Below are 56,086 nucleotides of genomic sequence, written 5' to 3' on the forward strand. Positions count from 1 at the left end.
CCTCACCGGCTACGCGCTCCCGACCGCCCTGGACACCCCCGACATCCGCATCGTGGGTCCACCTTCCGGTGGACCGGGCCGGCTCGCGTTCAGTGCATCAACGGCCGCGCAGCGTCCGGTACTTGGCGACAAGTGCCGTCGTCGACCCGTCGAGGTCCGCCACGTCGGCACCCTCCGTCAGGGCCGGCTCGATGCGCTTGGCGAGGACCTTGCCGAGCTCGACGCCCCACTGGTCGAAGGAGTCGATGTTCCACACGGCGCCCTGCACGAACACCTTGTGTTCGTAGAGCGCGATGAGTTGACCGAGAACCGACGGTGTCAGCTCCTTGGCGAGGATCGTCGTCGTCGGGTGGTTGCCCTTGAATGTCTTGTGCGGGACGAGCTCGTCCGGCACCCCCTCGGCCCGCACCTCGTCGGGCGTCTTGCCGAAGGCCAACGCCTGCGTCTGCGCGAAGAAGTTGGCCATCAGGAGGTCGTGCTGGGCGACAAGCCCCGGCAGCAGATCGGCGACGGGCTCGGCGAAGCCGATGAAGTCCGCCGGGATCAACTTCGTTCCCTGGTGGATCAGTTGGTAGTACGCGTGCTGGCCGTTGGTGCCCGGGGTGCCCCAGACGACCGGGCCCGTCTGCCAGTCCACCGGCTCGCCGTCACGGCTCACGGACTTGCCGTTGGACTCCATGTCCAGCTGCTGGAGGTAGGCGGTGAACTTGGAGAGGTAGTGCGAGTACGGCAGGACCGCGTGCGACTGGGCGTCGTGGAAGTTGCCGTACCAGATGCCCAACAGGCCGAGCAGCAAAGGCACGTTGGACTCGGCGGGCGCGGTGCGGAAGTGCTCGTCGACCAGGTGGAAGCCGGCCAGCATCTGACGGAAGGCGTCCGGGCCGATCGCGATCATCAGCGCGAGACCGATCGCCGAGTCGTACGAGTAGCGGCCGCCGACCCAGTCCCAGAACTCGAACATGTTGGCCGTGTCGATGCCGAAGTCGGAGACCTTCTCGGCGTTCGTCGACAGGGCCACGAAGTGCTTGGCGACGGCGTTCTGGTCGGCGCGCAGGCCGGTCAGGAGCCAGTCGCGTGCCGAGGTCGCGTTCGTGATCGTCTCGATCGTGGTGAACGTCTTCGAGGCGATGACGAACAGCGTCTCGGCCGGGTCCAGGTCCCGCACGGCCTCGTGCAGGTCGGCGCCGTCGACGTTCGACACGAAGCGCACGGTGAGGTCGCGGTCGGTGAACGAGCGCAGCGCCTCGTACGCCATGGCGGGGCCGAGGTCCGAGCCGCCGATGCCGACGTTCACGATGTTCTTGATGCGCTTGCCGGTGTGCCCGGTCCACTCGCCGGAGCGGACCTTGTCCGCGAAGACGCTCATCTTGTCGAGCACGGCGTGCACCGCCGGCACCACGTTCTCGCCGTCGACCTCGATCACCGCGTCCCGCGGGGCGCGCAACGCCGTGTGCAGGACCGCGCGGTCCTCGGTGGTGTTGATCTTCTCGCCGCGGAACATGGCGTCCCGCAGGCCGAAGACGTCGGTGGCCGCGGCGAGCTCGCGCAGCAGCGTCAGCGTCTCGTCCGTGACGAGGTGCTTGGAGTAGTCGACGTGCAGGTCGCCGACCTGGAGCGTGTACTGCGTGCCGCGCGCCGGGTCCTTGGCGAAAAGATCACGCAACTGCACCTCCCCCAGCTGCTCCCGGTGCTTGCCGATCGCCGCCCATTCGGGCGTCTGGTTGAGCCTGGCGCGGCTTTCTGCGTTCATCTCGGACTTCAGCCTTCTCTCGTACCTGTGTACGTACCTTGCCCCGCTGCACGTTCCAACCTAATTGATCAGGGCCCGATATGAGATCTCTGAAGCTGTCTGTCCGCACACGTGCCGGTAAACGCCGCGTGAAAAACACAGCGGCCGGACATCCACTGATGTCCGGCCCTTCACACGCCCTAGATCTCGCCCCGCAGTTTGGCCAGCGCCTCCGCGAGAATCGCCTCGCCGTCAGCGTCGGTGCGCCGCTCTCGTACGTACGCCAGGTGCGTCTTGTACGGCTCGGTGCGGGGCGGGTCCGGCGGGTTGTCCCGGTCCTGACCTGCCGGGAAGCCGCAGCGGGGGCAGTCCCAGGTATCGGGGACCTGCGCGTCGCTGGCGAAGCTGGGAACCGTCTCGTGCCCGTTGGAGCACCAGAAGGAGATGCGCAGACGCGGCGCGGACTCACCGCGCTCGGCCTCGCCCATCGGCCCCGCCCCGACCCGACTTCCTCGGATCGCGTTGCCACTTGCCACGGTCGTAACTCCCTGCGTGATGGTGCTGCTGCGGGCGCCTCAGTCTACGTAAGGCCCAACGCGCGTCCAGTGTTTGGAGTTACACCCCGCCCCGAGACGCAAGCCCCATGATAATCCGCGCCGTGCGGCGCGCACCGTACATGGGGCTTTAAGCGAAGCTTTCGCAAGGTGGCAATCAAGCCGCTTTCGCGGTCAGTTGTTCACCTTCATCAACAGGCCGAGCACGACAATGCACGCGAACCAGAGAAGACCGACCACGACAGTGATGCGGTCGAGGTTGCGCTCGGCGACCGACGAGCCGCCGACGGAAGACTGCATGCCGCCACCGAACATGTCGGAGAGACCGCCGCCCTTGCCCTTGTGCATCAGCACCAGCAGCATCATCAGCCCACTGAAGACGATCAGGGCGATCGAGAACCCCATAACCACGGCTGGACCAACTTCCTCGGATCTGGATAGACGACGGGGGCCGGTGCCTCGCTGAGCGAAGCCGCCCGGCCCCCGCAAGGGTACGACGTAACGGCGCTACCGCATACTCACTGGTCGCGGAACCGGACGATCTTGACGAACTCGTCCGAGTCGAGTGCCGCGCCGCCCACGAGGGCGCCGTCGACATCGGGCTGCGCCATGATCGCGGCCACGTTGCCGGACTTCACGGAGCCGCCGTACTGGATGCGCACCTTGTCGGCGAGCTCCTGCGAGTACAGCTCGGCGAGGCGGCCGCGGATCGCGCCGCACACCTCCTGGGCGTCCTCGGGGGTCGCGACCTTGCCGGTGCCGATGGCCCACACCGGCTCGTACGCGATGACAATGGACTCGGCCTGCTCGGCGGGGAGGTCCTTCAGACCGCCGTCGAGCTGGGCGAGGGTGTACTCGATCTGCTGGCCGGCCTCACGGATGTCGAGGCCCTCGCCGATGCAGAGGATCGGGGTCAGGCCGTGCTTGTAGGCGGCCTTCACCTTCGCGTTGCAGATCTCGTCGCTCTCGTCGTGGTACTGACGGCGCTCGGAGTGGCCCACGGCCACGTACGTGCACTTCAGCTTGGAGAGCATCGGGCCCGAGATCTCGCCGGTGTAGGCACCGGAGTCGTGCGCCGAGATGTCCTGCGCGCCGTACTTGATCTTGAGCTTGTCGCCGTCGACCAGGGTCTGCACCGAACGCAGGTCGGTGAAGGGGGGCAGGACGGCGACCTCGACGGCGTCGTAGTCCTTGTCGGCCAGGGCGAAGGCGAGCTTCTGGACGTGGGCGATGGCCTCGAGGTGGTTGAGGTTCATCTTCCAGTTGCCCGCCATCAGCGGGGTACGCGTAGTCATCAGGTGTCAGTTCTCCAGTGCGGCGAGGCCGGGGAGCGTCTTGCCCTCGAGGTATTCGAGGGAGGCGCCGCCGCCGGTGGAAATGTGGCCGAATGCGTTCTCGTCGAAGCCCAGGGTCCGGACGGCCGCGGCGGAGTCGCCACCGCCGACGACCGTGAAGGCCGGGGAGTCGAGGAGGGCCTGGGCGACCGCCTTGGTGCCCTCGGCGTAGTCGGGGTGCTCGAAGACGCCCATCGGACCGTTCCAGAAGACGGTGGCCGCGTCGGCGAGCTTCGAGGCGTAGAGCTTACGGGTCTCGGGACCGATGTCGAGACCCTCCTGGTCGGCCGGGATGGCGTCCGCGGCGACCGTGGTGGGGTTGGCCGGGGCCTTGGTCTTCAGGTCCGGGAACTCCGTGGAGACCAGGACGTCGACGGGCAGGACCAGCTCGACGCCGCTGTCCTCGGCCCGCTTGATGTACTCCTTGACGGTCGGGACCTGGTCCTCCTGGAGGAGGGAGATGCCGACCTCGTGGCCCTGTGCCTTGAGGAAGGTGTACGCCATGCCGCCGCCGATCAGGAGGCGGTCGGCCTTGCCGAGCAGCTGGTCGATGACGGCCAGCTTGTCGGAGACCTTGGCGCCGCCGAGCGCGACGACGTACGGACGCCTGACGTCCTCGGTGAGCTTCTTCAGGACGCCGACCTCGGTGGCGATGAGGTAGCCCGCGTAGTGCGGCAGGCGCGCCGGGAGGTCGAAGACGGAGGCGTGCTTGCGGTGCACGGCGCCGAAGCCGTCGCCCACGTACACATCCGCGAGGGCGGCGAGCTTGTCGGCGAACTCGCCGCGCTCGGTGTCGTCCTTGGACGTCTCGCCCGCGTTGAAGCGGAGGTTCTCGATGACGGCGACCTGGCCGGGCTCGAGACCGTCCACCGCGTCGTGCGCGGCGGGGCCGACGGTGTCCTGGGCGAACGCGACGGGCTTGCCGAGGAGTTCACCGAGGCGCTCGGCGGCGGGAAGCAGCGAGAACACCGGGTCCGGGGCGCCCTTGGGGCGGCCGAGGTGCGAGGCGACGATCACCTTGGCGCCCGCTCCGGCGAGCTTGGTGACGGTCGGCAGGACGGCGCGGATGCGGCCGTCGTCGGTGATGGTGCCGTCGGCGAGCGGCACATTGAGGTCGGCGCGGACGAAGACCCGCTTGCCTTCGACCCCTTCGGCGAGAAGTTCGTCGATCGTCTTCATGGCTGGACTCCAGGACTCCTTAGAGGGCTGACGTGCGACAAGGCCCGGACCACGCAGTATTGCGCGGTCCGGACCCTGTGTTCACATCGAGGTGTCTGCTCTGCTGATCAGAGCTGACCGCCGACGAAGACCGTGAGGTCGACGAGGCGGTTGGAGTAGCCCCACTCGTTGTCGTACCAGCCGAGGATCTTCACCGTCTTGCCCTCCTGGACCATGGTCAGGGAGGAGTCGAAGGTGCAAGAGGCAGGGTCGCTGACGATGTCAGAGGAAACGATTGGGTCCTCGGTGTAGAAGAGGATGCCCTTCAGGTCGCCGTCGTCGGCGGCCTTCTTGAACGCGGCGTTGACCTCGTCCTTGGTGACGTCACGCTGCAGGTCGACGACGAGGTCGGTGGCGGAACCGGTCGGGACCGGGACGCGCATCGCGATGCCGTCGAGCTTGCCCTTGAGCTGCGGAAGGACCAGGGCGGTGGCCTTGGCGGCACCGGTCGTGGTCGGAATGATGTTCTCGGCGGCGGCGCGGGCGCGACGCAGGTCCGAGTGCGGGAAGTCCAGGATGCGCTGGTCGTTGGTGTACGCGTGGACCGTCGTCATCAGGCCCTTGACGATGCCGAAGTTCTCGTCGAGAACCTTCGCCATCGGCGCCACACAGTTGGTGGTGCAGGACGCGTTCGAGATGACGTGGTGGTTGGCCGCGTCGTACTTGTCCTGGTTGACGCCCATCACGATGGTGATGTCCTCGTCCTTGGCCGGAGCCGAGATGAGGACCTTCTTCGCGCCACCGGCGATGTGCTTCTCGGCGTCGGCCTTCTTGGTGAAGATGCCCGTCGACTCGATCACGATGTCGACGTTCAGCTCGCCCCACGGGATGTCGGCGGGGTTGCGCTCGGACAGCACCTTGATGGTGTGGCCGTCGACCGTGATGGTGTCCTCGGTGTGCGACACCTCGGCCTTGAGACGGCCCAGGATGGTGTCGTACTTCAGAAGGTGCGCGGTAGTCGCGGTGTCACCCAGGTCGTTGACAGCCACGATCTCGATGTCCGCACCCTGCTCAAGCAGCGCCCGGAAGTAGTTGCGCCCGATGCGGCCGAAGCCGTTGATGCCTACGCGGATCGTCACGAACCGATCTCCTCGTTGGTACGCCGGTTTCAGACGCCGGCGAGTTGTATGGGATGTCCCCGACCGCCTCCGACCCTACCTCTCTGATGGCCTTTGGGTGACATCGACAGGGGGCCCGGACGGCACGGTGGCCCGTACTCCCGAGTAGGGAGCACGAGCCACCACGATCTGGGCTTTGATTACGCAGCGTCAGCGGCGCAGATGTGCAAGGGATGCGCCCATAAGAGCGGCCCGTTCGGCATTTCCGGGTACATGCTCGAACCCGAAGCCGAGCAGCACGCTGTCACGCGCTGTGACGGCCGCATAGGGCTTGTAGAGCTCTCCCGTACGGGCCCAGTCACCCGTGATGTTGGGGCTTCCGGGGGGTGCCGGAGCGACCGCCCAGGTGCCCAGCGAGGCCTCGAATCCCTCGGTCTGCGTGGCGTTGCCCCCTATCACAAGCTGAGCGTTGTCCGCAAAGAGCCCGCGGCCCCCGCTGGAGGGGTCGGTGATGGAGCTCAGGGACACCTCGATCGTCTTGCCCGCGTAGGCGCTCAGGTCGAAGGAGACGGGCTTCCAGCCGCCGGAGGACCCGGTGAAGCTGTTCCAGGCGCCACTGGTGCCGGACGCCGTGCAGCCGGTGGCCGACTGCGTCAGGTAGTGGCGCAGGAACGGGTGGCCGTTGATGAAGAACCCGGCCCCGCACTCGGCGGGCACGGCCTGGGACGAGTTGCCGTTCGAGTCCGGCAGCGTGGTCCAGTCGTCGTTGCCGGTGGTGTGCGCCTCCAGGACGCCGTGGTCGTAACCGGTCTCCAGGTTCCAGTTGAGCTGGAACCGCAGCTGCGGCTGGTCCGCGGCCGTGACGCCGGTCAGGTCGATGGTGCGGGTCAGCCGCTTCCAGTCCTGGTCGGCGTGGGAGGCGGAGGCCATGCCCTGGCCCTCGAAGGGTGCGTACGGGTTGGCGAGCCCCGGGTAGCTGCCTGCCGCCGCGCTCTTGAACTGCGGGAACTCGTCGGCGGGCAGGCTGTCGGACGTGACGGTGTAACGGCCCGCCTTGTCCAGGGGGTTGGACTCGGCCGCCGCCAGCGGGGTCTTGACGCCGTCGAGCGCGCCGCTGCCCTCGAAGCTGTTGGCGCCGGGTGCGGAAAGGCGTTCGTACGCACCGAGGTAGTACTGCGCGAAGTCGTCGGTGAGCGCGTCACCGAGGTCCACGTTGCCGCCGGCGCGCTCACCGGACTCGATCAGCTTGCCGCCCTCGTTGAGGTAGGCGCGCAGGGCGAGTTGGGTGGCCGCGCCGGGCACCGGGTCGCCGGTGTAGTGCACGACCGCGGAGAAGTGCGACAGGACGCCGAGCGGATGCGGGGTGCCCTTCTCGGCGACGTCCCACACCACGGCCGAACGGCCGTTGGCCTTCAGGGCGTCGACGTACTTCTGGGCCTGCTTCGCCGTGGCGCCCTCCTCGGCGACGACGAGGGTGTTCGCCTTGGCCCGCTCGGCGACGGTGTACGTGAAGTGCGGGCTCTCCGTGCGGCCCTTCTTGTTGCGGCCGGTGAACCACACCTCGACCTTGTCGCCCGCGCGCGTGTCCTCGATCTCGGCGCGGTACTGGTCGAAGTGGAGGTTGTCCTCACCGCCGTAGGTCTCGCCGCCCTTCCAGGCCCTGAGGTCCTCGTCATGCGTACGGCCGCCGTTGACGCGGTAGTTGAGCTCCTTGTCGCGCACCGACTTCCGCGCGGTGACGGCTACCTCCTGGTCACCGCCGCGTGCGTACGACTCCGTGAAGGTGTCAGGGGTGAAGTCGGGGGCCTCGATGCCGCTGACGGAGACCGGCTGGTCGGGGTGGGTGGCGGTCTCGGCGACGGCGAGCGCGAACGGGACGTTCTTCGCGAACTCCTGCTGGATCAGTTTCTCGTCGTCCGGGAAGGTGAAGATCGAGGCGCACTCCTCGGGCTTCCAGGGGTCGTTCGGGTCGAGGTTCGAGACGGTCTGGCAGGTGGACATCTCCGGCGTGAACATCGAGATGCCGTTGATGTTGCCCGCGTGGCCGTCCGCCTCGCCGTTGGTGGTGTAGAGCTCCGATGCGACCTGCGGGTGGTAGCCGGGGACGGCGGGCTTCTCCGGGGTGCCGTTCAGCGCCTTGTAGAGGACGTCGTCCGGGGTCGGCGTGGCGACCTGCCAGCCCACTCCGTAGAGGAGCAGTTCGGCCGCGGAGTGGTAGTTGATGCCGTACTCGAAGCCGATGCGCTTCTGGAAGCGGTCGAGCGCCTTGGTCTCGGGCTCGGACATGGGGCCCGTGCCGCGGTAGGTCTCCGAGGAGGGCGCCGGGGACGAGCCCTCGTTGTCGTAGCCCCACTTGTAGGCGAAGTTGCGGTTGAGGTCGACGCCGTCGCCCGCCGCGATCTTGCCGTCGCCGTCGATGTCGCGGAGGTTCTTGCGCCACTGGCGGTCACCGTCGGCGGCGTGCGTGAAGTCGTACCCGTCGGGGTTGGCGGAGAGCACGAACCACAGCTCGGTGGTGTTCACGAGCTTGGTGATGCGCTGGTCCTTGCCGTAGTTGTCCAGGTAGTGGTGCATCAGGCGGCGGGTCATCTCGGGGGTGATCCACTCGCGCGCGTGCTGGTTGGACATGTAGAGCGTGGACGGCTTGGAGCCGTCCTTGGACTTGCTCGCGCCCTTGGAGAGCTTCAGGGCGAGGATGTCCTGCCCGCCCAGCGTCTTGCCGATGGAGACGACCTTGGTGAGGCCCGGGTGGGCCTGACCGGTCTTGACGATCTCCTCCTTGAGGCCGCCCTTGCCGCTGTACGGGCGGAAGACGCCGTCCCCTGCGGCCTTGAGCTTCTGCTGCGTACTGGCCGAGACCTTCTGCTCGGTGAGCTTCACGCCCTCGTGCTCGACGCCCTTGGCCTGTGCCTCGGTCAGATAGACCTCGACGCGGGCGGCGCCGCTTTCGCGGGTCTGCCCCGCGAGCTCGTGGGCGTCCTGGCCCGCCTCGACGAGGATCGGGATCTGCTTCTCGGTGACCACGGCCTCGTAGACCTTCACGGCCGCCGGGTCGTCGGCGGCCGGCGCCTTGGCCCCGCTGTCGGCCTGGGCGTGCGGCACTGCGACAAGGCCGCCGACGAGCAGTGCGCCCGCGGCGACGACGGATCTGAAACCGGCTCTGGATCTTTTGGATCTACCTCTTGGTCTCATGAGCCCCCCTTGCGGTTGTCCGGCACATTTGTGCGCGAACGCCAGGCTCGTGACACTTCATGATCATGTCAATATGGCGTGAAGGGTCAGAAGCGAAGGGTCGGGCGGGAGAGGGCGCGAAGAAGCCGCCGGGGCCTCCACGGCCCCGGCGGCTTCCTTGCGTACGACGGCGGTCAGACCGCCATGTTGTCGGCGAGCTCCTCGCTCAGGTTGGACTCCGTACCCGGAATCCCCAGGTCCTGCGCCCGCTTGTCCGCCATGGCGAGCAGCCGGCGGATGCGGCCCGCGACCGCGTCCTTCGTCAGCGCCGGGTCGGCGAGCGCGCCCAGCTCCTCCAGGGAGGCCTGCTTGTGCTCCATGCGCAGCCGTCCGGCCGCCGCGAGGTGCTCGGGGACCTCGTCGCCGAGGATCTCCAGGGCGCGCTGCACACGGGCGCCGGCGGCGACGGCCGCGCGGGCCGAGCGGCGCAGGTTGGCGTCGTCGAAGTTGGCCAGGCGGTTGGCGGTGGCGCGCACCTCGCGGCGCATCCGCCGCTCCTCCCAGGCGAGCACCGACTCGTGGGCGCCGAGCCGGGTGAGCAGGGCGCCGATCGCGTCACCGTCCCGGACGACCACGCGGTCCACGCCGCGCACCTCACGGGCCTTGGCCCCGATCTGCAGTCTGCGCGCGGCGCCGACCAGGGCGAGGGCGGCCTCCGGTCCCGGGCAGGTGACCTCCAGGGAGGAGGAGCGGCCCGGCTCGGTCAGCGATCCGTGCGCGAGGAACGCCCCGCGCCACGCGGCCTCGGCGTCACAGGTGGCCCCCGAGACCACCTGTGGCGGCAGCCCTCTGATGGGGCGTCCCCGGCCGTCCACGAGACCCGTCTGGCGGGCCAGCTGATCGCCGCCCGCAACCACCCGAACGACGTAGCGCGAACCGCGCCGCAGCCCGCCGGGGGCCATCACGATCAGCTCCGAGCTGTGCCCGAAGATCTCGAGAATGTCCCGCTTCAGCCGTCGCGCGGCCATCGCCGTGTCCAGCTCCGCCTCGATCACGATGCGGCCGCTCACCAGGTGAAGGCCGCCCGCGAACCGCAGGATGGCCGAGACCTCTGCCTTCCTGCAGCAGGTCCGGGTGACGGGAAGCCGGGAGATCTCGTCCTTCACCGCTGCCGTCATCGCCATGGGCCGATCCTTCCATGCATCCGAAAAATACGGTCGTACGCGGTGGCCAGGAGCTCCGGATCGTGCCTCGGAGTGCCATCGTGCCTGGCCACCGGCGCCAGCTCGACCGTGGCGCCGAGCCGCTTGGCGGCATCGGTGAGTGACTCACGGTCGGGCACGGCGGCGTCGTCGGCCAGCACCACGTCCAGGGCGAGTTTAGGGGCGTGTCGGGCCAAAACCTCCAAATGACGCTGCGGAGAGAAGCCATCGGTTTCACCGGGTTGCGGCGCGAGGTTGAGCGAGAGGACCCTGCGGGCCTTCGTCTGGATCAGCGCGTCGAGCAGTTCGGGGACAAGGAGATGCGGGATCACCGAGGAGAACCAGGAGCCGGGGCCGAGCACCACCCAGTCCGCGTCGAGCACCGCGGCGACCGCTTCGGGGACGGCCGGCGGGTCGTGCGGGACGAGGTGCACGGACTGCACCTCGCCCGGGGTGAGCGCCACCGTGGCCTGCCCGCGCACAGTGTCCACCTCGTCCGGACGCTCCGGGTCGTGCCCCTTGACCAGGGCCTGCAGCTCCAGCGGCACCGCCGACATGGGCAGCACGCGGCCGTGCGCGCCGAGGAGCTTGCCGACCAGGTCCAGGGCCTGCACATGGTCGCCGAGCTGCTCCCACAGGGCGACGATCAGCAGATTGCCCACCGCGTGCTCGTGCAGGTCGCCCTTGGACTGGAAGCGGTGCTGGATGACACGGGACCACGTCTGGCCCCAGTCGTCGTCCCCGCACAGCGCGGCGAGCGCCTTGCGCAGGTCGCCCGGGGGCAGCACGCCCAGTTCGTCGCGCAGCCGCCCGCTGGAGCCGCCGTCGTCGGCGACGGTGACCACGGCGGTGAGGTCACCGGTGATGCGGCGCAGCCCGGCGAGCGAGGCGGACAGGCCCATCCCGCCGCCGAGCGCCACGACCTTGGGCTGAGTGCCCCGCTTGCGGCCCAGACGGTTCAGCCGCAGGGAGGACTTCACTCTCGCCCCATGTCCCGATGGACGAGGACGGTCTCGACGCCCTCGGACACGAGGCGCGCCGCGAGCTTCTCCGACATGGCCACGGAGCGGTGCTTGCCGCCCGTACAGCCGACCGCGATCGTCACGTAACGCTTGCCCTCGCGGCGGTATCCCGCGGCGATGAGCTGGAGGAGCTCGGCGTACCGGTCGAGGAACTCCTTGGCGCCCGGCTGGTTGAAGACATAGCCGGACACCTCTTCGTTGAGCCCCGTGAAGGGACGCAGCTCCGGCACCCAGTGCGGATTGGGCAGGAAGCGGCAGTCCACGACGAGGTCGGCGTCGACCGGCAGGCCGTACTTGTAGCCGAACGACATGACCGTGGCCCGCAGCTCGGGCTCCTCGTCGCCCGCGAACTGGGCGTCCATCTTGGCGCGCAGCTCGTGCACGTTCAGGCTGGAGGTGTCGATCACCAGGTCGGCGTCGCCGCGCAGCTCGCGCAGGAGCTCGCGCTCGGCCGCGATGCCGTCGACGATGCGGCCGTCGCCCTGCAGCGGGTGCGGGCGGCGGACCGACTCGAAGCGGCGCACCAGGGCATCGTCCGAGGACTCCAGGAAGACGATCCGCCGGGTGACGTGCTTGGCCTCCAGGTCCGCGAGGGACTGGCGCAGATTGTCGAAGAAGCGGCGGCCCCGCACGTCGACGACGACCGCGATGCGGGCGACGTTCCCCTGCGAGCGGGCGCCGAGCTCCACCATGGTGGGGATCAGCGCGGGCGGCAGGTTGTCGACGACGAACCAGCCGAGGTCCTCGAGACACTTCGCCGCGGTGCTGCGTCCGGCTCCCGACATGCCGGAGATGATCACCAGCTCGGGGACCACCTCGGCGGCCTCACCTGGTGTGATGGTCGTGCCCGTACTCACTTGCTCGCCGCCTTCGTCGTGCTCGGTCATGGCTCCTGCCCCCGTCGTTCCTCTGAGGTGCCCGCGGTGACGGGCCCCTCGCCGTCCTCCGAGGTGCCCGTGCGCGCGGGCTCCTCGTCTTCAATGATCTCTCCGGTCGCCGTGTTCACGGCGGGGCCGGCGGGAGTCGCTCCGGCCAGCGCCACGATGATGGCCTCGGCCGTCTTGCGGCCTATGCCCGGAACCTCGCAGATCTGGTCGATTGTCGCGGATCGCAGCCTCTTCACCGAACCGAAGTGCTTGATCAGCGTCTGCTTGCGTGCGTCGCCGAGGCCCGGCACGGCGTCCAGCGGTCCGGCCTTGAAGCGCTTGGCCCGCTTGGCGCGCTGATACGTGATCGCGAAACGGTGCGCCTCGTCGCGTACCCGCTGGAGAAGGTACAGCCCCTCGCTGGTGCGCGGCAGGATCACCGGGTCGTCGTCGCCCGGCACCCAGACCTCTTCGAGGCGCTTGGCCAGGCCGCACACCGCGATGTCGTCGATGCCGAGCTCGTCCAGGGCCCGCTGGGCCGCCGCGACCTGCGGCTGCCCGCCGTCCACGACGACGAGCTGGGGCGGATAGGCGAAGCGCTTGGGGCGGCCGTCCTCCTCGGTGAGGCTCTCCTGCTCGTCCTCGGGGGACCACTCCCCCGTCTTCTCCTTGTCGGAGAGGTAGCGCTTGAAGCGGCGTGTGAGCACCTCGTGCATCGAGCGGACGTCGTCCTGGCCCTCGAAGCCCTTGATCTGGAAGCGCCTGTACTCGCTCTTGCGGGCGAGGCCGTCCTCGAAGACGACCATCGAGGCCACGACGTCGTCACCCTGCAGATGCGAGATGTCGTAGCACTCGATGCGCAGGGGGGCGCTGTCCAGTTCGAGTGCCTCGGCGATCTCCTCCAGGGCGCGGGAACGCGTGGTCAGGTCGGAGGCGCGCTTGGTCTTGTGCAGCACGAGCGACTGCTGTGCGTTGCGCGCCACGGTCTCCATGAGCGCCTTCTTGTCGCCGCGCTGCGGGATGCGCAGCGAGACGTTCGACCCGCGGCGCTCGGTGAGCCATGCCTGGACGGGTTCTATGGGGTCGGGGAGCGCCGGGACGAGTACTTCCTTCGGTACGGAGTCACCGCTCTCCTCTCCGTACAGCTGCTGGAGGGCGTGCTCGACGAGGTCGCCGCTGGTGACCGCCTCGACTTTGTCGGTGACCCAGCCGCGCTGACCGCGCACCCGGCCGCCGCGGACGTGGAAGATCTGGACGGCCGCCTCCAGCTCGTCCTCGGCCAGGGCGATGAGGTCGGCGTCGGTGGCGTCGGCGAGGACGACGGCGCTCTTCTCCATGGCCTTCTTGAGGGCCCCGACGTCATCCCTGAGGCGGGCGGCCCTCTCGTACTCCATGTCCTCGGCGGCGTCCGCCATCTGCCGCTCGACACGGCGGATGTACGTGTTCGTGCGGCCGGTCATGAAGTCGCAGAAGTCCTCGGCGAGTTCGCGGTGCTCCTCCCGGGAGACCCGCTCCACGCAGGGCGCGGCGCACTTGCCGATGTAGCCGAGGAGGCAGGGGCGGCCGGTGCGCTCGGCGTTCTTGAAGACTCCGGCCGAGCAGGTGCGGACGGGGAAGACCCGCAGGAGGAGGTCCACGGTGTCGCGGATCGCCCACGCGTGGCCGTACGGCCCGAAGTAGCGGACGCCCTTCTTCTTGTGGCCGCGCATCACCTGCACGCGCGGGAAGTCCTCGTTCATGGTCACCGCGAGGTACGGATAGCTCTTGTCGTCGCGGTACTTGACGTTGAACCGGGGGTCGAATTCCTTGATCCAGGTGTATTCGAGCTGCAGCGCCTCGACCTCGGTGGAGACCACGGTCCACTCGACGGAGGCGGCCGTCGTCACCATCGTGGCGGTGCGCGGGTGCAGATTCGTGAGGTCCTGGAAGTAGCTCGCCAGGCGCTGGCGCAGGCTTTTCGCCTTGCCCACGTAGATCACCCGGCGGTGTTCGTCGCGGAACCGATAGACCCCCGGCGAGTCGGGGATCTGTCCCGGCTTGGGGCGGTAGCTGGAGGGGTCTGCCATGCTCCACACCCTACTGGCGGGGGCTGACAGTGAGGGGTTGGAGGGGGTGTCCCGCCCCCTCCGGATCCCGCCGCCCTGAGCCGCCCGCTTTCACGGCGGAGGGGGCGTCCGCGCCACGCACGAATCCTGCCTGCCTGAACCACCGCTTCCTGTCGGAGGGGCCGTCCCCACCCCGCCGCCCCGGGCCTCCGCCTCCCCACCCCACCCGGCAGCCCGCCGCCTCGGCCTCCGCCTGACCCCGCCCTTGAGCCCACCCGCCCTGAAGGGCGGGTGGGTGGGGAAACCCGGCCGGAGGCCGGGAAGGTCAGCCGTGCTGCCGGGTGCGGCGGCGGCGCAGGACGGCCGCCCCGGAGAGGCCGAGGGCGGCCAGGGCTCCCGCTCCGGCCACGGAGGAGGCCACCGTGACGGGGCCGTCGGCCGAAGCCGCCGCCGTGGGCGCGGCAGCCGCCGGGGGCTCCCCGGCCCGCTCCTTCGGGGCGAAGCCCCCCGCCTCGCCGGACTTCGCGTACGCAGACCCCGGCAGCTTGTCGGCGTACGCGGCGTGCACCCGCTTCTGATAGGCGGTGACCGAGACCCCGCCCTGGCCCACGGCACGCTTCGCGTCCGCGTCCAGCGGCAGCACCCGGCCCCGCCCCTGCACGTACCAGGCATTGATCTGCGGCTCGTGGAAAACGGTGCCTCCGGGGAGCTTGTCGGCGCCCACGCGCGCGTAGTGCGTCTCGTCGTCCCCGGTGGCGATGTTCACCACCTTCCAGGAGCCACCTTGCTTCACCGTCCACAAGGAGGCTTCCTGCCCGTCGGAGGAGACCGCTTTGCTGGCGAGGAACTCCACGCGGGCGATCTGCGCGCCCTTCTTCCCGGCGACGAACTCCGGGGAGAGGTAGCGCACAGGTACGGCGTCGCCCTGGACACGGGGGTCGGCAGCGGCCTTGCTGACGGCCCCCTCCCGCGCGAAGAAGCGGGAGAGCGTGTCGAGGGTCCCGGACGCCCCCGCGGCTTCGTGGGCCGCCTCACGCGAGGCGTCCGAGGGGCCGGAATCCGCGCCGGCGGACGGCGCCGCGAGGCCGAGCAGCAGGGTGGCCGCCGAGCCGGCGAGCGCGCCCCGCAGCAGGTGACGGGGAAGGGGACGGGAAGGGTGACGGGTCATCGCGCTCACGCCCCGATCCGGTAGAGCGAGTGGGTCCAGGAGAAGGTGTTGTTGCTGACGTACCAGCTGTGCGAGGCCCAGTTGTAGCGGTCGCTGGAGGGCCACGGGTCGCCCCAGTAGACCCAGCTGCTCGCGTCGTCGTACCCGTAGAGGACGTGCATGTGACCGCCGCCGTTCGACCACTGGATGCGGGTCTCGACCGGACGGCCCGCGTTGATCTCGGCCTGCACGGTCGGGTAGCGCAGCCAGCCGCTGACGTACGAGCCGGCGTTGATGCCTGCCCAGTCGAGTCCGTTCTGCACGTCGCCCAGCGTCGCCTGCGAGTTGGGGCACTCGGTGCTCTGGCTGCGCCCGAAAGCGGCGTTGCAGAACTGGTTCTGGCTGTACTTCTTGCCGTAGAAGGTGGCGATCGTGTTGCCTGCCGCCGCCCAGCACCAGTTGGTCTTCTGCTGGGCCTGCATCGTGATGTTCAGGCGCTTGGCGGCGAGAGCGGACGGATCGTCGGGGGCGGCCGTGGCCGTGGCCGCCGGTGCGGCGACCAGGGCGACCGCCACGAGGGCGAGCGCGGACAGCCGTCTGCGGCCGCCGTATCTGCTGGTTCTGGGGCGCATCGCGTTCCTCCCATGCGGGGGGGGTGGGGTGGTGGAGGAGCGCGTCCGGACGCTGCGATTGAGCATCGAGTGTTGTCGGGTGCAGGTCAACAAGGTTCAATGCGGGATTACTTGGGCCGTGAACGTCGGCGTACGTATGTGAACACCCCTCGTACGCCCACCTGGTGGCCCGCTCCGACCGGCGCGTACGCCCGGACGGCCGATGTGAACGTTCACAGAAGGGCCTTGCGATGCGGCACGGCACACAGCTCGCGGAGGGCGCGCCCGCGGACCTGGAGACCGCCCTGCGCACCGGGCCCTTCCATGTGGCGCTGCGGGCCGCGATCGCCGCACGGCGCCTGCCCCTGCAACGCGTACGCCACCATCTGGCGCGGCAAGGCGTCAACGTCGGGGTGACGAGCCTGAGTTACTGGCAGCAAGGCGCGCGGCGTCCTCAGCGCACCGAGTCCCTGCGTGCCGTGCGCGCCCTGGAGGAGATCCTCGGCCTCCCCGAGGAGTCACTGATCCGGCTGCTCGCCAAGCCCTCGGAGCGCCCCGACTGCGAGCGCCCCGCCGCCCGCTCCTACCGTTCGCTCCTCGACGCCTCCGACGTGCTGCAGGAGCTGATCACCGAGCTCGGCTCACCGCTCGACGGCGGTCTGCACACCATCGGCCACCATGAGCGGGTGAGGATCGGCGAACGCCGCGAGCTGCTCGGCCGCGACTCGCAGCACGTCGTGCGCGCCCACCGGGACGCCGTCGACCGCTACCTGGCGATCTACCACGGCGATCCGGGCTGCGTGCCGGAACGCGTCGCCGTGCACGCACTGGAGAACTGCCGCACGGGGCGGGTGCGGTGGCACCACGAGACGGGGGTGCTCGTCGCCGAACTGCTCTTCGACACGCGCCTGCGCGCGGGCGACACGCATCTGTTCCGCTACGGCTTCGAGGACGGCACGGCGGGGGCGGCCACCGAGTACTTCCGGGGCTTCACCTTCGCGGGCGGGCAGTACGCGCTCCAGGTGCGCTTCGACGAGAGCGCGCTGCCCGTACGCTGCCACCGCTTCACCCAGCATTCGGCCGCCGCGCCGCGCGGCGGCCGCCAGGAGCTGACACTGAGCGGCAGCCATCGGTCGGTGCACGTCGTGGAGCCGCAGGTGCGGGCGGGGATCCTGGGGATCGCCTGGGACTGGGAGTGAGTCAGCCCGCGACGATCTTGCCGTCCTCCACCTTCACCGGCAGCTCGGCGAGCGGCGTGACGGCCGGGTCGTGCAGCACCTTGCCGTTCGTGGCGTCGAACTGGCTTCCGTGGCAGGGGCAGATGAGCTTGTGCCCCTCCAGCTTGTTGATGGGGCACTTGGCGTGCGTGCAGATCGTGCTGAACGCCTTGTACTCGTCGTCGGAGATGCGGCTGACGACCACGTTCTCGTCCTTGTAGAGCTTCGAGGCACCCACCTTCACCTCGTCGGACCCGCCGAGGTCCGTCGGCGCGGTCGGCGCCGAACGGCTGGAGCCGCCGTCACCGCCGCCGGACGAGCAGGCAGTGACCCCGAGGCCCGCGGCCGGGACGATGGCGGCGGCGCGCAGCACGGTGCGGCGGGCGGGGGGCGGCGTGCCGGGCATGGAGTCTCCACAGGTCAGGCGCTTCGGTGACGGATCAGACCATACCGGTGGGGTGCCGCTTGCCCGCGTTGGGCGCGACCGTGCCCGAGTGCCGCCCGTGCCGGGCCACGGCCGCCGGGAAGCCCTAGCCTGTGGCGAAAGCCGGGCAGCCGCCGCCGCGGAGCCGTGACCCCAGAGGCGTGACCGCAGAGGCGTGACCGCAGAGCCGAGAGGAAGCACCCGTGATAGTCGTCGCAGGAGAGGCCCTGATCGACCTCGTCCCGCAGGGCCCCGCCGACGCCGGGCTGCCCGCGCTCGCCCCACGGCTCGGCGGCGGTCCGTACAACACCGCGATCGCCCTCGGCCGTCTCGGCTCCCCCGTCTCCTTCTGCTCACGGATCTCGACGGATGCGTTCGGCGATGCGCTGACCGACGCGTTGCGGGCCGCGGGTGTCGAGGTGTCGTACGTCCAGCGGGGCGCCGAGCCGACCACTCTCGCCGTCGCCTCGATCGGCGAGGACGGCTCCGCCGGATACTCCTTCTACGTCGAGGGCACGGCGGACCGGCTCTTCACGGCGCCGGAGCGGCTTCCCGACGCGGTGCGCGCGGTCTCGTTCGGCACCTGTTCGCTCGTCCTGGAACCGGGCGCGAGCGCGTACGAGGAGCTGATGCACCGGGAGTCGGCGCGGGGCGTCTTCACGGCGCTCGACCCGAACATCCGGGCGGGCCTGATCCCGGACGCGGACGCCTACCGGGCCCGGTTCAAGAGCTGGCTGCCGTCGGTCTCGCTGCTCAAGCTGTCGGACGACGACGCGAGCTGGCTCGGCGGCACGCCGCGCGAGTGGCTCGCGTCCGGGCCCGGCGCGGTGGTGGTGACACGGGGCGGCGACGGTCTCACCGTGTTCACGCGGGACGGCGGGGAGTGGTCGGTGCCGGGCAAGGCGGTCGACGTGGTGGACACCATCGGCGCGGGCGACACCGTCAACGCGGCGCTGCTGCACGGGCTGCGCGCCCGGGACGCGCTGTCCGTGGATGCCCTGGCCACGCTCGGCGCCGACAGTTGGGGCGAGGTCCTGCGCTTCGCGGCTCGCGCGGCCGCCGTCACCGTGTCCCGCGCGGGAGCGGAGCCTCCGTACGCCGAAGAGCTTGAGTGACGGTTGGGGTGAGGGCCGGGGTGACGGCTCTCAGCCGGTCACCGCGCGCAGGGCGCCCGGCCGGCGCCCGTTGAGGCCGTCGAGGGCGGTCGACGTGGCCTCGTCGGCGGGCAGGTGGACGACCAGGCGCTGAGCGTCGGCCTCGGGCAGCGTCAGCGTCTCGTACGACAGCCGCAGCGGCCCGGCCGCGGGGTGCGTCATGCGTTCGATGCCGCTGGCCCTGGGCAGCCGCGGCACGGCTGCCATGCGGTCGGCGAACGGTGCACCGGCCATCACCGTCAGCTCGTCGGCGAAGCCCTCGGCATGAGGGTCGCTGAGCATCGACCCGGCGCGGAGCAACGCGACCTGCTCGTCCGCGACGCCGTCCCACTCGGGGTAGGCGGCGCGGGCCCGCTCGTCGGTGAACAGGAACCGGATGAGATTGGGCTGCTCGTCGTCGAGGAGACCGATGGCCCCCATGATCCGCTCGTAGCCCGAGGTGTACGCGAGGACGTCGCCGAACCGGTTCAGCAGGACGGCGGGGGCCGGCTCCAGGCGTTCGACGAGCGCCCGCACGGTGGGGCGCACCGACCGGGACGGCATGCTCGCCGTCGGGCAGCAGGGGTCGCCGACCGTCTCCTTCTCCAGGCGGCGCAGGTGGAAGCGCTCCTCCGTGGACAGCCGCAGGGCGTCCGCGAGCGCCCCCATCACCTGCGGGGACGGGTGCCGGTCCCGGCCCTGTTCGAGCCGCGCCAGGTACTCGACGCTGACCCCGGCGAGCGTGGCGACCTCGGAGCGGCGCAGGCCCGGCGTGCGGCGCCGGGGTCCTGTGGGGAGCCCGACTTCGGCGGGCGTGACCGCCTCGCGGCAGGTGCGCAGGAAGGTGCCGAGCTCGTTGTCGCTCACCGGCCGAACGTATCAGCAGACACCGGACCGGATCGTGGCCCTGTCACTACCAGCCTTGGCTCGGCCTTCCTCGCCCGTGGGCGGCCTCGCATGGTGGACGGCATGACTTCCGACACAAGCACCGCCCCCACGACGACCGCGCTTCCCCTCCCCGCCGGGAGCTGGGAGATCGACCCCCTCCACTCCGCCGTCAACTTCACCATCCGCCACCTCGGGATCTCGAAGGTGCGGGGCCGCTTCGCCGAGGTGACGGCCGGTCTGGTCGTGGGCGAGAGCGCTGCGACCTCATCTGTGACGGCGACCGTCGCGCTCGCCTCGATCGACACGGGCAACAAGGACCGCGACGCACACGTGAAGGCTCCCGACCTGCTGGACGTCGAGCGCCGCCCCACGATGACGTTCCGTTCGACGCGGGTCCTCGGCGCGGACGAGGAGTGGACCATGGAGGGCGAGCTGACCATCGGTGACGTGACGAGGCCGATCACCCTCGCCGTCGAGTTCGGCGGGCTCCAGGCGTTCCCGGGCGACCCCCGGCGCCACGCGGGGTTCGAGGCGACCGGCGAGATCAAGCGCAGCGACTACGGCCTCGACTTCGGTGCCGGGATGCTCGGTGACGTGGTGAAGATCCAGCTGGACATGCAGTTCCTGGAGCCTGCCGGGTCCGTCGCACCGCAGGGGTGAGCCGGGGGCTCAGTCGTCAGCGAACGCGCCGTGCCGGCCCGCCCCGGCGGCGAATCTGGCGGCGCCGTCCGCCGCCTCCGTGAGGGACCGCAGGCCGTGGCGCAGTTCGCCTGCCATCGCGTCCTCCTCGGTCAGGCCGCCCTGTTCCCGTACGGAGAGCCGGTCGCCTCGCAGGCAGGTCTGCGGGAACGCGGCGATCTCCGCGGCGAGGCGTTCGGCGGCGGCGCGGGAAGTGCCCGGCGGCACGGTCCGGTTGACCAGGCCCATCGCGAGCGCCTCCGCCGCGGGGACGGGGCGGCCGGTGAGCACCAGGTCCATGGCCCGGCTCTCGCCGATGAGCCGCGGCAGCCGCACCGTGCCGCCGTCGATGAGCGGGACGCCCCAGCGGCGGCAGAACACTCCGAATACGGCGTCGTCGTCGGCGACCCGCAGGTCGCACCAGAGGGCGAGCTCCAGGCCTCCGGCGACCGCGTGTCCGGAGATCGCGGCGATGACGGGCTTGGACAGACGCATCCGGGTCGGCCCCATGGGACCGTCACCCTTCTCCGTCACCTCGTTCCCGGCCGGTGTTCCGATGGCCTTGAGGTCGGCTCCGGCACAGAAGGTGCCGCCCTCGCCCCACAGCACGGCGACGGCGGCCTCGGGATCGGCGTCGAAGTCCCGGAACGCGTCCGCGAGGGCCCGCGCCGTGGGCCCGTCCACGGCGTTACGCACATCGGGCCGCGAGAGCACGATCGTGGTGACGGGACCTTGGCGTTCGATGCGTACGGTCATGCGGCCAAGGCGAACATGAGAGCAGGCCGCCGGACAAGAGGCGCCCCTCAAGGGACGCGGGGGCCTGCGCGACCGGCCACGACGCACCCGCAGGCGCACGCGTCCGGTCGCGCATCCACACCAGTCAGGCCTTACGAGCCCTGGTCGCCTTCTTGGCGGGGGCCTTCTTGGCCGTCGCGGTCTTGGCGGGGGCCTTCTTGACCGGCGCCTTGGAAGCGGCCTTCTTCGCGGTGGCCGTCTTCGCCGTGGCCTTCGCCGCCGTCGACTTCTTCGCCGCCGAGGAGACCGCCCGCTTGCGCCCCTGCGAGGCCCCGTCGCTGATGCTGTCCGCCGCGAGGATGTCCCGCAGGAACTTGCCCGTGTGGCTCGTCGGGACTCCGGCGACCTCCTCGGGTGTGCCCTCGGCGACGACCAGACCGCCGCCGTTGCCGCCCTCGGGGCCCATGTCGACGACCCAGTCCGCGGTCTTGACGACGTCGAGGTTGTGCTCGATGACGATGACCGTGTTGCCCTTGTCGACCAGACCGGACAGGACCGTGATCAGCTTGCTGATGTCCTCGAAGTGCAGACCGGTGGTCGGCTCGTCCAGGACGTAGACCGTCCGGCCCGTCGAGCGCTTCTGGAGCTCGGAGGCCAGCTTCACGCGCTGGGCCTCGCCTCCGGAGAGCGTCGGCGCGGACTGGCCGAGCCTGACGTACCCGAGACCCACGTCGTTGAGCGTGCGCAGGTGGCGGGAGATGGCCGGCACGGCCTCGAAGAAGTCGAGCGCTTCCTCGATCGGCATGTCCAGGACCTGGGCGATGGACTTGCCCTTGTAGTGGACGTCCAGCGTCTCGCGGTTGTAGCGCGCCCCGTGGCAGACCTCGCAGGGGACGTACACATCCGGCAGGAAGTTCATCTCGATCTTGATCGTGCCGTCGCCGGAGCAGTTCTCGCAGCGACCGCCCTTGACGTTGAAGGAGAAGCGGCCGGGCAGATAGCCCCGGACCTTCGCCTCCATCGTCTCCGCGAACAGCCGGCGGACGTGGTCGAAGACTCCGGTGTACGTCGCCGGGTTCGACCGCGGCGTGCGGCCGATGGGCGACTGGTCGACGTGCACGACCTTGTCGACGAGGTCGTCGCCGTCCACGCGCGTGTGCCGTCCGGGGACGGACCGGGCGCCGTTCAGCTCGCGCGCAAGGTGCGTGTAGAGGATGTCGTTGACCAGCGTCGACTTGCCGGAGCCCGAGACACCCGTGACGGCGGTGAGGACGCCGAGCGGGAAGGAGACGTCGATGTCCTGGAGGTTGTTCTCCCGGGCGCCGTGCACCGTCAGCTGACGGGTGGGGTCCGCGGGGCGGCGCACGTCCGGCACCGGGATGGACCGCTTGCCCGACAGATACTGCCCGGTGATCGACTTGTCGTTGGACAGGAGCTCCTTCATGGAGCCGCTGTGCACGACCTTCCCGCCGTGCTCGCCCGCGCCGGGGCCGATGTCGACGACCCAGTCGGCGACCTTGATGGTGTCCTCGTCGTGCTCGACGACGATGAGCGTGTTGCCCATGTCGCGCAGGCGCACGAGGGTCTCGATCAGGCGGTGGTTGTCGCGCTGGTGCAGTCCGATGGACGGCTCGTCCAGTACGTAAAGGACACCGACCAGGCCCGAGCCGATCTGCGTGGCCAGGCGGATGCGCTGGGCCTCGCCTCCGGAGAGGGTGCCCGCCGCGCGGTTCAGCGAGAGGTAGTCCAGGCCGACGTCGACCAGGAAGCGCAGCCTTTCGTTGACCTCCTTCAGGACGCGTTCGGCGATCTTCTTGTCGCGGGCGCCCAGCTTCAGCTCGGCGAGGAAGTCCGCGCAGTCGCTGATGGACATCGCCGAGACCTCGGCGATGGACTTCCCCATGACCGAGACGGCCAGGACGATCGGCTTGAGACGCGTGCCCTCACAGGTGGGGCAGGGCACCTCGCGCATGTAGCCCTCGAAGCGCTCGCGGCTCGCGTCGCTCTCGGCCTCGCTGTGGCGGCGCTTGACGAAGGGGACGGCGCCTTCGAAGGCCGTGGTGTAGACCCGCTCGCGGCCGTACCGGTTGCGGTAGCGGACCTCGATCTGCGTCTTGTGGCCGTTCAGGAGGGCCTTCTTGGCGCGCTGCGGGAGTCCGGCCCAGGGCATGGCGGTGGAGAAGCCGAGGGCGTCGGCGAGGGCTCCGACGAGCCGGCCGAAGTACTCCTTGGTGTGGCCGTGCGACCAGGGGTGGATGGCGCCCTCGTCGAGCGACTTGTCCTCGTCCGGGACGATCAGCTCGGGGTCGACCTCCATGCGCGTGCCGATGCCGGTGCAGTCCGGGCAGGCGCCGAAGGGCGAGTTGAAGGAGAAGGAGCGGGGCTCGAGCTCCTCGAAGGACAGGTCGTCGTACGCGCAGTACAGGTGCTCCGAGTACATCCGCTCGCGCTCGGGGTCGTCCTCGGGGAGGTCGACGAAGTCGAGCACGACCATGCCCCCGGCGAGGCCGAGCGCGGTCTCCACGGAGTCGGTCAGGCGGCGCTTGGCGGAGTCCTTCACCGTGAGGCGGTCGATGACCACCTCGATGGTGTGCTTCTCCTGCTTCTTCAGCGTGGGCGGCTCGGAGAGCTGGATCGTCTCGCCGTCGACCCGGGCGCGGCTGTAGCCCTTGGTCTGGAGGTCGGAGAAGAGGTCCACGAACTCGCCCTTGCGCTCGCGCACCAGCGGCGAGAGGACCTGGAAGCGGCTGCCCTCGGGCAGCTCCAGGACCTTGTCGACGATGGCCTGCGGCGACTGCCGGGCGATGGGGCGCCCGCACTCGGGGCAGTGCGGCTTGCCGATGCGCGCGAAGAGCAGGCGGAGGTAGTCGTAGACCTCGGTGATGGTGCCGACCGTGGAGCGCGGGTTGCGCGAGGTCGACTTCTGGTCGATGGAGACCGCGGGCGAGAGGCCCTCGATGAAGTCGACGTCCGGCTTGTCCATCTGACCGAGGAACTGCCGGGCGTACGAGGACAGCGATTCCACGTACCGCCGCTGGCCCTCGGCGAAGATCGTGTCGAACGCGAGCGAGGACTTGCCCGACCCGGAGAGCCCGGTGAAGACGATGAGGGAGTCACGCGGGAGGTCGAGCGAGACGTTCTTGAGATTGTGCTCGCGCGCGCCACGGACGATGAGACGGTCGGCCACGCCGGTCCGCACCTTTCTTGAGAGAAGTGACAGGGGCGGGACCCCCGTCATTCACAGACTAGGGCGAGCCACTGACAACGCCGGGGCGGTTGCCCTGGTTGATAACAAACCCGGACCACCAAGAATGCCCGATGCCGCACTCGACCATATAGCACGTGCATTCGATTTGCGGTGCTGCTCCGACGCCTTCACCCGAACGTGTGGCGCGACTATCGTCGGACGCATGATTGATCATGTGCGCGACCTGGCGTCTGTACGTGACGCGACCGACCGGCTGCTCAGCGCAGCCGCGAAACTGAACAACGATTCGACCGCCGAGCCGTCACGGCTGCCGGGCTGGACCCGCGGCCATGTCCTCGCCCACCTGGCCCGTAACGCGGACGCGCTCGTCAATGTGCTGTCCGGTCGGCCCATGTACGTCAGTGGTGACGCACGCGACAAGGACATCGAGCGTGACGCGCCCCGGCCGCTGACCGAGCAGCTTCGCGACGTGCGGGAGTCCGCGGAACGTTTCGCCGCGGCGGGCACGATCCCCGCCGACTGGTCCCGCACCGTGGAGCTGCGCAACGGAGTAACCGACTCCGCGTCCCGGGTGCCGTTCCGACGATGGGTCGAGGTGGAACTGCACCACGTGGACCTGGGCATCGGGTACGAGGTCGAAGACCTGCCGGAGGAGTTCGTGCAGCGGGAGATCGCGTTCCTGACGACTCGCTTCTCCGGGAACCCTGCTGTGCCGCCGACCCGGGTGACGGATGGCACGCACGCGTGGAGCACCGGTCGGGACGGTGAGCCCGAGGTCACTGTTTCCGGCTCCGCGTCCGACGTGGTCGGCTGGCTCTCCGGCCGCCGGGACGGCTCCGCGTTGACGGCCGAAGGCGGCCTCCTGCCCTCCCTGCCCCCGCTATAGGCTGAGAGACATGACGTACAGCGGAGCAGTGAAGGTCGGCGGCGGTGCGGACGTGCACGAGCTGCAGGACCTGATGATCTCGAAGGTCGCCGTCGGCCCGATGGACAACAACGCCTATCTGCTGCGCTGCCGGGCCACGGACGAACAGCTCCTGATCGACGCGGCGAACGACGCCGCGACGCTGCTCACGCTGATCGGTGACGACGGCATCACGTCCGTCGTCACCACCCATCAGCACGGCGACCACTGGCAGGCACTCGCCGCGGTCGTCGAGGCCACCGGCGCCCGGACCTACGCGGGCCGCGAGGACGTCGAGGGCATCCCCGTGGCCACGGACATCCCGCTCGCGGACGGCGACACCGTGAACGTCGGGCACGTCTCCCTCACCGCGCGTCATCTGGTGGGCCACACGCCGGGCTCGATCGCCCTCGTGTACGACGACCCGCACGGCCACCCGCACGTCTTCACCGGCGACTGCCTCTTCCCCGGCGGCATCGGCAACACGCACCAGGACCCGAAGGCCTTCGCGAGCCTGCTGCACGACGTCGAGACGAAGATCTTCGGCACGCTGCCCGACGAGACCTGGGTCTACCCCGGCCACGGCAGCGACACGACCCTTGGCGCCGAGCGCCCGCACCTGGCCGAGTGGCGCCGACGAGGCTGGTGAACCGCGTACGCCGACGCGGCTAGGCCGCGTCGAGCAGCGCCGCCACCCGCTCCACCGCGAACACGTACCCCTGTACGCCGCACCCCGCGATGACCCCGTCGGCGCGCTGGGAGACGTACGAGTGGTGCCGGAACGCCTCGCGCTGATGGATGTTGGAGATGTGGACCTCCAACACCGGCATGCCGTCACAGGTGTTGAGCGCGTCGAGGATCGCCACCGAGGTGTGCGAGTAGGCGGCAGGGTTGATGACGATGCCCGCGTGCTGCTCGCGCGCCTCGTGGATCCAGTCCACCAACTGACCCTCGTGGTTGCTCTGCCGCAGGTCCACGGTGCCGCCGTGCGCGGCCGCCGCCTTGGCGCACAGCGCCTCGACGTCGGCGAGCGTGTCCGATCCGTAGATCTCGGGCTGGCGCTGACCGAGCAGGTTCAGGTTGGGACCGTTCAGGATCATGATCGGGGCGTTGGCAAGAGTGCGCGTCATGCCGTCAGCGTACTGAGGGACACTCCCGTGCGTCACGGCGTGACCGCGAGCTCCAGGTACGCCGCGAACAGCACCAGATGGACGCCGCCCTGCAGCAGGGTGGCGCGCCCCGGCACGACCGTGAGCGTGCCGACGATCAAGGTGAGCGCCAGGAGCACCATGTGGGTCGGGCCGAGTCCGAGCACCAGCGGCCCGGAGAGCCAGACGGAGGCGACCGCGACGGCCGGGATGGTCAGGCCGATGCTGGCCATCGCGGACCCGAGGGCGAGGTTGAGGCTGGTCTGCACCCGGTCGCGGCGGGTGGCGCGGACGGCCGCGATGGTCTCCGGGAGCAGCACGAGCAGGGCGATGATCACGCCGACCACGGCGTGCGGCATGCCGGCGTTCTCCACTCCGGACTCGATGGTCGGCGAGACGCCCTTGGCGAGGCCGACCACGCCGATCAGGGCGAGGGCGAGCAGGCCGATGCTGAACATGGCGGCTCGGGTGGTCGGCCCCGCGTCGTCCTCGGAGTCGATCACCTCGCCCTTGCGGGTGATCGGCAGGAAGTACTCGCGGTGGCGGACGGTCTGCGTGGTCACGAACAGGCCGTACAGGACGAGCGAGGCGAGGGCGGCGAAGGTGAGCTGCGCCGTGGAGAACTCCGGGCCCTGCTTGCTCGTGGTGAAGGTCGGCAGGACCAGGCTGAGCGTGGCGAGTGTGGCGACGGTCGCGAGGGCGGCGCCGGTCCCCTCGGACTGGAAGACGGCGACGCGATGGCGCAGGGCCCCCACCAGGAGGCACAGGCCGATGATGCCGTTGCAGGTGATCATCACGGCGGCGAACACGGTGTCGCGGGCCAGCGTCGCGCTCTTGTCGCCGCCATCGGCCATGAGGGTGACGATCAGCGCGACCTCGATGATCGTCACGGCGACCGCGAGGACGAGCGAGCCGAAGGGTTCGCCGACGCGGTGCGCGATCACCTCGGCGTGGTGCACGGCGGCGAGCACGGCCCCGGCGAGCACCAGCGTCACCACGGCCACGACGACGCCCGGCAGATCGCGTCCCCAGGTGAAGGCGAGCAGGACGACGGCCAGGACCGGTACGGCCGCGGTCCACTGAGTGGCGAATGCCCGGAGCCGAGTGATCATGTCTCCGATGCTGCACCGGGCACCGGGGCCCCGCTACTTCAGTTCTGCGCTCCCCCGCGACGTCCGCGCTCTTCCACGGCAAAGGGAGTGGCCCGCGGCAGATCGCCGCGGGCCACTCCCTTTGCTGATGACCGTCGTCAGGCCTCGATGCTGTCCTTCGGGGACTCGTCGGCCGCGTCCTTGCCCTCGGCCGCGTCCTTCTCGGCCTGCTTCTTGGAGGCGATGAGGCTGGTGATCGTGGTGATGACCAGGACACCGCAGATGACGCCGAGCGAGACCGGGATGGAGATCTCGGGGACGTGCACGCCGTTCTCGTGCAGGGCGTGCAGGACCAGCTTCACACCGATGAAGCCCAGGATGACCGAGAGGCCGTAGCTGAGGTGGACCAGCTTCTTGAGCAGTCCGCCGATGAGGAAGTACAGCTGGCGCAGACCCATCAGGGCGAAGGCGTTCGCCGTGAAGACGATGTACGGGTCCTGGGTGAGGCCGAAGATCGCGGGGATCGAGTCCATCGCGAAGAGGATGTCGGTGGTACCGATGGCGAGCATGACGATCATGAGCGGCGTCATGATCTTCTTGCCGTTCTTCTTGATGAAGAGCTTGGTGCCGTGGTACTGGTCGGCGACGCCGAACCTCTTCTCGGCGGCCTTCAGGAGGCGGTTCTCCTCCCACTCCTCCTCGTCGTCATCGGCGCGCGCTTCCTGGATGAGCTTCCAGGCGGTGTAGATCAGGAACGCGCCGAAGATGTAGAAGACCCAGGAGAAGTTGGCGATGACCGCGGCGCCGGCGGCGATGAAGATCGCCCGCAGGACCAGTGCGATCAGCACACCGAACAGCAGCACGCGCTGCTGGAGGTGGGTGGGCACCGAGAACTTCGCCATGATCAGGATGAAGACGAAGAGGTTGTCGACGCTCAGTGACTTCTCGGTGATGAAGCCCGCGAAGAACTCGCCTGCCGGCTGACCGCCGCCCCAGATCAACAGGCCCACTCCGAAGAGTGCGGCCAGCACGATCCAGACGATCGTCCAGATTCCGGCTTCCTTGATCGATACGTCGTGCGGCTTGCGGCCGATGAAGAAGTCGACCGCGATCAGGGCGATGAGACCAAGAATGGTCAGCACCCAAAGGGTCATTGAAACGTCCACTGCGCCTCCGGCGTCGTACGGCTACTGATCAGCGTCGTCGCTGCCGGAGGTCTCTTCCACCCGAGGCGGCTCACCGCCCCGCGGGCCGACGCCCCGGGATCGATGGCGATCCGTATTGACGGGCACGTCGCGTTCGGGAGTACTCCCCTCCGCTGCAAGAAGAGTACGCGAAACACCAAGGGTTGGTAAAGGAGAATCCAAACTGAAGCCAAAAGCGCAGGTCAGCGCAGGCCGGTGTGAGTCAAAAGTCGCTTTACCGTCAGTGACACGAGTGGCTTGAGTGGCCCGAGTGATCTGCCGGGCCCACCAAGGCGTCAGCGGCCACCTGTGCGCCGGGCGTGCGCGACCTGGTTCAGGACCTGCTCGATCACCCTGCTGCCGGGCGGCGCCATCGGGGGTTCGTACGTCCACGCATGACCGACCCAGGGGTCGGCGAGGTGGTCGTCGGCGACCGGGGTCAGGCGCATGAGGGCCCGCCAGAGGGGGTCGAGCAGCGGGCCGTACTCCGCGGCGTCCTCGCGGTCGGCGACCAGCATCAGGTGCACGCCCACCGCGGGGCCCTCGTCCGCGAGGTAGCGGAGCTGGGTCACCGCGCGGTCGTCGAAGCCGTGCGGGAAGTCGTTGACGATCAGGAGCTGCTCGGCGGTGTCCAGGTCCGGCGGCAGCGCGTCGGCAGCGCCCGCGCGGATGGCCATCTGCACCAGGTCCACGCGCTGGGTCAGCTTGGCGAGCACGGCGGAGACGCCCGCCGCACCGGCCGCCGGGGCTCCGTCAAGCACGCCCGCCGCCACCAGCGGGGAGAGCGCGCCGGCCGCGGAGCCCGCCGCGTCGATGACGTGCACCGTGAACTCGCCCGCGGGATAGACCGCAAGGAGCCGCGCGGCGTGCGCGACGGCGCTGTCCATGGCGAGGCGGCGCAGCTGGTCCGTGTCGGCCAGGGAGTCCGTGCCCGACGAGCGGCCGCTGTCGATCCACAGGCCGCGCTCCAGGGGCAGCCGGACAAGGAGCGGAATGTGCAGGTCCGGGCGCTCGGGCAGATGGAGGTCGCCGAGGCGCAGCGCCATGGGGATCTCCATCGGGGTGCGGTAGGCGTGCCAGGCCGGGCTGTCCCAGCCGGCGAACGCCAGGGGCAGGGCGGGCTCGACGACGTCGGACTCGGCGGCGAGCTGATCAAGGTCGCGGTCGAGGGCTTCCTTTGCCCGGTCGACGAGAAGGCCGTGCTTGGCGCGGGCGGCGTCGCGCGCGACGTCCCCGGTGTTGCCGATGCGGCTGCGGGGGTCGGAGAGGACCTTGTCGAGCTCCTGGTCCATGCGCGACTCGGCGAAGTCGACGGCACTGCGATACGCGGCCGTGGAGCGGGCCAGGTCCTCGAACATGCCCCAAACCTGGTTGTAGAGGCGCTCCTCCATGGACCAGCCGGTCGCGTCGCCCGCCACGGGCTGGGCGGCCCTGCCCGGTTCGGCCGGGGCCGCGGCCGGTGAGGGCGGCGGCGGTGCGCTGGTCTGGCGGCCGGGGTGGGTGTAGTTGACCGGGCCGCCCGTGGGGGTCGCGTCCCCTGGCTGGTGCGGCGGGGCAGGCTGCGGGGGCGCGGCGCTGTCCGGGCCCGGACCCGGCGCTGCCGGGCCGGGCGCGGCGGTCTGTCCCGTCGTCCGCACCCGGGCCTCGTCCGCGGAGCGTGGCGGCGGCGCGGCCACCGAACGGGCCAGGCCCTGCGCCACCGCTTCGTTGATCGAGCCCGCCAGTTCGTGGGCCTGCGGGAGGCCCTGGTCGGTGAGCATGTCGGCGAGGCCGCCCGCGTACCCCTGGCCGACGGCGCGCACCTTCCAGGCGTCCTGCCTGCGGTAGAGCTCCAGGGCGACGACGGCGGACTCGGCGTCCAGGTCGGTGATGGTGTAGCTGGCGACCTCGGAACCGTCAAGCGCGGTGACGGCGACGAAGGGGGCGGCGAGGGAACCGAAGCTGACCGGTCCCCCGACACCGACGGGCAGCGCGAGGAGGACGTTGACCCGGTGCACCGCGTCCGGGACGGCGTCGAGGTCCACCGCGAGGCGGTGGTCCGCGGCCGCCTGCCTGGGCACTTCGAGCCCGGGCAGCGTCGGCGAGCCGGGGTGGGCCACCCAGTCCGTGCCGCGCACCTTCCCCTGCTCGTCACTGAGCGTGACCCCCGCCACGATCGGCTTGCCGATCGAGACCCGGATCTCCAGACGGGTCTCGGGAAGCGGGTGGTTCTGCCCCCGGACCAGCTCGGCCGTCATCGCCTTCGTCCCCCTCGTGCCCTCTGAACTTGTTGGTGCCGCGTGGCGCGCCACGCGGCGTGCCGCCTGCTTACAGGTGCGGCAGGATCGACGGCATCAGGTCCTGGAACGTCCGGCCGTTGGCGGGATTGCCGATGGCCGTCATCTGCCAGCCCGTGCCCGCGCGGTGGACCTTCGCCATGATCTGCGCGGTGTACTGACCGCCGCCGTCGAGTGTGTACCGGGCGAGCTCCTGGCCGTTGGTCTCGTCGACCAGGCGGCAGAACGCGTTCTGCACCTCCTGGAACGTCTGGCCCGTGAAGGAGTTCACCGTGAAGACGATCTGGTCGATGTGGACCGGGATGCGCTGCAGGTCGACGAGGATCGCCTCGTCGTCCCCGCCCTGGCCGACACCGCCCACCAGGTTGTCGCCGGTGTGCCGCACGGAGCCGTCGTCACTGACGAGGTGACGGAAGAACACGACGTCCACCGGCTGCTTGTCGGCGAACAGGACCGCCGACGCGTCCAGGTCGACCTCACGCGTGCGCGTGCCGAACAGTCCGCGCCTCGGGGCCGCTTGCCAGCCGAGCCCCATGCGCACCGCGGTCAGGGCGCCCCCGTCGTCCTTCTGCAGGCTGATGGCCTGACCCTTGGTCATGTTGACCGTCACGCGCTGTCCCCTCTCGAACTGCCTGGGCAACCGCCGGTCTGTGCGGTTGCCCAGCACCTTATGCAGAGGCACTGACAGTGCCGCACCGCGGGCAGCACTTTGTGTCGGTCTTGCAACACACCAGGCAGTACGCCTACGCCTGCCCCGCCTCCCGCATCTGCCTGAGCTCCTTCTTCATCTCTGACACCTCGTCACGCAGCCGTGCGGCGATCTCGAACTGGAGGTCCGCGGCGGCCGCGCGCATCCGGGCGGTCATCTCCTCGATCTGTTCCGCCAGCTCGGCCGCGGGACGGTCGGTGGGTACCTTCTCGGCGGCCTTGCCCTTGAGCGCCTTACCGGCCTTGTTCGCCTTCCCGCCGAGCGCGGGCACCGGCGCCTTGGCGGCTGTCTTCGCGTCGGCCCCCTTCCCCTTGCGGTAGTCCGTGCCGAGGAGCTGTTCCGTGTCGACCTCCTCGCGCGCGATCGCCGACACGATGTCGTTGATCTTCTTGCGCAGCGGCTGGGGGTCGATCCCCTTCTCCTTGTTGTACGCGATCTGCTTCTCGCGGCGGCGGTTGGTCTCGTCGATGGCCTGCTCCATCGCGGGGGTGACCTTGTCCGCGTACATGTGGACCTGCCCGGAGACGTTTCGCGCCGCGCGGCCGATGGTCTGGATCAGGGAGGTGCCGGAGCGCAGGAAGCCCTGCTTGTCGGCGTCGAGGATCGAGACCAGCGAGACCTCGGGCAGGTCGAGTCCCTCGCGCAGGAGGTTGATGCCGACCAGGACGTCGTACTCACCGGCGCGCAGCTCGCGCAGGAGCTCGACGCGGCGCAGGGTGTCGACGTCGCTGTGCAGATAGCGGACCTGGATGCCCAGCTCGAGGAAGTAGTCGGTGAGGTCCTCGGCCATCTTCTTGGTGAGCGTGGTGACCAGGACGCGCTCGTCCTTCTCGGTGCGCGTGCGGATCTCGTGCACGAGGTCGTCGATCTGCCCCTCGGTGGGCTTGACCACGACCTCCGGGTCGATGAGGCCGGTGGGGCGGATGATCTGCTCGACGAAGCCGTCGCCGCGCGACAGCTCGTACTTCCCCGGGGTCGCGGAGAGGTAGACCGTCTGGCCGATGCGGCCGAGGAACTCTTCCCACTTCAGGGGGCGGTTGTCCAGCGCGGACGGCAGCCGGAAGCCGTGGTCCACCAGGGTGCGCTTGCGGGAGGCGTCCCCTTCGTACATCGCGCCGATCTGCGGGACCGTGACGTGCGACTCGTCGATGACGAGGAGGAAGTCCTCGGGGAAGTAGTCGATGAGGGTGTTCGGCGCGGAGCCGGGCTCACGGTCGTCGAAGTGCATCGAGTAGTTCTCGACGCCGGAGCAGGAGCCGATCTGGCGGAGCATCTCCAGGTCGTACGTCGTGCGCATGCGCAGGCGCTGGGCCTCCAGCATCTTGCCCTGCTTCTCCAGCTCGGTGAGGCGCTCGGCGAGCTCCTTCTCGATGCCGGTGACGGCCTTCTCCAGGCGCTCCGGGCCCGCCACGTAGTGCGAGGCCGGGAAGACGTACAGATGGTCGTCGTCGCTGATGACCTCGCCGGTGAGCGGGTGCAGCGTGGAGAGCGCCTCGATCTCGTCGCCGAACATCTCGATGCGCACGGCCAGCTCTTCGTAGACCGGGAAGATCTCGATGGTGTCGCCGCGGACCCGGAAGGTGCCGCGGGCGAAGGCCAGGTCGTTGCGCGTGTACTGGATGTCGACGAAGCGGCGCAGGAGCTGGTCGCGGTCGATCTCGTCGCCGACCTTGAGCGACACCATCCGGTCGACGTACTCCTGCGGGGTGCCGAGGCCGTAGATGCAGGAGACGGAGGCGACCACGATCACGTCACGCCGGGTGAGCAGCGAGTTCGTCGCGGAGTGGCGCAGGCGCTCGACCTCCTCGTTGATCGAGGAGTCCTTCTCGATGTACGTGTCCGACTGCGGGACGTACGCCTCGGGCTGGTAGTAGTCGTAGTACGAGACGAAGTACTCGACCGCGTTGTTCGGCAGGAGCTCCCGGAACTCGTTGGCCAGCTGGGCGGCCAGCGTCTTGTTCGGCGCCATCACGAGGGTGGGGCGCTGGAGCTTCTCGATCATCCACGCGGTGGTGGCCGACTTGCCGGTGCCGGTCGCGCCGAGCAGGACGACGTCCTTCTCACCTGCGTTGACGCGCCGCTCCAGGTCGGCGATGGCCGCCGGCTGGTCGCCGCTTGGCTGGTAGTTGCTGACGACCTCGAAAGGTGCCACCGTGCGTTCGATCTTGGATACGGGCCGCATGGAACCAACCGTACGACCCCCCACTGACAACGGGGTCGGATCACCAGCTCTGCGGGGTTCTCGGGCCGGGTCGCTGCGGGGGCCTGCGGCCCGCCCGCGGGGCGTGGCGGTCGCCCGAGCGAGGGACGGGGTAGGGGGCGTGCTGCGCCTGTGCGGCGTTCTGGAGCTCGGCCTTCCCCATCACCATCAGCGGGTCGAACATCACGATCACTCCCGCGAGGAGCAGGAAGGCGAGCGGTCCGACCATCATGGGCGCGAGCAGCTCGGCGGGCGAGTCTCCCCCGGTGGGCGCGGCGGACGAGCCGTGCAGATGGACCTTGAGGGCGGCCATCCCTGTGTAGTGCATGCCGCTGACGGCGAGCCCCATGACCAGGCTCGCGCCCAGGCTCCAGAGGAAACCCCTGACCTGTGCGGCCGCCCAGAGGGCCGCGGAGGCGGCCACGACGGCGATCACGACGGACGCGGAAACCGTGAGGGTGTTGTACTCCAGCGTCCCGCGCAGACGCATACCGGCCATTCCCAGATAGTGCATCGAGGCGACGCCCAGACCGGTGATCGTCCCGCCGGTGAACAGGGCCGTTCCGGTGGCGCCGCGGTATCCCACGATGAAGATCCCGATGCCGACCATGACGATGGCCACGGCGAGACTCGCGAAGGTCAGCGCCTTGTCGTAGTGGATCGGGGCCTCGTCGACGGTGAAGCCCATCATCGCGATGAAGTGCATGGTCCAGATGCCGGAGCCGATCGCCGCCGACCCGAGCGCGAGCCAGCCGGGCCGCCAGGAGTGCGCGACAAGGAGCGACCTGGTGGTGCAGCGAAGGCCGAGCGCTCCGCCGAGACAGGCCATGAGGTACGCCGCCACCGGCGTGACAAGTCCATAGCTGAAACCGTCGACCGTGCCCTGCATGCGCGGTAGCCCTTCCGCCCGTTGTATCCGAATGCCCGGGATTGCCCCCAAGTGGCCCCAGCCGACCCCGTACTGACAGGCCATGGGCTGACGCAGAGAGTAAAGCTCACTGCGGAACTTGCGAACGATTTTCCGGGAAAGAATCCCGGCTGTCTCCGTTCAACCTGTGGCCATCCTGCACCTGTCTCGCGTTGGCCGTGGACTGTCACTCTCATCCGGTCCGTGCCCGAACATCGCGAGGAGTCACCGTTGTACGCACGCGTTGCCGCTGCCACCACTGCCGCTCTTCTTGGAGCCGGTGCACTGGCTCTCCCTTCCGCCTCCGCTCACGCCGCCGACCAGAAGTCGGCGCAGACGTCCCTGCGGAAGCCCGCACAGACGTCCGCCTCGCACGACACCCCGTTGGTCGTCGCGCACCGGGGCGCTTCCGCCTACGCGCCCGAGAACACTTTCGCAGCCATCGACAAGGCGGCTGACATGGGGTTCCGGTGGGTCGAGAACGACGTCCAGCGCACCAAGGACGGCGAGCTCGTGATCATGCACGACGACAACCTGAAGCGGACGACGAACGTCGAGGAGCTCTACCCCGACCGCGCACCGTGGAAGGTCGCGGACTTCACCGCGGCGGAGATCGCCCGCCTGGACGCGGGCAGCTGGTTCAGCCCGAAGTACGCGGGCCAGCGGGTGCCGACGCTGAAGCAGTACATGAACCGCGTCTCGCGCAACCACCAGAAGCTCGTCTTCGAGTTCAAGAAGCCCGAGCTGTACCCGGGCATCGAGAAGCAGGGCCTCGACGTCCTGCGCAAGACGGGCTGGCTGGACAAGCACCACGTCCGGAGCAAGCTGGTCATCCAGAGCTTCAGCGCGGACAGCGTCAAGAAGGTCCACGAGCTGCGGCCCGACGTCAAGACCGGCTTCCTCGGCACGCCCGCGGTCGCCGATCTGCCCGAGTACGCCAAGTTCTCCGACCAGATCAACTCGACGCACGGCTCCATCTCCGCCGAGTACGTCTCCGCGATCCACGCGCTCAAGGGGCCGCACCGCAAGCGCCTGGAGATCTTCACGTGGACCGTGAACGACGCGGCCGCCGCCAAGCGCGTGGCCGGGTTCGGGGTGGACGGCATCATCACGAACACGCCCGACGTCGTGCGCAAGGCCGTCTCCGGCTGACGCCGCCCCGGCGCGGACGGCGTTGTCAGTGCCCGGTCGTACGGTGGTCCACATGGACGCCAACGGGCAGCACGGGCAGGACCGGCCGGGTCGGGACGGGTCGCGGCAGGTGGTCTGGGCCGTCGTCGCGAGCGATATCGGCCCGCTGCTGCTCGCCGCGACCGACGAAGGCCTGGTCAGCGTCGTCTTCCACGCCACGGACGAGATACGCGACAAGGCGGTCGAGCGGCTCGGCTCCCGGCTGGGGGCCGAGCCGGTCGAGGCTCCCGGGTCCCCGCTCCTCGCCGAGCCGGTGCGCCAGCTCTCGGCGTACTTCGCGGGCGAGCGGCACGACTTCGAGCTGCCGCTCGACTGGTCGCTGATCTCCGGCTTCAACCGCCAGGTCCTGCGCGAGCTCACCACCGTTCCGTACGGCGCCGTCGTGGGGTACGGGGACCTCGCCCGCCGCGTGGGCCAGCCCGGCGCGGCCCAGGCGGTCGGCATGGCGATGGGCGCCAACCCGCTGCCGGTCGTGGTGCCGTGCCACCGGGTGGTCGAGAGCGACGGCGGCATCGGCGGTTTCGGCGGCGGCGTCGAGACCAAGCGCCGGCTTCTCGCCCTGGAGGGGGTCCTGCCACAGCCGCTGTTCTGAGGCTCCGGCACCGTGCTCCCGCACCGTGTCCCGCACCGGGCGGGTCGAGCAGTGAAATCCCTGTTTCCCGTGTTCGAACGCCCTGGCACACTGCGTCAGTGACTTCGACCCTCGACGCTCCTGACATACCCGCGCCGGAAGCGCTGCCCGCGCTGCGCCGCCGGACCACCGCGGTGCTGGTCGCCAGTCAGATACTGGGCGGGCTCGGGGTTCCGATCGGGATCGCCCTCGCGCCGATGCTGGCGACCGAGGTGAGCGGGACGGAGGCGCTGTCCGGGCTCGCGCCCACCGCGTCCGTGGCCGGCACGGCACTGCTCTCGCTGCCGCTCGCCGCCCTGATGACGTCGCGCGGACGGCGGCCCGGCCTCGTCCTCGCGTATCTGATCGGCGCGCTGGGAGCGGGGCTCGTGGTCCTGGCCGCGGTCGTCGAGAGCTTCCCCCTGCTGCTGCTCGGCATGGCCGGCTTCGGGGCGGGTTCGTCGGCCAACCTGCAGGCCCGCTTCGCGGCGGCCGACCTCGCCGAGCCCGAGCGGCGCGGCCGGGCCATCTCCCTCGTCATCTGGGCCACCACGATCGGCTCGGTCCTCGGCCCGAACATCGCGGCGCCCACGAGTCGCGCCTTCGCGCACACCTCCATCCCGGAGGCGGCGGGGCCCTTCCTCTTCGCCGCCGGGATCTTCGCCGTCGCCGGTCTGGTGGTGGCGGTGCTGCTGCGTCCCGACCCGCTGCTCACCGCCCGCGCGCTCGCCCCGCAGGAGAACCACTCCGCGCAGAGCCGTTCCCTGCGGGCCGGTGTCGCCGCGGTGGCCGCGTCACCGATGGCCCGGCTCGCCCTGGTGACGGTGGCCGCGTCGCACACGGTGATGGTCTCGATCATGGTCATGACCCCGGTCGACCTGGGGCACCACGGGGCGAGCCTGCAGTTGGTCGGCCTGGTCATCAGCGGCCACATCGCGGGAATGTACGCGCTGTCGCCGGTGATGGGCTGGCTCTCCGACCGGTTCGGGCGGCTCTCCGTGATCGGCCTCGCGGTCGGGCTGCTGTGCTGCGCCGCGCTGCTCGCGGGTACGGCCGGGCCGAGCCATGGCCAGACCGCCGCCGGTCTCTTCGTGCTCGGCCTCGGCTGGTCCGCGGGTCTGGTGTCGGGCTCCGCGCTGCTCACCGACTCGGTCCCGCAGCCCGCGCGCGCCGCCGTGCAGGGCCTCTCGGACCTGACCATGAACACGGCGGCGGGCATCGGCGGCGCGGCGGCCGGCCTGATCGTCGCGCGGGCCAGCTACGGCTGGCTCAACCTCATCGGGGTCTGCGTACTGCTGCCGATGGCGGCCCTCGCGCTCCGCAGGGCGGTCAAGAAGGCCTGAAGCGTCGGCCGAACCAGTGGCCCTTCGGCCCGGAGTTCAGGGCAGCGTGATGTGGTACGCCTTGCGCAGCGTCTCGTGCACGGTCCACGTCGTACGGTCGCCCTCGCGCAGGACGGCCGCGTCGCCGGGGCCGATCTCGAGCACGTCGCCGCCCTCGACCTCGACGGTGGCGCGGCCGCTGACGACGACGAAGAGTTCGTTCGCCTCGGTGTCGGTGACCACGCCGGGCGTGATCTGCCAGATGCCGCGCAGCTGCTTGCCGTCGGCCGACTCCCACAGGACCTTTCCGGTGACCTCCGGGGTGCCGGACACGATCTGCTCGGGGTCGAGGGGCTCGGCCTCCAGCTCGGCATCCGGAATGTGCACGGCAAAAGACGCAACGGCTTGATCATTCGTGGTCATGGCCGGTCACCCTAGCGGGGGTCGCCACGGTGCTCCGGCGGGGGTCACCCCTCCTCCCCCGCGCCCGTTCACTCCTCTCCGTAGTGCCGCGCCTCGAAGATGTTCCCGTCCGGGTCGCGGAAGTAGAAGCTGCTGCGGGCCTTGCCGCGGGCCCCGAAGGCGTCGTGCGCGATGTCCGACACCGGGGTCCCGTGTTCCTCCAGGCGGGCGCGCAGTGCCTCGAAGCCGGGCTCCGCGAGGGCGAGGCAGACGTGGTTGACGGGGTGGCCCGCGCTCTTGTCCGCGTCCGGCACGACGTTCATGCGTTCGGCGAGCGTGAGCGGGGCGAGGTCGAAGATGGTCTCCTCGTTGAGCCGCACGGAGGGGAACGCGGCCTTGCCCGCCGTGAAATCGGCGACGCGCAGGGGTTCGAGGCCAAGCACCTTCTCGTAGAAGTCGGCTGCCGCCGCGGGATCGCTCACCCACAGGACGACGTGGTCGAGACGTGTCGTGTTGTCCGTCATGCCGCCAGGCTGCTGTCCCGTCCCCGGCGCCGCAAGGGTTTGGCGCGGCGCGCCGATCGCCAGGGATGAGAGGAGACCCGACAGGCAGGAGGCAGGCCCGTGTTGGTGGTGTCCGACGAGGTACAGGCGGCTGTGGCGGACCGGCGGCCCGTGGTCGCCCTGGAGTCCACGATCATCGCGCACGGGCTGCCGCGCCCGCGCAATCTCCAGGTCGCGCGTGAGCTCGAAGCGGTCGTACGCGAGGAGGGCGCCGTCCCCGCGACGATCGCCGTGCTGGACGGGTGCCCTCATGTCGGCCTGGACAAGCAGCAGTTGGAGCGGGTCGCGAACGAGGACGGCATCCGCAAGCTGGGCCACCGCGACCTGGCCCTCGCGGTCGCGGCGGGCGCGAGCGGAGCCACGACGGTGTCCGCGACGGCGCTGCTCGCGGCGCGGGCGGGCGTACGGGTGTTCGCCACGGGTGGGCTCGGCGGGGTGCACCGGGAGTGGACGGTGACCCAGGACGAGTCCGCCGACCTGGGGTTGCTCGCCCGGACACGCGTCACGGTGGTCTGCGCGGGGGTGAAGTCGATCCTGGACGTCGCGGCGACGCTGCAGCGTCTGGAGACGCTGGGTGTGGCGGTGGCCGGGTACGGGACGGATCGTTTCCCCGGGTTCTATCTCACCGACTCCGGTCATCCGGTGGACTGGACCCTGCGGACTCCGGAGGAGGTCGCGGCGGTGATGCGGGCCCAGGACACGGTCGGCGGCCCGGAGTCCGCGCTGCTGGTGGCGAACCCCGTGCCGGAGGCGGAGCAGCTCGATCCGTCGCTCCACGCGCGCGTGCTCGCCGAGGCGTTGGAGGCGTGCGCCGAGCGGGGCATCACCGGGCAGACGGTCACGCCGTTCCTCCTGGACCAGCTGGTGCGGCGTACGGAGGGGGCCTCGCTGAGCGCCAATCTCGCGGCGGTGCGGGGCAATGTGCGCCTCGCGGGGCGGATCGCGGCGGCTTGGACGGGGCGGTGAGCTCGGGGCGGGGCGCCTTGCTGGTCGTCGGGGATGTCATCACCGATGTCGTCGCCAGGCACCGCACGCCGCCACTTCCCGGCACGGACACGGCGGCGGCGATCCGTACGGTGCCGGGTGGCGCGGGCGCCAACGTGGCGTGCTGGGCGGCTTCTTGGGGGTGCCGCGACGTACGGTTCCTGGGGCGGGCCGGCGCGGACTCGGTGACATGGCACGAGGAGGCGCTCACGCGCGCGGGGGTGCGCCCGCGCCTCGTGGTCGACCCCGAGGCGGCCACGGGGACGGTGATCTGCCTGGTCGACGGGGGCGTCGGGGCGGAGCGGACGTTCCTCACGGACAGCGGCGCGTCGCTGCGCCTGTCGGCCGCCGACTGGTCGCCGGGGCTGCTGGACGGCGTGGGGTGGCTGCACCTGTCGGGCTACCTGTTCTTCGCCGGGCCGAGCAGGGGAGCCGCCGAGACGGCTTTGGCGGCGGCACGCGCGCGTGGAGTGCCGGTGAGCGTGGATCCCGCGTCGGCGGGCTTCCTCGCCGGGCTGGGCGTGGAGCGGTTCCTGGCGGCGGTGGACGGGGTGGACGTGTTACTGCCGAGCGAGGGAGAACTGACGCTGCTGGAACCTGCGGGCGACCTGAAGGAAGCGGCGGCAAAACTGAGCCGCCGCTTCCGCGCGGTGGTGGTCAAACGGGGCGCCGCGGGGGCGTTGGTCGCCCGAGAGGGCGAGGTGGCTGCCGAGATCCCAGCACTGCCAACCACAGCGGTGGACTCAACGGGAGCGGGCGACGCATTCACAGGGGCATTCATCGCGGCACGCCTGAGGGGCACGGACCTCGGGGAGGCAGCAGCGGAGGGGTGCAGGGCGGGAGCGAGGGCGGTGCAACGGGTGGGCGGCAGACCGGCCTGAGGGCGGGGTGCTCTGCTCCTGGCAGGGCGCTTGCTCCCCCGCCCCGCCCTCTTCCGACGGCCCGGGGAGCGCGGGGCTGACGGGCGGGTGGCCGGCAGACCGGCTTGAGCGCGCGGTGCTCTGCTCCTGACAGGGCGCTGCCCACCCGCCCCCTTCCGACGAGCTGGCTCGCGGGACTGACGGGCGGCTGAGGGGCGCGGGGCTCGGCGAGGCCGCGGCGGAGGACTGCAGGGCCGGAGCCGGGGCGGTGGAACGGGTGGGCGGCAGACCGGCTTGGGGCCGCGGCGCGCGCGGCTCGGGGGCTTACTCACCCCGACCAGCCGGCCCCGCGGGGCTGGCGGGCGGGTGAACGGCGGAGCCGCAACGGAAAGGTGCGAGGCAGGAGCCACGGCGGTCGAACTGGCGAGCGGCAGACCGTCTTAAGGACGCGGCGCGCGTGGCGCGGGGGGGCTCACTCACCCCGTCCCGCCCGACCAGCCGCCCCGCGGGGCCGGCGGGCAGGTGAACGGCGAGGCCGCAACGGAAGGGGGCGAGGCACGAGCCACGACGGCCGAACCGGCATGTGGCAGACCGGCTTCAGGCCGCGGCACTCCCGGCGGGGGGCGCGTCCCCGCCCCGTCCCGCCCGACCAGCCGGCCCCGCGAGCCAGCTCGTCGGAAGGGGGCGGGGTACCGGCGGGTGGTGTCCCGCAGGGAACGGGCGGGGGAGGTTACGGTTTGCGGCCCCAGGCTGAGATCAGGGGGGGTGTGGCCAGGTCCAGGGGTTCTGCGGTGATGTTCGCCAGGTGGTCGGTGATGTCCGCCTCCGTGGCGAGCCCCGCGGCCGTCAGGGCCGCGCGGGACTGCTGGATCGTGGCCGTCTCCAGCGCCGCGCAGGCGGGCGAGGTCAGCGGGAAGTACGCGTCGGCCTCCACCTGGCACAGGCCCGCCGCACGGAGCAGCCGGGGCAGCCCGCGCCCGTACGCGAGGTCGGTGCCGCGCTGGGTGAGCAGCGCGTGCCGGATGCGGTTCGCCAACTGCTGGGCCGGCCCGTGCTCGTCCGGGCAGGACAGGGGCTGCAGGGCCGGGTCGACCTCCTCGACCAGCAGGCGGCCGCCCGGCCGCAGGGCCCGGATCATCGAGCGCAGGGCCCGCTCCCGGTCCGGCACCCGGGCGAGCACGAGCCGCGCGTGGACAAGGTCGAAGCCCCCGCCGGGCGGCGCCACCTCCGTCCCCACGTCATGGATGCGCACCTCGACCGGCGGCCGGGCCGCCGACGTGTGCCAGGAGATGTCCGCGTCGGTGGCGAGGACCCGCCCGGTGGGGCCGACGCGCTTGGCGAGCCAGGAGACGACGGAGGTACCGCCCGCGCCGACCTCCCAGCAGCGCCACCCCGGCCCGATGCCGAGCCGCTCGATGTGCCGGAAGGTCGTGGGGTCGAAGAGCGCGGAGAAGGCGTCGGAGCGCTGCCCCGCACCCGCCCCCTCGGCGTGCCGTTTCCGATTACCGGTCAGATAGCCGTCGATGAGCGTCATGAGGGAATTATCTCGATTGTCCGGCTTGCCCCTGGGAGGCGGCTCCGAACGTACGGAGCGGAGTCCTCCGTTCCCACAGGCTCGCGGCGCTCCGTCACAGCTCCCTGGCACACTGACACGTCAAGTCACCAGAACGAGGAGCCACGCATGTCGATGGCAGGCAACCTGCGAAAGGTAGGAAACCTCCGCAAGGTAGGCGGCCTGCGGAAAGTCGCGCGGGTCGCCCAGTTCGTGCGGGGGCACAAGAGAGTCGACCTGAGCCACCCCGCCCGCTCCCCCCTGGGCTCGGCGGTGGTGAACTGCGTGGCGTATCGCAACGGCGTGCGCCAGCACGGCGGCCGCGACCTCGTCGAGGAGGTCGAGCGGGTCCGCAAGAGCGGTGACGGCTTCGTGTGGCTCGGGCTGCACGAGCCGACCCAGGACGAGTTCGCGGGCATCGCCGAGCTCTTCGACCTGCACCCGCTCGCCGTGGAGGACGCGGTCCACGCCCACCAGCGGCCGAAGGTGGAGCGTTACGACGAGACGCTGTTCGCCGTGTTCAAGACCGTCTGCTACGTGGAGCACGCCGAACTCACCGCCACCAGCGAGGTGGTGGACACCGGCGAGATCATGGTCTTCGTGGGCCGGGAGTTCGTGATCACCGTGCGGCACGGCCGCCACGGTTCGCTCGGCCCGCTGCGCGAGGAGCTCGAATCGGCGCCCGAGCAGCTCGCCCAGGGCCCCGCGGCAGTCCTGCACGCACTGGCCGACCACGTCGTGGACGACTATCTCGTCGTGACGGACGCGGTACAGGCGGACATAGACCAGGTCGAGATGGACGTCTTCTCCAAGGAGGGCGAGCGCGCGGACCCCGGCCGGATCTACCAGCTCAAGCGCGAACTCCTCGAACTGAAGCGGGCCGTGGTGCCGCTCGGCCGCCCCCTGCAGATCCTCTCCACCCAGCCGTTGCGGACGATCGCCCCGGAGATACAGGCCTACTTCCGGGACGTCGACGACCACCTCAAGCGGGTCACGGAGCAGATCGCCGCCTTCGACGAGCTCCTGAACTCCATCCTCCAGGCCCATCTCGCACAGGTGACGGTCGCGCAGAACGAGGACATGCGGAAGATCACCGCCTGGGCCGCCGTGATCGCCGTGCCGACGATGGTCTGCGGTGTGTACGGAATGAACTTCGACCACATGCCCGAACTGCACTGGAAGTACGGATACGGCCTGGTGATCGGCGTCATCGTCACCACCTGCGTCGCGCTCTACCGCGGCTTCCGCCGCAACGGCTGGCTCTAGGCTGTACGGGTCATGCCAACTACGGGGGAAACTGGGGGACGGTGACCGATGCCTCTGCGCGAAGGTGATCCGGAGGAGATCGGCGGCTATCGGATCGAGTCGCGGATCGGCGCCGGAGGCATGGGCGTCGTCTATCTCGGCCGCTCGGCGTCCGGCCGCGCGGTCGCGGTCAAGGTGGTCCACACGCAGTACGCGGACGACCCCGAGTTCCGCGCCCGCTTCCGCCAGGAGGTCAAGGCCGCACGCCGGGTCAGTGGCGCCTTCACCGCGCCGGTCGTGGACGCCGACCCCGAGGCCGCGCTGCCCTGGATGGCCACGGCGTACGTCTCCGGGGACACCCTCGCCCAGCGCGTCGCCGACCACGGCCCGCTGGACTGGCCGCAGCTCAAGCGGCTCGGCGGCGAACTGGCCGAGGCACTGCGGGAGATCCACCGCGCCGAGGTCGTGCACCGCGACCTGAAGCCGAGCAACGTCCTGCTGCTCGACTCCGCGGGCGGCCCGGCCAGCGGCGACGGCGGCGGCGGTGGTGACGGCGGGATGACACGCGTCATCGACTTCGGCATCTCCCGTGCCGCGCAGAGCGACGTACGGACCCAGACCGGACTCGTGATGGGGTCGCCGCCGTTCATGGCGCCGGAGCAGTTCAGCAGCCCGCGTGACGTCGGGCCGCCGGTCGACGTCTTCGCGCTGGGCGCCCTGCTGGTGTACGCGGCCACGGGCCGCAGCCCCTTCGAGGCGGAGAACGCGTACCTGGCCGCGTACCAGACCGTGCACAACGACCCCGAACTGGGCGCGCTGCCCGATGAGTTGCGCCCCCTGGTGCTTTCCTGCCTCGCCAAGTCGCCGCAGGACAGGCCCACTCCGGTACAGGTGCTCGACACGCTGGCCGCACTGCCGGACGAAGGCCCGGCTGCCGGCCCACAGGACCGTACGCGCCAGGAGGTTGCGGCGACACCTGCCGCGACCACGTCCACGTCCACGACCACGACCACGACCGCTTCCACCGTCGCGACTCGACGGCCGCGCCGCGGGCGCCGGTTCAAGGCCGGCCTCGTGAGCGTCGTAGCGCTGGTGGCGATGATCGGCACCGGAGTCTCCGCGGTGTTCCTCGGCGGCTCGGAATCCAGCGGGAGCAGCGCGGACGCGAAGGCCGGGGTCCCCGCGGGCTGGAAGGCGTGGCAGGTCGCCGCCGACAAGGACGAGGGGGACATGATGCCCTCGTCCGAGTCCTGCACCCCGCACGCGCAGGGCGTCTACTGCGCGTCGGCCACCACGGCGCTGACCCGGCTCGATCCCCTGACGGGCAAGGTCAGATGGACGAAGCCGATGCACCGCCCGAAGTCGACCTCCGGCTACTCGATCACCGATCCGGTCGTGGGCGCCGGCGCGGTGTTCACGTACAGCGCGGAGGGCTCCGGCGGAGTCGACGCTTACGACGCGAAGAGCGGGAAACGGCTGTGGCGGCTGCCGGGGCCGCACGCGGAGTTCCAGTATCTGAGCGGCGTACTCGTCGTGCACAAGGGCGAGTTGAGCGCATCTCCCACGTCGACGTACACGGCGTACGACCCGCGGTCCGGCCGGGAGTTGTGGCACCACGAGGTGACCAGCGATTCGGCGGGCGCGTTCTACGCGGGCCCGGACGGGACGCTCTTCGCCGATCTGCGCGCGGCCGGACGCAAGGGTGACCCCGGCTCCGGCTCGTCGGAGATCGCCCGCTACGACGCGCGGTCCGGCCGGAAGCTGGGCGGGACCACGGCGCCGAAGGGTGACCTGTGGCTGGCCACGGTGCACGACGGCAAGGGGTACTTCGCGCGCTGGGAGGACGATTCGGGTGTGTCGTCGCGCTTCTTCATCCAGGACCTGACCTCGGGAAAGGTGCGCGGAATCGACTTCCCCTGGGCGGTCGAGCCGGAGGCGCCGCCGCTGGTGCGCGGCGACGCCATGTACCTCTTCGACTACGCGAACGAGACCGTGCTCGCACTCGACCTCGAGCGCGGCAAGCCGCTCTGGACGACCTCCCGCGACCTGCGGATCTTCAGCGAGCCGTCGGTGCGGGGCGACACCTTGTACGCCACGATGCCCGACAGCAGCGTCATCGCCGTCAACACCCATACGGGCAGGGAGCGTTGGCGTTCGGAGCCCTCTTTCGAGGACGACAAGGACGCCAAGGGCGGCTCGGTCGACCAGCGCTCCCCCAGCGGGGTGCCCCCGCTGGCACTGGGCGGCGTGCTCTACGGAGTCACGGACGAGGGGACATTCTCGGTGGCCGCCAAGCGGTGAGGATGGCCGCCAAGCGGTGAGGGGGGGAGAGGTACGCGGCGGGCGCGCGGTGAGGCGGTCAGCCCTTCGCGTACACGCTCTCGACCCAGCTCGCGAGCTGGGTGTCGTCCAGGTGCGTGGCGAGGTCGGCCTCGCTGATCATCCCGACCAGGCGCTTGTTCTCGATGACCGGGAGCCTGCGGATCTGGCTGCCCTTCATCTCCTGGAGGACCTCGTCGACGCCCGCGCCCGAGTCGATCCAGCGCGGCGTGCCCTTGGCCATGTCGCCCGCGGTCACCCGGGACGGGTCGTGGCCCATCGCCACGCAGCCGACCACGATGTCCCGGTCGGTGAGGATGCCGCAGAGCCGCTCGTTCTCGTCACTGATGGGCAGCGCGCCCACGTCGAGCTGCCGCATCAATTGTGCGGCGCGGTCCAGGGTCTCGTGTGCGGGGATCCACTGGGCGCCCCGGTGCATGATGTCTCCGGCGGTGGTCATGTGGTACCTCCCGGTGCCGGACGGCCGGCGCGGCGCGGAGGCACCGCTAGTCCCGGCGCCCCTCATTCTCGCCGGGCCCCCGGATGTCCGCACTCCGGAGGCGGGCGCCCCAAGCGGGAGACGGGCGAGGGTCCGGGCAGGCGCCCACTGCACGGGGCCGACGTCTCACGCCGAGAATCCGACGATCTTCTCCGGGGTCACCTTGATGATGACCCGGGCCTCCTCGTCCTTCTCGCCGGGCGGGGCGATGCCCAGGTACTTGTGCGAGACCTCGCGCGGAAGACGCTTCTCCGGATCGGGCAGGATCTCGGCGACGCCTCGGATCTCGGTCGACGTGTACGGGTCGGCCAGGTCGAAGACCGAGATGCTGATGCGCGGGTCGCGTTCGAGGTTGCGGACCTTCTGGCGCCGCGCGGTGGACGAGAACAGCACGGTGTCGCCCTCCCGTTTGATCCACACCACCGAGTTCTGGGGTGCGCCGCCGGGGCCGAGGGTCGCGACGCTGGCGAAGTTCTTGCCGTCGAGGAGGGTGCGGACCGATTCGCTGAAGTGGAGCGCTGTCGTTGCCATGCCCAGACTCTAACTACATGCACGTGCATATAAAAGCGTTTACGTCGAACGTCTCCCCGCGGGCCGTCGCGGCCTCTCAGCCGCTCCAGGCCGGATGCCGCGGATCGTCCGCGCGCACGACGACGTCGGCCACCGCCTCGGGGTCCGTCTCCGCCCCGTACCGCTCGAAGGCGGGCAGCGTCCACCGCTCGCCCTCCGCCGTACGCCGCCGCAGAGCACCCGGCGAGAGGCTCGTGTGGACCGTCAGGTCGAAGGGGAACCAGTGGCCGAGCAGGAGCGGTCCGTACATCAACAGCATTGCTCCGGGCTTCAGTTGTACGTACGGGCTGCGCGTCGCGCGGTCCGACTCCGGGTCCCACAGGTCGGGCAGCACGCGCCCGGTGCCGCCCGGGTCCAGCGGCCCGAAGACCTCGCGCCAGAGGGCGCCGGTGTCGAACCAGCCGCTGTAGTACGCCTCCACGTCCTCGCGCCCGTATTCGAGGCGCAGCGAGGCGGGGCGCAGGAAGCCTTCCGTGCCTACGACGAGCGCGGACCGACCGCGCACCCGCAGCGCGTCGGCCACGCCTCGGGCCAGCTCGCCCGGTCTGCCCGCCGGGGCGCCGTCGAAGGCGATGCGGGGCCAGGGGCCCGCGTCGGCCGTCTTCAGGTCGAGCAGCCGGTCGGCGAGGGTGTCCGTGAGCCGGTCCCAGGTGATCGCTTCGAGTCGCACCCGTCCCATGATGCCGCGCGCTTCCTGCCACGGCGCGGGCCTCGCTCCGCGGCGTCAGGCCTCGCTCCGCGGCGATAGCACCGGTCGTTCGGGGGAATCATTTCTGCATGGCACCAACTCCCCTCACCCGGAAAGCACTTCTCGCCATCCAGCCCCTCAAGCGCCGGCACTGCGCGGAGTGCCGCGGCGGGCCGCTCTCCCTCCTGGTCGTCCAGGAGTCCGAACCGCGCTGCCTGGACTGCGCCGACCTGGGCCATCTCGTCTTCCTGCCACGCGGCGACACCGCCCTGACGCGTCGGGCCCGCGAGGGGAGCGGGCTCTCCGCGGTGGTCGTGCGCCTCAACCGGCGCCAGGGGCGGTACGAGCGGCAGGGCGTGCTCGTCGAGGAGGCGGCGCTCGCGCACGCCGAGGAGCGGTGCCTCGCGGACGCGGAGGCGCGGGCGCGGCGCCGGGCACGGGACGCGGCGCGTCGGGCTCTGGAGGACGTCCGCTTCACCGCCGCCTTCGCGAAGGAGATACGGCGGCTCTTTCCGGGGTGCCCCGAGGAGCGGTGCGTCGCGATCGCCGGGCACGCGTCCGTGCGGGGCAGCGGGCGGGTGGGCCGGAGCGCAGCGGGGCGTGCCTTGTCCGCGTCCGCGGTGACGGCCGCGGTGGTGGCCGCCGTGCGGCACACGGAGACGCCGTACGACCGTCTCCTCATGAGCGGGGTTCCCCGGGGCGAGGCGCGTCGGCGGATCGCCCCGGCGGTCGAGGCGACGCTGCGGGCCTGGCGGCCGGAGCGGGACGAACTGGCGGTCTGAGCACCACCGTGCCCCTCGCCGGACGCCCCCGTATGCAGGCGCGAGCCCCGCGTATGGCCGCGGACCCCGTCCAGGCAATTCACTTGTGATGCGGCGCCGCGCCATGGAGGATCACTGCGGCTCGCTCACCTGTCGGCTGCCTTACACAACGCGGGAGTTGCCATGATCGAGGGACCATATTTCGTGCTCGTCGTGCTGGGCGCGCTCGCCTGCGGCCTGGTCGCGGGCGCGTTCGTCGCGTTCTCGACCTTCGTGATGCAGGGCCTCGCCGCCCTGCCCCCGGCGCAAGGCATCGCGGCCATGCAGTCGATCAACGTCAAGGCGGTCACCGCCGGGTTCATGACCGTGTTCATGGGCGCCGCCGGCCTCAGCGCGGTCGTCGCCGTGGTCACCTTCGTGCTCTGGCCCGACGACGGCACCGTCGAGTTGCTGCTGGGGGCCGCGCTGTATCTGTTCGGCTCGTTCGGGGTCACCGTCGCCGCGAACGTCCCCCGCAACGACGCCCTGGCCAAGCTCGACCCGCAGGCGCCGGAGAGCGCGGACCGCTGGCGTACGTACGTGCGGGAGTGGACCATGTACAACCACATCCGCGTCGGCGCCTCCCTGGCCGCCTCGGCGTCGTTCGTCCTCGCCCTGACCTGAGCCGCTCGCGCCACCCCCACCCCGCGAACATGCCCGCCCCGCCCTCCCGTCGTACAGTGGCCGAAAGCCCGCAGAACCACGCGAGGGAGACGGCCATGGCCGACCCCAAGGGCTTCCTCACCACCGCCCGCCAGGAATGGCCGCGCCGGTCCGTCGGCGAGCGGGTCAAGGACTGGGACGAGGTGTACGTCCCCGGCGCGCTGCTGCCCATCGTCGAGCGGCAGGCCGACCGCTGCATGGACTGCGGCATCCCCTTCTGCCACGAGGCCTGCCCACTGGGCAATCTGATCCCCGACTGGAACGAGCTCGTCTCACGCGCCGACTGGCGGGCCGCGGCGGACCGGCTGCACGCCACGAACAACTTCCCCGAGTTCACCGGCCGCCTCTGCCCCGCCCCCTGCGAGGCGGGCTGCGTCCTCGCGATCAACCAGCCCGCGGTGACCATCAAGAACGTCGAGGTGGCCATCGCCGACCGGTCCTGGGCGGACGGTCTCAATCCGCCCCGCCCCCCGCACCGGCACTCCGGCAGGACGGTCGCCGTCGTCGGATCGGGACCGGCGGGACTCGCCGCCGCACAGCAGCTGACGCGCGCCGGGCACACCGTCGTCGTGTACGAGCGCGACGACCGCGCGGGCGGGCTCCTGCGGTACGGCATCCCCGCGTTCAAGATGGAGAAGCACCACGTGGAGCGGCGGCTCGCGCAGCTGCGGGACGAGGGCACGGTCTTCCGTACGTCCGTCACGATCGGGCAGGACATCGGCGCCGCCGAGCTGCGGAACAGGCACGACGCGGTGGTGCTCGCCACCGGCGCCACCGCCTGGCGCGAACTGGACGTGCCGGGCCGGGAGTTGAGCGGCATCCACCAGGCCATGGAGTACCTTCCGCTCGCCAACCGCGTCTGCGAGGGAGACCTCGACACCTCCCCGCTGACGGCCGCCGGACGCCACGTCGTGATCGTCGGCGGCGGGGACACCGGGGCGGACTGTCTGGGCACGGCGATACGCGAAGGGGCCGCGTCCGTAACCCAGTTGGACATCTACGGACGGCCCGGCGACGCCCGCGACGAGCTGGCCGAGCCCTGGCCGACGTACCCGAAGGTCCACCGCCTCTCCCCCGCGCACGAGGAGGCGGGCGAGCTGCGCACGGCCCCCGCCGCGGACTCGGACGCCGACGCGCGACTGTTCGCCGCGTCCACCCTGCGCTTCACGGGCGACGCGGCGGGGCGGGTGAACGCGCTGCATCTGACCGAGGTCGACGCGGACCGCCGCCCTCGCCCCGGCACCACCCGTGAACTCCCCGCCGACCTGGTCCTGCTCGCGCTCGGCTTCAGTGGGCCCGAACGGACCGCGGGCGGCCTGGTCGACCAGCTCGGCCTGGACGTCGAGGACCGCGGCACCCTCGCCCGCGGCGCGGACTTCGCGACCAACGTGCCGGGGGTCTTCGCGACCGGCGACGCGGCCCGCGGCCAGTCACTGGTCGTCTGGGCCATCGCCGAGGGCCGCGCGACCGCCGCCGCGGTCGACCGATGGCTGACCGGCGCGACCCAGCTGGCGGCACCGATCGGCCCGTACGACCGGCCGATGACCGCCTGAGACCGCTGCCCTCGGCCGCGAGGGACCGGAGCGGCTCACGACAGCAGGAAGTCGGCCTCCCCCGCCTTCGCCCCCTGGATGAACGCGTGGATCTCGCCGTACGTGTAGATCAGCGCCGGGCCGTCCGGATCTGCCGACTGGCGGACCGCCACCCGGCCGTCGGCCAGCTTCATGGCCTCCAGACAGTTGCCGCCGTTGCCACCGCTCCACGGCTTGTGCCAGCCCTCGCTGCCGAGTTCACGGGCGGGCATGCCGTTGTAGATCCGGGAGTCGTCCCGGGAATCGGGACGGGTCCCGGCTCCGGGTTTGGACCCGGGTCGTGTACCGGCTCGGTGTCGATCCATTCACAGCTCCTTGCGGAGATCCCGGAGGATCTCCTTTGTGCGATGTGCCGTCGCGGCTTGCGCCGCCATGCGGTCCATGACCTCGAGGTGGGTCGCCACCTCGGTGCGCGCGTCCAGATAGACGGCGCCGGTCAGGTACTCGCTGTAGACCATGTCCGGCAGTTCCGCCATGGCGAAGCGGAAGAGCACGAACGGTCCGTACGTGCCCGGGTGCGGACCCGCCGCGAACGGCGCGATCTGCAGGGTCACATGAGGAAGTTCGACGGCTTCGAGGAGCTTGTCGATCTGCTCGCGCATCACCTCGGGACCGCCCACGGGTCTGAGCAGGGCGGTCTCGTCCATCACGACCCAGACCCGTGGCGCGTCCTCGCGGGTGAGCAGCGACTGACGCTCCATGCGCAGCGCCACGTACCGCTCGATGTCCTCGGGATTGGTCTGGCCGATCGCTCCGGAGCGCATCACACCACGTGCGTACTCCTCGGTCTGCAGCAGACCGGGCACGAAGTGCGGTTCGTAGGACCGGATGAGGCTGGCTGCCCCCTCCAGGCTGACGTACATGCTGAACCAGCCCGGCAGGATGTCGTGGAACCGCTGCCACCAGCCCGGCTTGTTCGCCTCCTCGGCGAGCGTCACGAAGGCGTCCGCCTCGTCGTCGCCGACGCCGTAGGACTTCAGGAGGAGCTGGAGATACGGGATCTTGAGCGCGACCTCGGCCATCTCCATGCGGCGGACCGTGGCGGGGGCCACGCGGAGAATCCGCGCGGCCTCCTCTCGTTTGAGGCCCGCGCGCTCACGCAGGTCCTGCAAACGACGGCCTAGGACGACCTGGCCGACGGTCGGCGCGGACCGCGGTTCGCTCACGTCCTACCTCCACGTACTCCATGACATGCCAATTCACTCCGCACCTGGAGCCGTTGCCAGCAGTGTGCCATGTGCCGTCTCGAAGGAACACGCCACTGTGCACTTTTCAGAGTGGGTCTTGCCAAGGTGTTCCCGGCGGGGCGATAGTGGATGGCGTGACTCCGCCCGCGCCGTTACACACAGCTGCCGCCGAAGCCCCTGTTGGCATGTCCGCCGACGCGTGGGTCGAGAGCGGCTCCGAGCTCTGCGTCAGCTTCGCGCTGGCGCCACGGCCGGGCTCCGCCGCACAGGCCAGACGGATGGCGAACGCCCAGCTCCTGGGGTGGGACATAGGCGAGGACTGCCGCGACGCCGCCGCCCTCGTGGTCTCCGAGCTGGTCACCAACGCGATCGTGCACACGGCGAGTCACCGGATCGTCTGCGAGCTCTGCACCAAACCCGGGTCACTGCGCATAGCTGTGCGTGACGACGGATACGGATCGGGTGTCCCGCGGCCCGCCCACGAAGGGCCCGACACCGACGAGGAGCATGGGAGGGGATTGCTTCTCGTCGAGGCGGTGAGCAACGCGTGGGGCGTGCGTGACGAGGGCCCCGGCGCCGGTCTCACCGTGTGGGCGGAACTGCGGGCGTGACGTGACAGAGGGTGCGGGCGTGAGGACGACGTGGACAGGAGGCGTGTGAGCGCGGTGACGGTGCGGCGGCTGTTGGACCTGGACACGCTGGTTCGCCTCGAACGGAGGCGGTCCGCCGCCGCCTCTCCACCGGCGCCGACACGGCTCGCCGTCCCGGCCGGGATGTCGCAGCCCCTGGGGTGCGACGCGGTCTCGGTGCCCGCGCGGTTCGGGCCCCGGCTGATGGCGCGCCTGCCGCGCGTGGGGTGCGTGTACGAGGAGGCCGGGGACGCCGAGAACGCTGCCGCCGCACGGTGGTGGTGGATCGTCCCCGCGGACTCCGATGTCGCGCTCGAATGGCCCTCCCCCGCGTACTACGCCGCGGGAGCCGTGGTGCCGGGCGCCCGGAGCGCCCCCTCACTCATCCACAGCCCGTCCGGTGGCGAGGTCCCCTACACGCCGCCGATTCCGCTGTATCTGGCGTGGTGCAGGGCCACGGGGACCACGCCCGGGTGGTCGCGGGCGGTGCGGGCTTAGGCCTTTTCCACAGGTCAGCCCCTCACCCCGCCACCGCTGCCGCCACCGCCGCGACAATTTCGCCCGGTGCCTCCATCTGGGCCATGTGGCCCACTCCCTCGATCACGCGGACGGCAGCCCTGTCCGCCAGGGACGCCGCGTTGGCCGCCGGGATCACCTGGTCCGCCGCGCCCCAGACGACCACGGTCCGCAGGCCCGCCGGAAGCAGGGCACTCACGTCGAGCGCCGCTCGGCCGTCCGGGTCCACCAGCGTCGGCAGGAGCGTGCGGAGCGCCGTGTCGACGCCGTCCAGGCGCTTGTACCGCAGCAGGTCGTCCACCAGCTGCCGTGTCACAAGGCCCTCGTCGGCGAACAGCTTGCCCAGGTGCGGACGGAGCTCGCGCCGCGTCCGCGCCTCGGCGAAGCCCCGCAGGTAGGCGGCGTCCACGTCCGGGCCGTATCCGGCGGGCGCGATCAGCGTCAGGGAGCGGGCCCGGTCGGGCAGCGCCGCCGCCACCGCCGTGACCACCGCGCCGCCCAGCGAGTGCCCCACCAGATGCGCCCGCTCGATGCCGAGCGCGTCCAGGAAGTCCGTGACGACCGCGGCCAGCGAGGCCAGGCTGCCGTCCCCCACGTCCTTGCCTGACTCCCCGTGGCCCGGCAGGTCGAGCGCGTACACGGTGTGGTGCGCGGCCAGCGGCTCCTGCACGAAGAGCCACGAGTTCTTGTCGCCGCCGTACCCGTGGACCAGCACGATCTCCTCCGCGCCCCCGCCCGACGTCGCGTACGCCACCGCCCTGCCGTGCACCTCCGCGACGCCGCTCACCGGGCTGCCCTCGTCCTCGGCCGGCACCCCGCGCGCCAGTTGCTCCCGTGCCTCGTCGGCCACCCGCTCGATCTCCGCGTCCGGGATCTCCGGCCCCGCGATGACCGCGATGACACAGCCGACGGGCGCCTCACCGCCCGCGTCCGCCACGATCCGCCGCAGCACGCCGCCCTTCGGGGCCTCAAGGGTGCCCGCGATCTTGTCGGTGTCGATCTCGGCCAGGTCGTCCCCCTCCTTGACCTCGTCGCCCTCCCGCGCGATCCACTCGATGATCTTCCCGGTCCGCATGGACAGGCCCCATTTGGGCATGGTGACCCGCTCGACGCACGGCATCCTCAGGGCTTCCAATCGACGACTGACTTCACCGCGGCGGCGACGCGCGCGGCATCCGGCATATAGAGGTCTTCGAGCGTGGGGCTGAACGGCACCGGTGTGTGCGGCGCGGTCACCGTCTCGATCGGCGCCCGCAGCGCCCCGAACGCCTCGCGCGCGACGAGCGCGGAGATGTCGGCCGCCATCCCGCAGCGCGGCCCCGCCTCGTCGACCACGACCAGGCGCCCGGTCGCCGTGACGCTCTCGATGATCGTGTCGGCGTCCAGCGGGCTCGTGGTGCGGGGATCGACGATGTCGCAGCTGATGCCGGCCGCGACCAGGTCGTCCGCCGCATCGGAGGCCACGCTCACCATGCGGCCGAGGGCCACGATCGTCACGTCCTGGCCCTCGCGCACGATGCCCGCCTCGCCGAAGGGGATCGTGTAGCTCTCGGCGGGGACGTCGCCGAGAACGTCGTACATCGCCTTGTGCTCGCAGAAGATCACCGGGTCGTCGTCCCTGATCGCCTGGATCATCAGCCCTTTCGCGTCGTACGGCGACGACGGCAGGACGACCTTGAGTCCGGGCACGGCGGTGAACGCGGGGTACATGGCCTGCGAGTGCTGGGCCGCCGCCCGCAGCCCGGCCCCGTACATGGCGCGAATGACGACGGGGGTGACGGCCTTGTCGCCGAACATGTACCGGAACTTCGCCGCCTGGTTGAAGATCTGGTCGAAGCACACGCCCATGAAGTCGATGAACATGAGCTCGGCGACGGGCCGCAGCCCGCGGGTCGCGGCACCGATCGCCGCGCCGATGAACGCCGACTCCGAGATGGGGGTGTCCAGGACCCGGCCGGGGAAGCGCGGATGGAGCCCCTTCGTCACGCCGAGGACCCCGCCCCAGGCGTCGGACTCGCCGGGCGCGCCCGCGCCGCCGGCGTTGTCCTCGCCCATCACGATCACCGAGGGGTCGCGTTCCATCTCCTGTGCCAGTGCCTCGCCGATCGCCTGGCGATAGCTGATGCTGCGTGCCACGGTCGACTCCCCTCAGAGGTACGAGATGTAGACGTCGGTCTCCAGGTCCTCGCCGGTCGGCAGGGGCGCGGCCTGCGCCTCCCGCACGGCCTCTTCGATCAGCCGGGCCACCTCGGCGTCGACCGCGTCGAGTTCGGCCGTCGTGAGGACTCCGGACACCCGCTCCCGGAAGCGGGTGAGGCAGTCCAGTTCGGCGCGGGCGTGGCGTACCTCGTCCGCCCGGTACTTCTGTTGGTCGCCCTCGAAGTGGCCGTAGTAGCGCGTGAGTTGGACCTCGATGAGGGTGGGGCCGCCACCGGAGCGGGCCCGCTCGACCGCTTCGCCCGCCGCCTCGTGCACCGCGAAGAAATCGAAGCCGTCGACCGTGACGCCCGGCATCCCGAAGGCGGCCGCGCGCGCCGCGATGGAGCCGCCGCCCACGGACCACTCGGCCGACGTGGCTTCCGCGTAGCCGTTGTTCTCGGCGACGAAGACGGCGGGCAGCCGCCAGACGGAGGCCAGGTTCAGGGATTCGAGGGTGGTGCCCTGGTTGCTGCCGCCGTCGCCGAAGAAGGCGACCCCGACCCCGCCGTCCCCGCGCACCTTCGCGGCGAGCGCGGCGCCGCAGATGAGGGGCGGCCCGCCGCCGACGATGCCGTTGGCGCCCAGCATCCCCTTGGACAGGTCGGCGATGTGCATGGAGCCGCCCTTGCCGTGACACGCCCCGGTCGTGCGCCCGTAGATCTCGGCCATCATCGCCTTCACGTCGACGTGTTTGGCGATGCAGTGCCCGTGGCCCCGGTGGGTGGAGGCGATGACGTCGCGCTCGTCGTCGAGATGGGCGCACACCCCGGCGGCGGACGCCTCCTCACCTGCGTACAGGTGGACGAAGCCGGGGATGTCGCCGGTCGCGAACTCCTCGTGGAGGCGCTCCTCGAAGTCACGGATCGTACGCATCGTGCGGTACGCGTCCAGGAGTGCGGTGTCGGTCACGGAAGAACTCCTTTGCCTGCGCGGTTGCGGAGTCGCTTGCATGGGGTATGGCACTGCGGCCCGGGTGAAACGGCAACAGTTGCCCGGGGTTGCAACGCCGCGACACCGCACACCACACACGCAAACG

At 70.6% G+C, this 56,086-nt stretch carries 53 protein-coding genes (1 of these 53 only partly in view); 18 read left to right on the forward strand and 35 right to left on the reverse strand.

The window, feature by feature from the left end; translation table 11 throughout:
* Positions 1-97: 97 nt before the first annotated feature.
* From pgi to AB0I66_RS13930, 13 genes are all read right to left on the reverse strand, one after another.
* Positions 98-1,750, reverse strand: coding sequence for a glucose-6-phosphate isomerase (pgi, locus tag AB0I66_RS13870; RefSeq protein WP_363208050.1), 1,653 nt, complete (start codon positions 1,748-1,750; stop codon positions 98-100).
* A 179-nt stretch (positions 1,751-1,929) separates the two neighbouring features.
* Positions 1,930-2,265 carry an RNA polymerase-binding protein RbpA gene (locus tag AB0I66_RS13875; protein ID WP_363208051.1) on the reverse strand — a complete coding sequence of 112 codons (336 nt, stop codon included), beginning with the start codon at positions 2,263-2,265 and terminating at the stop codon, positions 1,930-1,932.
* Positions 2,266-2,457: 192 nt separating this feature from the next.
* Complete coding sequence (gene secG, locus AB0I66_RS13880; RefSeq protein ID WP_067430519.1) at positions 2,458-2,688, reverse strand: preprotein translocase subunit SecG; 231 nt, start codon at positions 2,686-2,688, stop codon at positions 2,458-2,460.
* A gap of 113 nt (positions 2,689-2,801) precedes the next feature.
* The gene (gene tpiA, locus AB0I66_RS13885) at positions 2,802-3,578 is read right to left on the reverse strand and encodes a triose-phosphate isomerase (protein WP_363208052.1); all 777 of its coding nucleotides are present in this window, start codon (positions 3,576-3,578) and stop codon (positions 2,802-2,804) included.
* Positions 3,579-3,584: 6 nt separating this feature from the next.
* Positions 3,585-4,796, reverse strand: coding sequence for a phosphoglycerate kinase (locus AB0I66_RS13890; RefSeq protein WP_363208053.1), 1,212 nt, complete (start codon positions 4,794-4,796; stop codon positions 3,585-3,587).
* Between the two features lie 107 nt (positions 4,797-4,903).
* On the reverse strand, positions 4,904-5,914 hold the full coding sequence (gene gap / locus AB0I66_RS13895; protein WP_363208054.1) for a type I glyceraldehyde-3-phosphate dehydrogenase: 1,011 nt from the start codon (positions 5,912-5,914) through the stop codon (positions 4,904-4,906).
* A 189-nt stretch (positions 5,915-6,103) separates the two neighbouring features.
* Positions 6,104-9,085, reverse strand: a complete 2,982-nt coding sequence (locus AB0I66_RS13900; RefSeq protein ID WP_363208055.1) for a M14 family zinc carboxypeptidase — start codon at positions 9,083-9,085, stop codon at positions 6,104-6,106.
* A gap of 173 nt (positions 9,086-9,258) precedes the next feature.
* Complete coding sequence (gene whiA, locus AB0I66_RS13905; protein WP_363208056.1) at positions 9,259-10,248, reverse strand: DNA-binding protein WhiA; 990 nt, start codon at positions 10,246-10,248, stop codon at positions 9,259-9,261.
* Positions 10,239-11,246, reverse strand: coding sequence for a uridine diphosphate-N-acetylglucosamine-binding protein YvcK (gene yvcK, locus AB0I66_RS13910; RefSeq protein WP_363208057.1), 1,008 nt, complete (start codon positions 11,244-11,246; stop codon positions 10,239-10,241). The genes whiA and yvcK overlap by 10 nt, the downstream gene beginning before the upstream one ends.
* On the reverse strand, positions 11,243-12,175 hold the full coding sequence (gene rapZ / locus AB0I66_RS13915) for an RNase adapter RapZ (protein WP_363208058.1): 933 nt from the start codon (positions 12,173-12,175) through the stop codon (positions 11,243-11,245). The genes yvcK and rapZ overlap by 4 nt, the downstream gene beginning before the upstream one ends.
* Positions 12,172-14,220: an excinuclease ABC subunit UvrC gene (gene uvrC / locus AB0I66_RS13920; RefSeq protein WP_363208059.1), complete on the reverse strand. Its 2,049-nt coding sequence runs from the start codon at positions 14,218-14,220 to the stop codon at positions 12,172-12,174. The genes rapZ and uvrC overlap by 4 nt, the downstream gene beginning before the upstream one ends.
* 304 nt (positions 14,221-14,524) lie before the next feature.
* The gene (locus AB0I66_RS13925; protein ID WP_363208666.1) at positions 14,525-15,367 is read right to left on the reverse strand and encodes a hypothetical protein; all 843 of its coding nucleotides are present in this window, start codon (positions 15,365-15,367) and stop codon (positions 14,525-14,527) included.
* A 5-nt stretch (positions 15,368-15,372) separates the two neighbouring features.
* Positions 15,373-15,978 carry a papain-like cysteine protease family protein gene (locus AB0I66_RS13930; protein ID WP_363208060.1) on the reverse strand — a complete coding sequence of 202 codons (606 nt, stop codon included), beginning with the start codon at positions 15,976-15,978 and terminating at the stop codon, positions 15,373-15,375.
* Positions 15,979-16,208: 230 nt separating this feature from the next.
* On the opposite strand from AB0I66_RS13930, the gene AB0I66_RS13935 reads away from it, so the two are divergent.
* Positions 16,209-17,156: a hypothetical protein gene (locus tag AB0I66_RS13935; protein ID WP_363208061.1), complete on the forward strand. Its 948-nt coding sequence runs from the start codon at positions 16,209-16,211 to the stop codon at positions 17,154-17,156.
* A gap of 1 nt (position 17,157) precedes the next feature.
* Here AB0I66_RS13935 and AB0I66_RS13940 read toward each other — a convergent pair whose 3' ends face one another.
* The gene (locus AB0I66_RS13940) at positions 17,158-17,580 is read right to left on the reverse strand and encodes a Rieske (2Fe-2S) protein (RefSeq protein ID WP_363208062.1); all 423 of its coding nucleotides are present in this window, start codon (positions 17,578-17,580) and stop codon (positions 17,158-17,160) included.
* Between the two features lie 221 nt (positions 17,581-17,801).
* Here AB0I66_RS13940 and AB0I66_RS13945 point away from each other — a divergent pair, with 221 nt between their 5' ends.
* Positions 17,802-18,713 carry a carbohydrate kinase gene (locus AB0I66_RS13945; protein ID WP_363208063.1) on the forward strand — a complete coding sequence of 304 codons (912 nt, stop codon included), beginning with the start codon at positions 17,802-17,804 and terminating at the stop codon, positions 18,711-18,713.
* A gap of 30 nt (positions 18,714-18,743) precedes the next feature.
* Here AB0I66_RS13945 and AB0I66_RS13950 read toward each other — a convergent pair whose 3' ends face one another.
* Positions 18,744-19,598 carry a helix-turn-helix transcriptional regulator gene (locus tag AB0I66_RS13950; protein WP_363208064.1) on the reverse strand — a complete coding sequence of 285 codons (855 nt, stop codon included), beginning with the start codon at positions 19,596-19,598 and terminating at the stop codon, positions 18,744-18,746.
* Positions 19,599-19,700: 102 nt separating this feature from the next.
* Between AB0I66_RS13950 and AB0I66_RS13955 the strand changes: the two genes are divergently transcribed.
* On the forward strand, positions 19,701-20,279 hold the full coding sequence (locus AB0I66_RS13955; protein WP_363208065.1) for a YceI family protein: 579 nt from the start codon (positions 19,701-19,703) through the stop codon (positions 20,277-20,279).
* Between the two features lie 9 nt (positions 20,280-20,288).
* Here AB0I66_RS13955 and AB0I66_RS13960 read toward each other — a convergent pair whose 3' ends face one another.
* Together AB0I66_RS13960 and uvrA are read right to left on the reverse strand one after the other, a co-directional pair.
* Positions 20,289-21,053, reverse strand: a complete 765-nt coding sequence (locus tag AB0I66_RS13960; RefSeq protein WP_363208066.1) for a crotonase/enoyl-CoA hydratase family protein — start codon at positions 21,051-21,053, stop codon at positions 20,289-20,291.
* A gap of 124 nt (positions 21,054-21,177) precedes the next feature.
* On the reverse strand, positions 21,178-24,219 hold the full coding sequence (gene uvrA / locus AB0I66_RS13965; RefSeq protein ID WP_363208067.1) for an excinuclease ABC subunit UvrA: 3,042 nt from the start codon (positions 24,217-24,219) through the stop codon (positions 21,178-21,180).
* A gap of 223 nt (positions 24,220-24,442) precedes the next feature.
* On the opposite strand from uvrA, the gene AB0I66_RS13970 reads away from it, so the two are divergent.
* Both AB0I66_RS13970 and AB0I66_RS13975 read left to right on the forward strand, forming a co-directional pair.
* On the forward strand, positions 24,443-25,126 hold the full coding sequence (locus AB0I66_RS13970) for a maleylpyruvate isomerase family mycothiol-dependent enzyme (protein WP_363208068.1): 684 nt from the start codon (positions 24,443-24,445) through the stop codon (positions 25,124-25,126).
* A 10-nt stretch (positions 25,127-25,136) separates the two neighbouring features.
* Positions 25,137-25,793: an MBL fold metallo-hydrolase gene (locus tag AB0I66_RS13975; protein WP_363208069.1), complete on the forward strand. Its 657-nt coding sequence runs from the start codon at positions 25,137-25,139 to the stop codon at positions 25,791-25,793.
* A 19-nt stretch (positions 25,794-25,812) separates the two neighbouring features.
* On the opposite strand, the gene aroQ is transcribed toward AB0I66_RS13975, so the two are convergent.
* The 7 genes from aroQ to AB0I66_RS14010 form a co-directional block, all read right to left on the reverse strand.
* A complete protein-coding gene (gene aroQ / locus AB0I66_RS13980; RefSeq protein ID WP_363208070.1) occupies positions 25,813-26,274 on the reverse strand; it encodes a type II 3-dehydroquinate dehydratase in 462 nt (153 codons plus the stop codon).
* Positions 26,275-26,306: 32 nt separating this feature from the next.
* The gene (locus tag AB0I66_RS13985) at positions 26,307-27,404 is read right to left on the reverse strand and encodes an ionic transporter y4hA (RefSeq protein WP_363208071.1); all 1,098 of its coding nucleotides are present in this window, start codon (positions 27,402-27,404) and stop codon (positions 26,307-26,309) included.
* 137 nt (positions 27,405-27,541) lie between these two features.
* On the reverse strand, positions 27,542-28,537 hold the full coding sequence (locus AB0I66_RS13990) for a TerC family protein (RefSeq protein WP_363208072.1): 996 nt from the start codon (positions 28,535-28,537) through the stop codon (positions 27,542-27,544).
* Positions 28,538-28,863: 326 nt separating this feature from the next.
* Complete coding sequence (locus AB0I66_RS13995) at positions 28,864-30,804, reverse strand: TerD family protein (protein ID WP_363208073.1); 1,941 nt, start codon at positions 30,802-30,804, stop codon at positions 28,864-28,866.
* 70 nt (positions 30,805-30,874) lie between these two features.
* Positions 30,875-31,453, reverse strand: a complete 579-nt coding sequence (locus AB0I66_RS14000; RefSeq protein ID WP_363208074.1) for a TerD family protein — start codon at positions 31,451-31,453, stop codon at positions 30,875-30,877.
* Positions 31,454-31,586: 133 nt separating this feature from the next.
* A complete protein-coding gene (gene uvrB / locus AB0I66_RS14005) occupies positions 31,587-33,734 on the reverse strand; it encodes an excinuclease ABC subunit UvrB (protein WP_363208075.1) in 2,148 nt (715 codons plus the stop codon).
* Between the two features lie 40 nt (positions 33,735-33,774).
* Entirely contained in the window at positions 33,775-34,641 is an 867-nt protein-coding gene (locus tag AB0I66_RS14010; protein ID WP_363208076.1) for an MHYT domain-containing protein, read from the reverse strand.
* Between the two features lie 249 nt (positions 34,642-34,890).
* On the opposite strand from AB0I66_RS14010, the gene AB0I66_RS14015 reads away from it, so the two are divergent.
* From AB0I66_RS14015 to AB0I66_RS14025, 3 genes are all read left to right on the forward strand, one after another.
* Complete coding sequence (locus AB0I66_RS14015; RefSeq protein ID WP_363208077.1) at positions 34,891-35,811, forward strand: glycerophosphodiester phosphodiesterase family protein; 921 nt, start codon at positions 34,891-34,893, stop codon at positions 35,809-35,811.
* A gap of 52 nt (positions 35,812-35,863) precedes the next feature.
* The gene (locus AB0I66_RS14020) at positions 35,864-36,442 is read left to right on the forward strand and encodes a methylated-DNA--[protein]-cysteine S-methyltransferase (RefSeq protein ID WP_363208078.1); all 579 of its coding nucleotides are present in this window, start codon (positions 35,864-35,866) and stop codon (positions 36,440-36,442) included.
* A gap of 98 nt (positions 36,443-36,540) precedes the next feature.
* Positions 36,541-37,803, forward strand: a complete 1,263-nt coding sequence (locus AB0I66_RS14025; protein WP_363208079.1) for an MFS transporter — start codon at positions 36,541-36,543, stop codon at positions 37,801-37,803.
* 36 nt (positions 37,804-37,839) lie between these two features.
* Here the strand turns inward: AB0I66_RS14025 and AB0I66_RS14030 are convergent, their stop codons facing one another.
* A complete protein-coding gene (locus tag AB0I66_RS14030; protein ID WP_363208080.1) occupies positions 37,840-38,205 on the reverse strand; it encodes a cupin domain-containing protein in 366 nt (121 codons plus the stop codon).
* 68 nt (positions 38,206-38,273) lie between these two features.
* Positions 38,274-38,708 (reverse strand): VOC family protein, encoded by a 435-nt coding sequence (locus tag AB0I66_RS14035; protein ID WP_363208081.1) that lies wholly within the window; start codon positions 38,706-38,708, stop codon positions 38,274-38,276.
* 99 nt (positions 38,709-38,807) lie between these two features.
* Here AB0I66_RS14035 and AB0I66_RS14040 point away from each other — a divergent pair, with 99 nt between their 5' ends.
* Both AB0I66_RS14040 and AB0I66_RS14045 read left to right on the forward strand, forming a co-directional pair.
* On the forward strand, positions 38,808-39,713 hold the full coding sequence (locus AB0I66_RS14040; protein WP_363208082.1) for a pseudouridine-5'-phosphate glycosidase: 906 nt from the start codon (positions 38,808-38,810) through the stop codon (positions 39,711-39,713).
* Positions 39,710-40,612, forward strand: a complete 903-nt coding sequence (locus tag AB0I66_RS14045) for a sugar kinase (protein WP_363208083.1) — start codon at positions 39,710-39,712, stop codon at positions 40,610-40,612. The genes AB0I66_RS14040 and AB0I66_RS14045 overlap by 4 nt, the downstream gene beginning before the upstream one ends.
* A 709-nt stretch (positions 40,613-41,321) precedes the next feature.
* On the opposite strand, the gene AB0I66_RS14050 is transcribed toward AB0I66_RS14045, so the two are convergent.
* On the reverse strand, positions 41,322-42,125 hold the full coding sequence (locus tag AB0I66_RS14050; RefSeq protein WP_363208084.1) for a methyltransferase domain-containing protein: 804 nt from the start codon (positions 42,123-42,125) through the stop codon (positions 41,322-41,324).
* 147 nt (positions 42,126-42,272) lie between these two features.
* Here AB0I66_RS14050 and corA point away from each other — a divergent pair, with 147 nt between their 5' ends.
* Together corA and AB0I66_RS14060 are read left to right on the forward strand one after the other, a co-directional pair.
* Positions 42,273-43,409 (forward strand): magnesium/cobalt transporter CorA, encoded by a 1,137-nt coding sequence (gene corA / locus AB0I66_RS14055; protein ID WP_363208085.1) that lies wholly within the window; start codon positions 42,273-42,275, stop codon positions 43,407-43,409.
* Between the two features lie 48 nt (positions 43,410-43,457).
* Complete coding sequence (locus AB0I66_RS14060; RefSeq protein WP_363208086.1) at positions 43,458-45,689, forward strand: serine/threonine-protein kinase; 2,232 nt, start codon at positions 43,458-43,460, stop codon at positions 45,687-45,689.
* A 58-nt stretch (positions 45,690-45,747) separates the two neighbouring features.
* Here the strand turns inward: AB0I66_RS14060 and AB0I66_RS14065 are convergent, their stop codons facing one another.
* From AB0I66_RS14065 to AB0I66_RS14075, 3 genes are all read right to left on the reverse strand, one after another.
* Complete coding sequence (locus AB0I66_RS14065; protein ID WP_363208087.1) at positions 45,748-46,167, reverse strand: CBS domain-containing protein; 420 nt, start codon at positions 46,165-46,167, stop codon at positions 45,748-45,750.
* Positions 46,168-46,332: 165 nt separating this feature from the next.
* Entirely contained in the window at positions 46,333-46,737 is a 405-nt protein-coding gene (locus AB0I66_RS14070) for a PPOX class F420-dependent oxidoreductase (protein WP_363208088.1), read from the reverse strand.
* A gap of 76 nt (positions 46,738-46,813) precedes the next feature.
* A complete protein-coding gene (locus AB0I66_RS14075; protein WP_363208089.1) occupies positions 46,814-47,455 on the reverse strand; it encodes a uridine kinase in 642 nt (213 codons plus the stop codon).
* A 98-nt stretch (positions 47,456-47,553) separates the two neighbouring features.
* Here AB0I66_RS14075 and AB0I66_RS14080 point away from each other — a divergent pair, with 98 nt between their 5' ends.
* From AB0I66_RS14080 to AB0I66_RS14090, 3 genes are all read left to right on the forward strand, one after another.
* A complete protein-coding gene (locus AB0I66_RS14080; RefSeq protein ID WP_363208090.1) occupies positions 47,554-48,246 on the forward strand; it encodes a DUF2293 domain-containing protein in 693 nt (230 codons plus the stop codon).
* Between the two features lie 162 nt (positions 48,247-48,408).
* Positions 48,409-48,888, forward strand: coding sequence for an anthrone oxygenase family protein (locus tag AB0I66_RS14085; protein WP_363208091.1), 480 nt, complete (start codon positions 48,409-48,411; stop codon positions 48,886-48,888).
* A gap of 95 nt (positions 48,889-48,983) precedes the next feature.
* Complete coding sequence (locus tag AB0I66_RS14090; RefSeq protein ID WP_363208092.1) at positions 48,984-50,480, forward strand: glutamate synthase subunit beta; 1,497 nt, start codon at positions 48,984-48,986, stop codon at positions 50,478-50,480.
* Positions 50,481-50,515: 35 nt separating this feature from the next.
* Here AB0I66_RS14090 and AB0I66_RS14095 read toward each other — a convergent pair whose 3' ends face one another.
* Positions 50,516-50,731, reverse strand: coding sequence for a DUF397 domain-containing protein (locus AB0I66_RS14095; RefSeq protein ID WP_363208667.1), 216 nt, complete (start codon positions 50,729-50,731; stop codon positions 50,516-50,518).
* Between the two features lie 93 nt (positions 50,732-50,824).
* Positions 50,825-51,685: a helix-turn-helix transcriptional regulator gene (locus AB0I66_RS14100; RefSeq protein ID WP_363208093.1), complete on the reverse strand. Its 861-nt coding sequence runs from the start codon at positions 51,683-51,685 to the stop codon at positions 50,825-50,827.
* A gap of 206 nt (positions 51,686-51,891) precedes the next feature.
* Here AB0I66_RS14100 and AB0I66_RS14105 point away from each other — a divergent pair, with 206 nt between their 5' ends.
* Positions 51,892-52,317 (forward strand): ATP-binding protein, encoded by a 426-nt coding sequence (locus AB0I66_RS14105; protein WP_363208094.1) that lies wholly within the window; start codon positions 51,892-51,894, stop codon positions 52,315-52,317.
* Positions 52,318-52,362: 45 nt separating this feature from the next.
* Entirely contained in the window at positions 52,363-52,833 is a 471-nt protein-coding gene (locus tag AB0I66_RS14110; RefSeq protein WP_363208095.1) for a hypothetical protein, read from the forward strand.
* Positions 52,834-52,855: 22 nt separating this feature from the next.
* Here the strand turns inward: AB0I66_RS14110 and AB0I66_RS14115 are convergent, their stop codons facing one another.
* From AB0I66_RS14115 to AB0I66_RS14125, 3 genes are read right to left on the reverse strand one after another with little or no spacing between them, the layout of a single operon-like run.
* Entirely contained in the window at positions 52,856-53,971 is a 1,116-nt protein-coding gene (locus tag AB0I66_RS14115; protein WP_363208096.1) for an acetoin dehydrogenase dihydrolipoyllysine-residue acetyltransferase subunit, read from the reverse strand.
* A gap of 2 nt (positions 53,972-53,973) precedes the next feature.
* Positions 53,974-54,987, reverse strand: coding sequence for an alpha-ketoacid dehydrogenase subunit beta (locus tag AB0I66_RS14120; protein WP_363208097.1), 1,014 nt, complete (start codon positions 54,985-54,987; stop codon positions 53,974-53,976).
* A 12-nt stretch (positions 54,988-54,999) separates the two neighbouring features.
* Positions 55,000-55,959 (reverse strand): thiamine pyrophosphate-dependent dehydrogenase E1 component subunit alpha, encoded by a 960-nt coding sequence (locus AB0I66_RS14125; protein ID WP_363208098.1) that lies wholly within the window; start codon positions 55,957-55,959, stop codon positions 55,000-55,002.
* Positions 55,960-55,999: 40 nt separating this feature from the next.
* Here AB0I66_RS14125 and AB0I66_RS14130 point away from each other — a divergent pair, with 40 nt between their 5' ends.
* Positions 56,000-56,086 carry the 5' end (the start) of an ABC transporter ATP-binding protein gene (locus tag AB0I66_RS14130; RefSeq protein WP_363208099.1) on the forward strand. Its footprint extends 1,974 nt past the window's final position, so 87 of the gene's 2,061 nt are visible here — the first part of the coding sequence; the start codon lies at positions 56,000-56,002; its stop codon lies off the right edge, out of view.

Source organism: Streptomyces sp. NPDC050439 (assembly GCF_040655335.1).
Lineage (GTDB): Bacteria > Actinomycetota > Actinomycetes > Streptomycetales > Streptomycetaceae > Streptomyces.

What these genes read in the sequence shown, in the direction of transcription:
- AB0I66_RS14090 (WP_363208092.1), top strand. Translation starts at nt 48,984, where the DNA reads ATGGCCGACCCCAAGGGCTTCCTCACCACCGCCCGCCAGGAATGGCCG.
- AB0I66_RS13890 (WP_363208053.1), bottom strand. Translation starts at nt 4,796, where the DNA reads ATGAAGACGATCGACGAACTTCTCGCCGAAGGGGTCGAAGGCAAGCGG.
- AB0I66_RS14075 (WP_363208089.1), bottom strand. Translation starts at nt 47,455, where the DNA reads ATGGGACGGGTGCGACTCGAAGCGATCACCTGGGACCGGCTCACGGAC.
- AB0I66_RS14085 (WP_363208091.1), top strand. Translation starts at nt 48,409, where the DNA reads ATGATCGAGGGACCATATTTCGTGCTCGTCGTGCTGGGCGCGCTCGCC.
- AB0I66_RS13900 (WP_363208055.1), bottom strand. Translation starts at nt 9,085, where the DNA reads ATGAGACCAAGAGGTAGATCCAAAAGATCCAGAGCCGGTTTCAGATCC.
- AB0I66_RS14035 (WP_363208081.1), bottom strand. Translation starts at nt 38,708, where the DNA reads ATGACGGACAACACGACACGTCTCGACCACGTCGTCCTGTGGGTGAGC.
- rapZ (WP_363208058.1), bottom strand. Translation starts at nt 12,175, where the DNA reads ATGACCGAGCACGACGAAGGCGGCGAGCAAGTGAGTACGGGCACGACC.
- AB0I66_RS13940 (WP_363208062.1), bottom strand. Translation starts at nt 17,580, where the DNA reads ATGCCCGGCACGCCGCCCCCCGCCCGCCGCACCGTGCTGCGCGCCGCC.
- AB0I66_RS14030 (WP_363208080.1), bottom strand. Translation starts at nt 38,205, where the DNA reads ATGACCACGAATGATCAAGCCGTTGCGTCTTTTGCCGTGCACATTCCG.
- corA (WP_363208085.1), top strand. Translation starts at nt 42,273, where the DNA reads ATGTCGATGGCAGGCAACCTGCGAAAGGTAGGAAACCTCCGCAAGGTA.
- AB0I66_RS13960 (WP_363208066.1), bottom strand. Translation starts at nt 21,053, where the DNA reads ATGACCGTACGCATCGAACGCCAAGGTCCCGTCACCACGATCGTGCTC.
- uvrB (WP_363208075.1), bottom strand. Translation starts at nt 33,734, where the DNA reads ATGCGGCCCGTATCCAAGATCGAACGCACGGTGGCACCTTTCGAGGTC.
- AB0I66_RS13985 (WP_363208071.1), bottom strand. Translation starts at nt 27,404, where the DNA reads ATGATCACTCGGCTCCGGGCATTCGCCACTCAGTGGACCGCGGCCGTA.
- AB0I66_RS14070 (WP_363208088.1), bottom strand. Translation starts at nt 46,737, where the DNA reads ATGGCAACGACAGCGCTCCACTTCAGCGAATCGGTCCGCACCCTCCTC.
- AB0I66_RS13970 (WP_363208068.1), top strand. Translation starts at nt 24,443, where the DNA reads ATGATTGATCATGTGCGCGACCTGGCGTCTGTACGTGACGCGACCGAC.
- aroQ (WP_363208070.1), bottom strand. Translation starts at nt 26,274, where the DNA reads ATGACGCGCACTCTTGCCAACGCCCCGATCATGATCCTGAACGGTCCC.
- AB0I66_RS13930 (WP_363208060.1), bottom strand. Translation starts at nt 15,978, where the DNA reads ATGCGCCCCAGAACCAGCAGATACGGCGGCCGCAGACGGCTGTCCGCG.
- AB0I66_RS13975 (WP_363208069.1), top strand. Translation starts at nt 25,137, where the DNA reads ATGACGTACAGCGGAGCAGTGAAGGTCGGCGGCGGTGCGGACGTGCAC.
- AB0I66_RS14105 (WP_363208094.1), top strand. Translation starts at nt 51,892, where the DNA reads ATGTCCGCCGACGCGTGGGTCGAGAGCGGCTCCGAGCTCTGCGTCAGC.
- pgi (WP_363208050.1), bottom strand. Translation starts at nt 1,750, where the DNA reads ATGAACGCAGAAAGCCGCGCCAGGCTCAACCAGACGCCCGAATGGGCG.
- AB0I66_RS14060 (WP_363208086.1), top strand. Translation starts at nt 43,458, where the DNA reads ATGCCTCTGCGCGAAGGTGATCCGGAGGAGATCGGCGGCTATCGGATC.
- AB0I66_RS13995 (WP_363208073.1), bottom strand. Translation starts at nt 30,804, where the DNA reads ATGACGGCCGAGCTGGTCCGGGGGCAGAACCACCCGCTTCCCGAGACC.
- AB0I66_RS14095 (WP_363208667.1), bottom strand. Translation starts at nt 50,731, where the DNA reads ATGCCCGCCCGTGAACTCGGCAGCGAGGGCTGGCACAAGCCGTGGAGC.
- AB0I66_RS14065 (WP_363208087.1), bottom strand. Translation starts at nt 46,167, where the DNA reads ATGACCACCGCCGGAGACATCATGCACCGGGGCGCCCAGTGGATCCCC.
- AB0I66_RS14050 (WP_363208084.1), bottom strand. Translation starts at nt 42,125, where the DNA reads ATGACGCTCATCGACGGCTATCTGACCGGTAATCGGAAACGGCACGCC.
- AB0I66_RS14020 (WP_363208078.1), top strand. Translation starts at nt 35,864, where the DNA reads ATGGACGCCAACGGGCAGCACGGGCAGGACCGGCCGGGTCGGGACGGG.
- AB0I66_RS14010 (WP_363208076.1), bottom strand. Translation starts at nt 34,641, where the DNA reads ATGCAGGGCACGGTCGACGGTTTCAGCTATGGACTTGTCACGCCGGTG.
- whiA (WP_363208056.1), bottom strand. Translation starts at nt 10,248, where the DNA reads ATGGCGATGACGGCAGCGGTGAAGGACGAGATCTCCCGGCTTCCCGTC.
- uvrC (WP_363208059.1), bottom strand. Translation starts at nt 14,220, where the DNA reads ATGGCAGACCCCTCCAGCTACCGCCCCAAGCCGGGACAGATCCCCGAC.
- AB0I66_RS14080 (WP_363208090.1), top strand. Translation starts at nt 47,554, where the DNA reads ATGGCACCAACTCCCCTCACCCGGAAAGCACTTCTCGCCATCCAGCCC.
- secG (WP_067430519.1), bottom strand. Translation starts at nt 2,688, where the DNA reads ATGGGGTTCTCGATCGCCCTGATCGTCTTCAGTGGGCTGATGATGCTG.
- AB0I66_RS13990 (WP_363208072.1), bottom strand. Translation starts at nt 28,537, where the DNA reads ATGACCCTTTGGGTGCTGACCATTCTTGGTCTCATCGCCCTGATCGCG.
- AB0I66_RS13925 (WP_363208666.1), bottom strand. Translation starts at nt 15,367, where the DNA reads ATGACCCGTCACCCTTCCCGTCCCCTTCCCCGTCACCTGCTGCGGGGC.
- AB0I66_RS13935 (WP_363208061.1), top strand. Translation starts at nt 16,209, where the DNA reads ATGCGGCACGGCACACAGCTCGCGGAGGGCGCGCCCGCGGACCTGGAG.
- AB0I66_RS13955 (WP_363208065.1), top strand. Translation starts at nt 19,701, where the DNA reads ATGACTTCCGACACAAGCACCGCCCCCACGACGACCGCGCTTCCCCTC.
- AB0I66_RS14115 (WP_363208096.1), bottom strand. Translation starts at nt 53,971, where the DNA reads ATGCCGTGCGTCGAGCGGGTCACCATGCCCAAATGGGGCCTGTCCATG.
- tpiA (WP_363208052.1), bottom strand. Translation starts at nt 3,578, where the DNA reads ATGACTACGCGTACCCCGCTGATGGCGGGCAACTGGAAGATGAACCTC.